This window comes from Akkermansia sp. UNK.MGS-1, from assembly GCF_000980515.1.
Lineage (GTDB): Bacteria > Verrucomicrobiota > Verrucomicrobiia > Verrucomicrobiales > Akkermansiaceae > Akkermansia > Akkermansia muciniphila.
Genome location: NZ_LBCB01000001.1, coordinates 195,251 through 250,220, shown reverse-complemented (window position 1 = coordinate 250,220; position 54,970 = coordinate 195,251). Strand labels below are relative to the sequence as shown.

At 56.1% G+C, this 54,970-nt stretch carries 40 protein-coding genes and 2 tRNA genes; 29 read left to right on the top strand and 13 right to left on the bottom strand.

Annotated elements, in window-relative coordinates; genetic code table 11:
- Positions 1–660, top strand: a 660-nt coding sequence (locus WW58_RS01075; RefSeq protein ID WP_046434569.1) for a glycosyltransferase family 4 protein, incomplete at its 5' end; no start/stop codon positions are given.
- Positions 657–1,853 (top strand): glycosyltransferase, encoded by a 1,197-nt coding sequence (locus tag WW58_RS01070; protein ID WP_046434567.1) that lies wholly within the window; start codon positions 657–659, stop codon positions 1,851–1,853. The genes WW58_RS01075 and WW58_RS01070, both read left to right, overlap by 4 nt.
- Here the strand turns inward: WW58_RS01070 and WW58_RS01065 are convergent.
- On the bottom strand, positions 1,850–3,748 hold the full coding sequence (locus WW58_RS01065; RefSeq protein ID WP_046434565.1) for a RecQ family ATP-dependent DNA helicase: 1,899 nt from the start codon (positions 3,746–3,748) through the stop codon (positions 1,850–1,852). The two genes, WW58_RS01070 and WW58_RS01065, sit on opposite strands and share 4 nt — an antisense overlap.
- Positions 3,749–3,835: 87 nt before the next feature.
- Between WW58_RS01065 and WW58_RS01060 the strand changes: the two genes are divergently transcribed.
- The gene (locus WW58_RS01060) at positions 3,836–5,494 is read left to right on the top strand and encodes a sulfatase family protein (protein ID WP_046434563.1); all 1,659 of its coding nucleotides are present in this window, start codon (positions 3,836–3,838) and stop codon (positions 5,492–5,494) included.
- Positions 5,495–5,626: 132 nt separating this feature from the next.
- Here WW58_RS01060 and WW58_RS01055 read toward each other — a convergent pair whose 3' ends face one another.
- The 3 genes from WW58_RS01055 to WW58_RS01045 all read right to left on the bottom strand — a co-directional run bounded on the left by WW58_RS01055 (position 5,627) and on the right by WW58_RS01045 (position 9,079).
- On the bottom strand, positions 5,627–6,517 hold the full coding sequence (locus WW58_RS01055; protein ID WP_046434561.1) for a hypothetical protein: 891 nt from the start codon (positions 6,515–6,517) through the stop codon (positions 5,627–5,629).
- Between the two features lie 283 nt (positions 6,518–6,800).
- Positions 6,801–8,066, bottom strand: coding sequence for a protoporphyrinogen/coproporphyrinogen oxidase (locus WW58_RS01050; RefSeq protein ID WP_046434558.1), 1,266 nt, complete (start codon positions 8,064–8,066; stop codon positions 6,801–6,803).
- A gap of 29 nt (positions 8,067–8,095) precedes the next feature.
- On the bottom strand, positions 8,096–9,079 hold the full coding sequence (locus WW58_RS01045) for a hypothetical protein (protein WP_046434556.1): 984 nt from the start codon (positions 9,077–9,079) through the stop codon (positions 8,096–8,098).
- A gap of 449 nt (positions 9,080–9,528) precedes the next feature.
- Between WW58_RS01045 and WW58_RS01035 the strand changes: the two genes are divergently transcribed.
- Entirely contained in the window at positions 9,529–10,542 is a 1,014-nt protein-coding gene (locus tag WW58_RS01035; protein WP_046434554.1) for a glycosyltransferase, read from the top strand.
- A gap of 145 nt (positions 10,543–10,687) precedes the next feature.
- Here WW58_RS01035 and ahcY read toward each other — a convergent pair whose 3' ends face one another.
- A complete protein-coding gene (gene ahcY / locus WW58_RS01030; protein WP_046434551.1) occupies positions 10,688–12,103 on the bottom strand; it encodes an adenosylhomocysteinase in 1,416 nt (471 codons plus the stop codon).
- 22 nt (positions 12,104–12,125) lie between these two features.
- Positions 12,126–13,310, bottom strand: coding sequence for a methionine adenosyltransferase (gene metK, locus WW58_RS01025; RefSeq protein ID WP_046434549.1), 1,185 nt, complete (start codon positions 13,308–13,310; stop codon positions 12,126–12,128).
- Between the two features lie 37 nt (positions 13,311–13,347).
- Between metK and WW58_RS01020 the strand changes: the two genes are divergently transcribed.
- Positions 13,348–14,265, top strand: a complete 918-nt coding sequence (locus WW58_RS01020; protein WP_022197900.1) for an ArsR/SmtB family transcription factor — start codon at positions 13,348–13,350, stop codon at positions 14,263–14,265.
- A 107-nt stretch (positions 14,266–14,372) separates the two neighbouring features.
- Here WW58_RS01020 and WW58_RS01015 read toward each other — a convergent pair whose 3' ends face one another.
- The gene (locus WW58_RS01015) at positions 14,373–14,984 is read right to left on the bottom strand and encodes a hypothetical protein (protein ID WP_146023977.1); all 612 of its coding nucleotides are present in this window, start codon (positions 14,982–14,984) and stop codon (positions 14,373–14,375) included.
- A 139-nt stretch (positions 14,985–15,123) separates the two neighbouring features.
- Positions 15,124–15,261, bottom strand: a complete 138-nt coding sequence (locus WW58_RS12685; protein WP_164907830.1) for a hypothetical protein — start codon at positions 15,259–15,261, stop codon at positions 15,124–15,126.
- 25 nt (positions 15,262–15,286) lie between these two features.
- Here WW58_RS12685 and WW58_RS01005 point away from each other — a divergent pair, with 25 nt between their 5' ends.
- The 8 genes from WW58_RS01005 (at position 15,287) to WW58_RS00970 (ending at position 25,977) form a co-directional block, all read left to right on the top strand.
- Positions 15,287–15,931, top strand: coding sequence for a hypothetical protein (locus WW58_RS01005; RefSeq protein WP_022197898.1), 645 nt, complete (start codon positions 15,287–15,289; stop codon positions 15,929–15,931).
- 130 nt (positions 15,932–16,061) lie between these two features.
- Positions 16,062–17,543 carry an MFS transporter gene (locus WW58_RS01000; protein WP_022197897.1) on the top strand — a complete coding sequence of 494 codons (1,482 nt, stop codon included), beginning with the start codon at positions 16,062–16,064 and terminating at the stop codon, positions 17,541–17,543.
- A gap of 12 nt (positions 17,544–17,555) precedes the next feature.
- Entirely contained in the window at positions 17,556–18,581 is a 1,026-nt protein-coding gene (locus tag WW58_RS00995; protein ID WP_012420104.1) for an ankyrin repeat domain-containing protein, read from the top strand.
- Positions 18,582–18,663: 82 nt separating this feature from the next.
- Positions 18,664–19,092 carry a hypothetical protein gene (locus WW58_RS00990; RefSeq protein WP_022197895.1) on the top strand — a complete coding sequence of 143 codons (429 nt, stop codon included), beginning with the start codon at positions 18,664–18,666 and terminating at the stop codon, positions 19,090–19,092.
- A 145-nt stretch (positions 19,093–19,237) separates the two neighbouring features.
- Positions 19,238–20,518: a TolC family protein gene (locus tag WW58_RS00985; protein ID WP_022197894.1), complete on the top strand. Its 1,281-nt coding sequence runs from the start codon at positions 19,238–19,240 to the stop codon at positions 20,516–20,518.
- A 32-nt stretch (positions 20,519–20,550) separates the two neighbouring features.
- Positions 20,551–21,969, top strand: a complete 1,419-nt coding sequence (locus WW58_RS00980) for an efflux RND transporter periplasmic adaptor subunit (protein WP_146023978.1) — start codon at positions 20,551–20,553, stop codon at positions 21,967–21,969.
- Between the two features lie 90 nt (positions 21,970–22,059).
- Positions 22,060–25,218: an efflux RND transporter permease subunit gene (locus WW58_RS00975; protein WP_046434537.1), complete on the top strand. Its 3,159-nt coding sequence runs from the start codon at positions 22,060–22,062 to the stop codon at positions 25,216–25,218.
- Between the two features lie 132 nt (positions 25,219–25,350).
- On the top strand, positions 25,351–25,977 hold the full coding sequence (locus tag WW58_RS00970; RefSeq protein WP_031930717.1) for a TetR/AcrR family transcriptional regulator: 627 nt from the start codon (positions 25,351–25,353) through the stop codon (positions 25,975–25,977).
- Positions 25,978–26,069: 92 nt separating this feature from the next.
- Here the strand turns inward: WW58_RS00970 and WW58_RS00965 are convergent, their stop codons facing one another.
- The 5 genes from WW58_RS00965 to bamA all read right to left on the bottom strand — a co-directional run bounded on the left by WW58_RS00965 (position 26,070) and on the right by bamA (position 31,531).
- The gene (locus WW58_RS00965; RefSeq protein ID WP_012420098.1) at positions 26,070–26,342 is read right to left on the bottom strand and encodes a hypothetical protein; all 273 of its coding nucleotides are present in this window, start codon (positions 26,340–26,342) and stop codon (positions 26,070–26,072) included.
- Positions 26,343–26,598: 256 nt separating this feature from the next.
- Complete coding sequence (locus tag WW58_RS00960; protein WP_046434533.1) at positions 26,599–27,336, bottom strand: tetratricopeptide repeat protein; 738 nt, start codon at positions 27,334–27,336, stop codon at positions 26,599–26,601.
- A gap of 52 nt (positions 27,337–27,388) precedes the next feature.
- Positions 27,389–28,324 (bottom strand): methylenetetrahydrofolate reductase [NAD(P)H], encoded by a 936-nt coding sequence (gene metF / locus WW58_RS00955; protein ID WP_012420096.1) that lies wholly within the window; start codon positions 28,322–28,324, stop codon positions 27,389–27,391.
- A 36-nt stretch (positions 28,325–28,360) separates the two neighbouring features.
- Positions 28,361–29,110: a hypothetical protein gene (locus tag WW58_RS00950; RefSeq protein WP_046434531.1), complete on the bottom strand. Its 750-nt coding sequence runs from the start codon at positions 29,108–29,110 to the stop codon at positions 28,361–28,363.
- Positions 29,111–29,143: 33 nt separating this feature from the next.
- Positions 29,144–31,531 (bottom strand): outer membrane protein assembly factor BamA, encoded by a 2,388-nt coding sequence (bamA, locus tag WW58_RS00945; RefSeq protein WP_288143382.1) that lies wholly within the window; start codon positions 31,529–31,531, stop codon positions 29,144–29,146.
- Positions 31,532–31,828: 297 nt separating this feature from the next.
- On the opposite strand from bamA, the gene tig reads away from it, so the two are divergent.
- The 16 genes from tig to WW58_RS00865 all read left to right on the top strand — a co-directional run.
- Entirely contained in the window at positions 31,829–33,139 is a 1,311-nt protein-coding gene (tig, locus tag WW58_RS00940; RefSeq protein ID WP_102737570.1) for a trigger factor, read from the top strand.
- Positions 33,140–33,261: 122 nt separating this feature from the next.
- Positions 33,262–33,918, top strand: a complete 657-nt coding sequence (locus tag WW58_RS00935) for an ATP-dependent Clp protease proteolytic subunit (RefSeq protein WP_022197884.1) — start codon at positions 33,262–33,264, stop codon at positions 33,916–33,918.
- Positions 33,919–33,959: 41 nt separating this feature from the next.
- Complete coding sequence (clpX, locus tag WW58_RS00930; protein ID WP_046434524.1) at positions 33,960–35,330, top strand: ATP-dependent Clp protease ATP-binding subunit ClpX; 1,371 nt, start codon at positions 33,960–33,962, stop codon at positions 35,328–35,330.
- 23 nt (positions 35,331–35,353) lie between these two features.
- Entirely contained in the window at positions 35,354–36,436 is a 1,083-nt protein-coding gene (gene tsaD / locus WW58_RS00925; RefSeq protein WP_046434522.1) for a tRNA (adenosine(37)-N6)-threonylcarbamoyltransferase complex transferase subunit TsaD, read from the top strand.
- A gap of 206 nt (positions 36,437–36,642) precedes the next feature.
- Positions 36,643–36,717, top strand: a tRNA-Thr gene (locus tag WW58_RS00920).
- Positions 36,718–36,761: 44 nt separating this feature from the next.
- Positions 36,762–37,946: an elongation factor Tu gene (tuf, locus tag WW58_RS00915; RefSeq protein WP_012420089.1), complete on the top strand. Its 1,185-nt coding sequence runs from the start codon at positions 36,762–36,764 to the stop codon at positions 37,944–37,946.
- A gap of 94 nt (positions 37,947–38,040) precedes the next feature.
- Positions 38,041–38,116: transfer RNA gene (locus WW58_RS00910), tRNA-Trp, on the top strand.
- A gap of 33 nt (positions 38,117–38,149) precedes the next feature.
- A complete protein-coding gene (locus WW58_RS00905) occupies positions 38,150–38,377 on the top strand; it encodes a preprotein translocase subunit SecE (RefSeq protein WP_012420088.1) in 228 nt (75 codons plus the stop codon).
- Positions 38,378–38,406: 29 nt separating this feature from the next.
- A complete protein-coding gene (gene nusG, locus WW58_RS00900) occupies positions 38,407–38,976 on the top strand; it encodes a transcription termination/antitermination protein NusG (RefSeq protein WP_012420087.1) in 570 nt (189 codons plus the stop codon).
- A 68-nt stretch (positions 38,977–39,044) separates the two neighbouring features.
- Positions 39,045–39,473 carry a 50S ribosomal protein L11 gene (rplK, locus tag WW58_RS00895; RefSeq protein WP_022197881.1) on the top strand — a complete coding sequence of 143 codons (429 nt, stop codon included), beginning with the start codon at positions 39,045–39,047 and terminating at the stop codon, positions 39,471–39,473.
- A gap of 51 nt (positions 39,474–39,524) precedes the next feature.
- Positions 39,525–40,226 carry a 50S ribosomal protein L1 gene (rplA, locus tag WW58_RS00890; protein WP_022197880.1) on the top strand — a complete coding sequence of 234 codons (702 nt, stop codon included), beginning with the start codon at positions 39,525–39,527 and terminating at the stop codon, positions 40,224–40,226.
- Positions 40,227–40,247: 21 nt separating this feature from the next.
- Entirely contained in the window at positions 40,248–40,751 is a 504-nt protein-coding gene (gene rplJ, locus WW58_RS00885) for a 50S ribosomal protein L10 (protein WP_012420084.1), read from the top strand.
- Between the two features lie 158 nt (positions 40,752–40,909).
- Entirely contained in the window at positions 40,910–41,284 is a 375-nt protein-coding gene (rplL, locus tag WW58_RS00880; RefSeq protein ID WP_012420083.1) for a 50S ribosomal protein L7/L12, read from the top strand.
- A 201-nt stretch (positions 41,285–41,485) separates the two neighbouring features.
- The gene (rpoB, locus tag WW58_RS00875; RefSeq protein WP_046434517.1) at positions 41,486–45,424 is read left to right on the top strand and encodes a DNA-directed RNA polymerase subunit beta; all 3,939 of its coding nucleotides are present in this window, start codon (positions 41,486–41,488) and stop codon (positions 45,422–45,424) included.
- 73 nt (positions 45,425–45,497) lie between these two features.
- Positions 45,498–49,694 (top strand): DNA-directed RNA polymerase subunit beta', encoded by a 4,197-nt coding sequence (gene rpoC, locus WW58_RS00870; RefSeq protein WP_046434515.1) that lies wholly within the window; start codon positions 45,498–45,500, stop codon positions 49,692–49,694.
- Between the two features lie 363 nt (positions 49,695–50,057).
- Positions 50,058–54,970, top strand: a 4,913-nt coding sequence (locus WW58_RS00865; RefSeq protein ID WP_046434513.1) for a hypothetical protein, incomplete at its 3' end; no start/stop codon positions are given.

The window sequence follows — 54,970 nt, the reverse complement described above, 5'->3', positions numbered from 1 at the left end:
GAACTTCTCATCCAAACCGGAATACCGGAGGATAAAATCAGGGTTATTCCACATTTCATCCGGCAAAACCCCGCCCCTGCCGCCGACCAGCCCCGCCGAGACGTCCTTTACGCCGGACGCCTGACGCAGGAAAAAGGAGTCCTGCAACTGGTTCAGGCGTGGGAACTCCTATCCCCCCCCGGTCGCATTCTCTACCTGATGGGAGACGGCCCCCTGCGCGGAGAACTGAAGCGTTATATCTCTTCCCGCCATCTTGAATCCATCCGCCTGACCGGGTTCATTCCCCATGAGGAACAAGGAGCCGTCCGCGCCGCCTGCGGCCTCTCCGTAGCGCCCTCCCTCTGGGAGGAAACCTTCGGTATGGTTGTCCTGGAATCATGGCTCCACGGCACGCCCGTCATTGTTACCCCGAACGGCGGCCTGCCGGAGCTCATCACCCACGGCAGGAATGGCTGGATTGCACAGGAACCTTCCGCGGAATCCCTGGCGGAGACGCTGCACACCGCCCTGAAGCAAGAAGAACGCTGGCCGGCCATGGGCGCGCACGGGCAACAACTTTTGTCCTCCACATACTCCCCCGCCGCATGGCTCCGGTCCATGGAAGCCCTTCTTGGCGAGCTCCGCGTTTTCCATTCATCTTCCACCCCACCAACATCATGAAATGGTATACATGCACGCCCGTTTCCTTCAAAGGGGACCATACTTTCTTTTCCCGTGATTCAGGCGCTTTCTGCAAGGCCTTTCAGAGAATCGGAGTGGAGAGCAGAGCCATCATGCCCACACCTGTCCAGGAAAACGATGAGCCCGATCTCATCCGCACGGAATACGCCAACCTGGAAGACCCCGTCTGGTGGAAATCCCTGGGTATTGACGGGTTGATCCTGTACGGCTGGGGAATGGGAAAATACCTTCCTATCGCCAGAGCCATCCATGAAGCGGGAATTTTTCTGGTAGTATACATGGATTCCTCCGGGCTGTTCTTCCCGTGGCAATACTGGCTTCCCATCGCGGAAAATATGTACACCAAAGACGTCTTCACCCACGGGAAAATCAAAGGTTCCGCTTTTTTCCTGCTGCGCCTTCTGAAACAACACACATGGAACCTCGCCAGCAGGGGGCGCAGAAAACATTTGGACTCAGGGGACATGGTCACCTTCCCCATTCCGTCAGCCCTCCAATCCGTTGCAGATAGGGAATGGCTCTATGGAAAATCCATCGTCCGGAAACTGGCTCTGGTTCCCCCCCCCATTTCTTCCACCTGCCGCTTTGCAGGAGAGAAGCGCAACATCATTATGGCCGTAGGCCGCTGGGACGATCTTCTCTATAAACGCCCCTGCCTGCTGATGTCCACGCTGGAACAGGCGCTTGCCCACGCCCCGCACTGGGAAGCGGAAATTTACGGCAATATTCCTGACTTTCTCCGGGAATGGCACGGCAATCTTCCGGAGCCCCTTCGCACCCGGATTCATCTGGCCGGCTATATCCCAAACATTGAGCTGCAAAAGAAACAATCCCTGGCCAGAATCAGTCTCTGCACCTCCCTATCCGAAAGCACGCACCTTGCCTCCGCAGAAGCGCTGTGCGCCGGGGCCTCTGTCGTAGGGCCCCGCCTCACGCCTCAGCTGAACTGCCTGCAATGGTACGTTTCCCATGATTCAGGCACACTCAGCCCGGACGATTCTCCGGAAAGCCTCTCCGGGGCGCTTCTGGAAGAAATCCGCGCCTGGGACTCCGGAAAACGCGACCCGGAGGAAATATCCCGCTATTGGTGTTCCCTGCTGCATGCGGAAAATTCCTGCAAACGCATTATTGCCGCCTATGAAGCCGCCCAAGGGGGAAAAACCGGCCTCTAACTACCCGACAGGGCATGCGCCTCAATCCACACATCCTCCCATTTCCTGTCCGCCAGCGCCCCGTAGAGAGGATGGCTCCACAACCGGGCGCGCATGGCCGCGGGGGAAGCCAGTCCCAGCAGAAAGCGCGCCAACTGGGAAGGGCGGGCCAGCGCGGGCTTCCTCTGCCCCGCCAGCTCCATGACGGCGGAGCGCAGCTCTTCCGGTAACGGGGGGAGTTCCTCTTCTTCCATGGCCGCAGGCAACATCCCGCAGCACGCAGGACAATGCCCGCAAGGTCCGGACAGGTCCCGGAAACCGAAATAGGCATCCAGGCTTCTATTCAGGCAGGCGGAAGACGTCAGCGTAGAAACGCAGGTTTTCCAGCGTTCCAGCCCGTTCAACCGGGATCTGGAAAAATACTGCGCAAATTCCTCCGCAGCCTCTTCCGCGTCAAATCCTTCCGAATACAAATGAAGGGCTGCCTGGCGCAGCTCCACTTTCCATTCCCCGGAAAGGGCCAGGTCACCAAGCCAGGCGACGGCTTCTTCCCATGAAATTCCCCATTCCACAGCCAGATCCTCCACCTCTCCCTGCCGGCGCATATCCATCCATTGCAGCCGGGCGCATTCCTCCCCGCCGCGGCCGCACAGAATTTCCTCCATCCGGAACAGAGGGCGCACCCTGTAATACTTGAACCCCGTCCCCTTCTCCCGTACGGAACCGGAACGTTTCAGGTCAAACAGCATCCGGTCCACCGCCACATCCGGCAAATCATAAACGGAGGAAGCCTCATACAGGGAAACAATGTGCTCCCCCCTGCGGGACAACAGGGATACCAGCCCTTTCATGCCGTGCCGGTCCGGCTCCGCCGCATGCAGCCGGTTGACTACGGCCACGCTGTCGCGGGCGGACAACATCACCAGGCTGAAGGAAGGAAGGCCGTCGCGTCCTGCACGGCCGGATTCCTGAACATACGCCTCCAGGCTGGCGGGGGGGTGGTAATGCACCACAGAACGCACGTCCGGCTTGTCAATCCCCATGCCGAAGGCAATCGTCGCCACCAGCACGTCCGCCGTACCTGCCAGAAACTCATCCTGAACCAGCCCCCTCGTCTCCGGGGGCATGCCCGCATGGTAGGACTTGACGGAGAAACCGGCTTTTCCCAATTCGTAGGAAAGGTTTTCCGCATCTTTGCGGGTCCGCGTGTACACCACGGCAGGACGGCGGCCTCCCTCTTTCAACAATTCAACCAGCCGCGCGGTCTTATCCTGATCCTTCAACGTTTCCACCTGGCGGAAGATATTCGCACGGTACGGCGCAGCCCGGAAAATACATTCATCACTCACGCCAAACAGGCCGGCCAGATCGCGGCACACCCGCTCCGTAGCCGTGGCCGTCAACGCCATGACGCTGCGGAACCCGTGCTTTCTGAAAAAAACGGGCAGCCCCAGATAATCCGGACGGAAACTGTGCCCCCATTCCGAAAGGCAATGGGCCTCATCCACCACGAACAAGCCGGGGGGAACAAGCTCCATGGCCCGCTGAATCCACGGGGATTCCAGAGACTCCGGAGCGGCAAACAGAAGGCGGACGCCTCCGGACTTCAATCTGTCCATCAGGGAGGCCTTATCTTCCTCCGCCAGGGTCGAATCATACCTGGCGGCGGCCACGCCCAGTTTTTCCAGACCCGCCACCTGGTCGCGCATCAGGGCAATCAACGGAGAAACCACAACCGTCAGCCCGTTTCCAAGCACCGCCGGAATCTGATAGCAAAGGCTCTTGCCGGAACCCGTAGGCAAAATACCGATGCAGGAACGGCCCTCCAGCGCGCACTCCACAAGCTCCCTCTGCATGGGACGGAACCGTTCCTTGCCGAACAAACGCAGCGTGTCTTCCAGAGCAGAGGAAAGCATGGGGCAAAAATACCATAATGCAGAATCCCGGCAAAAGGAATCCTATGACATTGACACGGCGCCGTCATCCTATATCCTCCAGGCAATATGAGACCTTTGAAAACCATCATCGCCGGAACTCTGGCCCTGCTGGCGGCAGCTCCCCTTTCAGCCCAAACCAGAGCTGAGGAAAATAAAAAACCGAATATCCTCTTTATCATTACGGACGACCACGCCTACCAGACGCTGGGCACCGGCAATAATGATTCCCCCGTGGCCCTGCCCAATTTCAACAAACTGGGACGCCAAGGCATGGTTTTTGACCGCAGCTACTGCGCCAACTCCCTGTGCGGCCCCTCCCGCGCCTGCATCCTGACCGGCAGGCATTCCCACATGAACGGCTTTGTCTTCAACGGACAAAGACCGCTGGACGGCTCCCAGCCCACCTACCCGAAAATGCTGCAGAAAGCCGGATACCAGACGGGCCTTTTCGGCAAATGGCACCTGGAATCAAATCCCACCGGGTTCGACACGTGGGAAATCTTCCCCGGCCAGGGCAGCTACTACAATCCGGACTTTATCAGCCTCAAGCCGGACGGCAAACGCCAGACAAAGCGTTTTCCCGGATATGCCACGGACGTGGTCACGGACAAATCCATCCAGTGGCTGGAAAACCGGGACAAGAACAAGCCTTTCCTGCTCGTTGTGGGCCACAAGGCCCCCCACCGCGCCTGGTGCCCTGCTCTGCGCCACCTGGGCAAGGTGGACACTTCCAGCATGACGCCGCCCGCCAACTTCCATGACGACTATGCCAACCGTCCGGAATTCCTGAAGAAAAACCAGCAGACCGTCGCCAATCACATGGCGATTTATTCCGACCTCAAAGTGCTTAAGGACCAGGTTCCGGAAGAGATGCGCAAAAGCATCGTTTCCCCCGGTTACGGCTGGGACCTGGGCGAGTTGAACCGCATGACTCCGGAAGAAAAGAAAACCTGGACGGACTATTACGCCAAGCGCACCAAATCCCTGGTGGACGGCATGAAATCCGGAAAACTGAAGGACCCGAAAGCGTTTGCGGAATGGAAGTGGCATGCCTACATGGAGGATTATCTGGGATGCCTTCTGTCCGTGGACGACAGCATCGGCCGCCTTATGGAATATCTGGACAAAGAGGGGCTTGCGAAAAACACGCTGGTCATCTACTGCGGAGACCAGGGGTTCTACATGGGAGAACACGGCATGTACGACAAGCGCTGGATTTTTGAAGAATCCCTCCGCATGCCCCTCATCATGAGATGGCCCGGCAAAATTCCCGCGGGCATCCGCAACAACACCATGGTGCAGAATATCGACTACGCTCCCACCATCGTTTCTGCGGCAGGGGCGGACACTCCGGAAAACATGAATACCTTCCAGGGCGTATCCCTGCTTCCCACCGCTTTCACGGGCAAAACTCCCGACAACTGGAGGGATGCCATTTACTACTGTTTTTACGAAAATCCCGGCGAACACAACGCCCCGCGCCACGACGGCATCCGGACGGACCGCTACACGCTTTCCTACATCTGGACCAGCGGCGAATGGATGCTCTTTGACATGAAAAAGGATCCCATGCAAATGAAAAACGTCATTGACGATCCTGCCTACAAGGCTACGGTGGAACAGCTCAAGAAGCGTTACCACGAACTGCGCAAAACCTATAAAGTTCCGGAAAACAGCCCCGGAGGCAAAGGAACGCCTATCCCCAAATTCGACGCTTCCTGGTAAAAGCCACACGGGAAACTACCTTTCCAAGCGCCGGTTTTTCCGGCGCTTTTTTTATTTTCGTCCATAGCAGGCCGGAGAGATCCGTCACGGAGGCCGAAACAGGCAAACTCCCCTTCCGCACACAACCGTCCATCAACCGTAAAACCCGCGGAGGGGTCTCAAGCCCGCCAGCTTCATCAATTTATTCATGGCTTTTTCATACAGGAAAAACGCCTGTTGCATGCAGCAAAGCACGGGCATTAAGGGATGCTCCGCTTTCTTTGCGCCAAGCTCTTCCAAAAACCGGTCCGGGTCCTTGTCGTCAAAACCGGGATGCCGCTCAAACGCCCGGCGGCCTTCCAGATGAATGACGCCCTTCCCGGAATACAGGCAGTCCAGATGATGTTGCGCCGCCACGAGAGACAGCAGCGTCTGATCGTGCGTATGAGCTACAAAATTATCGCGGCAACGGCTCTCTTCTTCCGTAGTGGCGGAAGACACCAATTTGAACTGACGGCACAAATCCATCCATTCACGGAGAATTCGGAGGCTTTGTTCCGATTTTTTCAAGAAAAGGAAGGAGCCCTGAATCAGGGGAGCCTGTTCAAAATACCCGCTATCCAGCTTCAATTCATCAAAAACGCTCTGCTTGCACCACCGCGTAAGGCCTCCCGTATAATAGGAAATATTCACGCCCGGCATCATATCCTGCCCCTTCTCCCGGAGCCATTGGACAAACGGCTCCAAGGAATGATGGAAAAGCCTCCCCGGCGGGCGCCCCGCATCCGTATAAAGCAGGTAATCCCCTTCCTCCAAATGTTCCAGCTCCTTGAGAATGATGAAGGGTTTCCATACCCAAAACCCGGCACCCTGTAAATTCGGGTCAAACCATGGAATAGCTTCCCTGATTCCTTCCCTCTCCAGGCGATTAAGATTCCAACAGGACAACTCCACTGAGGAATCCGCCAGCCTCAGGCTCATCATCTGCATCCATTGCCGCAAATGATAGCCGCGGGTCGCGAAAGAACAATAACGGATAGCCATACTCCCAGATTCCGGTGGAAACCATGTCCCTAAAAACGGGAACACATCTTCTGCGTCCGTACCTATAACGAGTTGTAAATCCGCTGTCAATGGAAAACTTTAACGGAGAATCATCTCCGTGCATGGAACCACGGATTGAAACAGGATTTTTTTAATTACCAAAAAACCATTCAACACGATAAGTTATTTATAGTTATCTTTTTATAACTATATCTAAACTTTTTTAAAAACAGGCGGATTTACAATCCCCCGTTCAAATACACCACAATGTCCAGAATTTGACTTATCCCCGTGGCATCTGCTCCGCTGCCAGCCTTTTATCCAAATCAAGAGCCGCGCCAATGGCCGCATCCATATTGTAGTATTCCCACTCCGCAAAACGGCCTAATAAATAAATGCCTTTCGGTTCCAAGCGCTCCTTTAGTTCCCGTATGAGGGTTCGGCTGGAAGCATCCTGAACGGGATAGGTATATTCTTCCCAGTGATGGGCCAGATACACAGGGGAAAAGGGAATAAGCTCCAGCTGGCGCCTGATTTCCCCTTCCGTCATTTGCTCGGAAAATTCAATAGTCGCGGTGGTGATGTCCCCGTTATTATTATTTCTGGAAAAATTCCCCGTGCAAATGATCCGGTGGGAACGGTGGGACGGAGAGGGCATGTAAATCCAGCTGTAATCATTGGGGGAAATCCGGCAAAGCACGGAAGTGGTTCCGTGAGAGCGCAATTCTGAAATCCGGGGGAAAAACGGGCGCAATTCATCCACGCAGGGGAAACAATCCCCAAGCTGCCTGACATTCCCCGTAAAGACGACTCTGTCAAACAATTCTCCCTGCACGAGCCATTTCCCGTCCTTCGGGAGGATATTTACAGCTTCCTGCCGGTACCTGACCTTAAGGCCGCGAGCCAGCGTATCCGCCAGAAACTGGGAACCGCCGTTTTTCGCATAAAAGAAAGAACTGTGCACCATGGCGCTTTCATTGATGTGCCCAATATTGTTCAACAGGATTTCCGCCACGCTCGGCATGGGAAGCTTGTCTTCCAGCCAATCCATGGCAATTTGGCTGATATCCTGCCTCCACACTTTGTTATTGTACGGCGTGAAATAAAGGTTGTTCAGGGTTTTTCCGAAACGGTTCAGAAAAAACTCACCCAGGGAGCGGGGCTCCGCGGGAGGATTCCTGTAAAGTTCCAGCAGCTCATGGACGATGGAGGAACGGACGGCCTCGGGAAACTGGTCGAGGTGGTTCTCAATGGGATAATCCACCACATCCCCGCCCTCCAGGGAAATGACAGCCCGTCGCCGGGCGGAAACAAAATCGCGCTCCCTGTCAAACCGGGACCAAAACCAGTCCAGCACTTCCTGCCGCCGGGAATTGAACACATGGCCGCCCACACGATGATACAGGTTCCCCTGTACTTCCGTGCATTTAATCAGGCCGCCGGGCCGGGAACCCCTCTCATAAACGACCACCTCATGCCCTTTCTTCAGCAACATTCCGGCCATGGACAATCCGGAAACCCCGGCTCCGATCACAGCATATTTCATCATGGGATAAAAAGACCAATTTATTGACGCCACTATCTGGCGAAGCGGGACAATTTCACGGGATGGAGATACAGGTATTCCTCCGGAAAGGAGGCAAGCAGCTTGCCGAGGTCTCCTCCGGAAGAGGACACGAGCCCGTCAATGACGGCATTCATGGCTTCAAAGTGTTCCGGATCCTGGGGAAACCAGACGTTTCCCGACTTGTACTGAGTGTCCTCCAGCGTAGCCAGCTTTGTTCCGGGAAGAAGCTGCAACGCCGTGGGAATGGCCAGCTCCACAAACATGTTCCATGCGGAGAACACTTCAAGGATACGGCAGAAATCGTCCAATTTCCCTTTCGGAATGCAGACAATGTCCGAATATCCGAAAACGACAGGATAGGAATACCGGTATTTTTTAATCCGGTGCTTCCAGTAATTCAGCAGATGCCATACCCTGCCCTTCAACACTTTCCAATTCGCATGAATCCCCCCGGAGCTCCATTTGGGCAGAAACATGCGTACGCGCGACAATTCATCATGCCGCATGAGGTTCCTGGATTTTAAAATCCGCCTGGCCTCCTCATAGGACGGAACGTTCCTGTTGACGCTTTCCGCATCAATACCGGGAGGGGTTATGGAAAAATGGTGGGCTTCCGCCGTTCCCCGGTAACACACCGGAAGAGAAACATCCACAAAACCGTCAAGGTAACACGTATCCTCCCCATGGATTCCCAGCAGGGACGGCGTTGAAAATTCGTCAAACCTGGGATTTAAAAGAAGATCGTCTCCGATAATAAGAAAATAATCGCCATCCAACCGCCTGATTCTTTCCCTGGACTGCAAAATATAATTATAGAACTGGAAAGAATTCCCGAAGACGGAACATACGTCAGGGGCATCTCCCTTGTAGTAGGGCATTAATTGAAGCAACCCGGAAAAGCGTCTTGAATAAAGCTCTCTGATTACCGGAATGTTACGTTCATACTGATGGTTGAACAACACAACAAGAGACGTTTTCCGGGAAGAAGTATCCATGGCCGTTTGATGTTGAGAAACAAACCGTACCCTTCAACATAAATTATTGAAAAAAAGGGATTTGCTCTCTGAGTGCACGCACAGTAAAAAGAGTGCGGGGCATATTACACGGATTCCAAATCCGCTGTAATTAAAAAGAGATTGCGTGCGGTTGTTTCTGCATGACAGGAGAGCCTCTTCGCAGAAAGGAAATAAAACTGATGATCAATAATTTTCTTTGAAATACGGACTTTCCGGCAGGTATGGATGTTTCTGCCGGAATGGGAATTGATGGGGTTACCCGGATGGAATCATGAAGACGGAAGATCCCGGTCATTGGGGAAGCTTATTTTCAGAAGTTCCTTTCTTTCAAAATTTAACCTTGACTCCGGATTTGGAATTCCCCAATCGAATTTGGAATTCGTTATTTTTAGACAGTTTAAAAAAACTTAAACTGTTTATTCGATTTCATGATTTCAGCCATTCTTCTTTGTTACAATCAGAAACGTTTTATCAAGGAACAGTTCCGGGCTATTTTAAAACAGGATTATCCAGGAGAATGGGAAATAATTATTTCGGACGATTTTTCTCAGGACGGTTCTTTTGAATGCCTGGAAGAAATGGTGGAAAAAGAGGGAGAAGGACGGCGTATTATTCTCCACCGTAACGAAAGCAACCGGGGAATTGCAGGGAATTTGCAATGTGCCGTTCATTTGTCCCGGGGGGAATGGATTATCAAGTTTGACGGCGATGACATCGCCCGGGAAGACAGGATTTCCTCGTTGGCGTCTCTGGCGGAACAATATCCCGGTCATCTGGTTTACTGCCATTCTTATAATGAAATCGATGAAGATGGACAACCCGCCTATGGACGCATGCTGCCAGACTCAGATTCCGTCGTCGTCAAACCTTACAGGGAATGTATTTTTGACATTTCCCATGTTTACAGCTGTTTTGGCGGAAATGCCATGTACCACAGGTCTTTGTTCAGCGACTTCGAGTATTTGCCTTCAGGTCCCGGCATTTCGGACGATATGATGCTGTCCATGCGCGCCTATTTGAAAAAATCAGGCATGGTCGCATCCGGCAAACGGTGTTCGTACTATCGGAGACACAACAGCAATATCTGCAATTTTAAGAGCGGGAACCCCAGGACAACCCTGATCAAGAGATCGGAATTCCAGATAACAACCTGGATAATGATCATGAAAGAGGTATACGGAAAGCATAAGTCCGGGGAAATAACATACCAGGCCGCCGACCGCCTGATGAGGCTGATTCAGGCGGAACAGAGAAGGCTCCTGCTCTTCCCCTATGCTTCATTCGATAACAGCCTTCTTACCAAACTCAAATGGTTTTGGAACATCCTGCAATGCAGGCCGGGGCTTTGGCTGGTCAGCATTCCAAGATTGCTCCCGTTTTGCCTGCTGCAAAGGTATTTGAACATTAAAGACCGGATAAAAAGTCTTCCTTTTTTTCACTAACAGCAGGGATCCTGCATAAAAAACAGGAAGAAAAATAAACGTACTGATACCCTGCCTCCCTCCCTTCCATCATCGGGAAAACAAAAAAGCCGTTCCGCCGGACAGGCCTGCGCGGAACGGCCGGGAAAAGAAAACCTTGACAAGGTTAATACCTGTAAAAGTCCGGCTTGTAAGGACCTTCCACCGGAACGCCGATGTAGTCCGCCTGCTCCGGACGCAGGACAGTCAGCTTGCACCCTATCTTGGCGAGGTGCAGCCGCGCCACTTCCTCATCCAGCACCTTGGGCAGCACTTCCACGCCCACGGAACGGTCTTTACGGGTATTCCACAATTCCAGCTGGGCTAGCACCTGGTTGGCGAAGCTGTTGGACATCACGAAGCTGGGATGGCCCGTAGCGCAGCCCAGGTTGACCAGCCTGCCTTCCGCCAGCAGGTACAGGCTGTTGCCGGACGGGAACGTGTAGCGGTCCACCTGGGGTTTGATGTTAAGATGCCTGATGCCGGGATACGTCTGGAGCTTGTGTACCTGGATTTCATTGTCGAAATGGCCGATGTTGCAGACAATAGCCTGGTCCTTCATCTTTTCCATGTGTTCGATGCGGATGATGTTGCAGTTTCCCGTGGTGGTCACGTAAATATCCGCCCAGCCCAGCGTGTCTTCCACCGTCAGCACGCGGTAGCCTTCCATGGCTGCCTGAAGGGCGCAGATGGGGTCTATTTCCGTCACGACCACCTGGGCTCCCATGCCGCGCAGGGACTGGGCGCAGCCCTTGCCCACGTCCCCGTAGCCGCAGACGACGGCCACTTTGCCGGCAACCATCACGTCCGTGGCGCGCTTGATGCCGTCCACAAGGGACTCACGGCAGCCGTACAGGTTGTCAAACTTGGACTTGGTTACGGAATCGTTTACGTTGATGGCCGGAATCAGCAGACGGCCGGCTGCCTGCATCTGGTACAGGCGGTGCACGCCGGTGGTCGTTTCCTCGGAAACGCCTTTCAGCTCGGGAAGCCAGCGATGAAAAATACCCGGAGTCGCCTCGGCAATTTTTTTCAACAGAGCCTTGATGACTTCCTCTTCTTCCGATTCCGACGGGGTATCCACCCAGTCGGAGCCTTCTTCCATTTCATACCCGCGGTGGATAAGCAGGGTGGCGTCTCCGCCGTCGTCCACAATCAGCTGCGGCCCCAGCCCGTCCGGAAAGTTCATGGCCTTCCACGTACAGTCCCAGTATTCCCGCAGCGTTTCCCCCTTCCAGGCGAAAACGGGGGTGCCGGATTTGGCGATGGCGGCGGCGGCGTGGTCCTGGGTGGAGAAAATGTTGCAGCTCGCCCAGCGGACGGAAGCGCCCAGAGCCGTCAGCGTTTCTATCAGCACGGCCGTCTGCACCGTCATGTGCAGGGAGCCCATGATGCGCACGCCCTCCAGGGGTCTGGCGGCAGCGTACTTTTCGCGCACGGCCATCAGGCCGGGCATCTCATGCTCCGCAATATCCAGTTCCTTGCGTCCGAAATCCGCCAGGCCGATATCGCGCACCTTGTATTGTTCCGTTTCTGAAAACATGTCTGTAAGCGTTGTCGTAGGATTAATGAAGAAGTTGTTTCAGGAAGGCCAGGCGCGTTTCGTCCAGCTGTTCCCAGGGCAGTTCCGGATTAGTGAAATGCCCGTAGTGCGTCGTCTTCCGGTAAATAGGCTGAAGCAGATTCAGCTGTTTCACCATATCCGCGGGCTTGAAGGAAAAGATGTTTTCCAGCGCATTTTCAATGGATATTTCCTCCACTTTCCCGGTACCGAACGTATCCACCCGGATGGAAACCGGAGCGGGGTAGCCAATGGCGTAAGCCACCTGCAATTCACATTTGTCCGCCAGTCCGGCAGCCACAATGTGCTTGGCAACCCAGCGGCACATATACGCGGCGGAACGGTCCACCTTGGACGGGTCTTTCCCGGAAAAGGCTCCGCCGCCGTGGCGCCCCATGCCGCCGTATGTGTCCACAATAATTTTGCGGCCCGTCAGGCCGGAATCCCCGTGGGGACCGCCCACGACGAATTTCCCGGTGGGGTTGATGAAATATTCCGTCCTCTCATCCAGAAGCTCCGCAGGAAGCACATTTTTAATGAGTTTGACGCAATATGAGTAAATCGTGTCATGGTCCACGTCTTCCGTGTGCTGGGTGGAAATAACTACGTTTTCAATATGCGCGGGACGCCCGTCTTCGTCATAGGCCACAGCCACCTGGGACTTGCAGTCCGGGCGCAGCCAGTCCACATGCCCGCGCTTGCGCCTCCTGGCCAGCTCAATGAGCAGTTTATGCGCAAACACGATGGGGGCCGGAAGCAGCTCCGGCGTCTCATTCGTTGCGAAGCCGAACATAATGCCCTGGTCTCCGGCGCCCTGCTCCGCATGGCCCTTGCCCTCCGCCTCCCGGGCGTCCACTCCCTGGGCAATATCCGGGGACTGTTCCGTGAGCAAATTCGTGAAAAAGACGGTATCCGCATGGAAAACGTCGTCGTCCTGCCTGTTGCAGTACCCGATCTCCCGAATGGCCTGGCGGGCGATTTTTTCCGGATCGATCACCGCTTTGGTCGTCAGCTCTCCGGCAATGATGACCATATTGCTCTTCACCAACGTTTCACATGCAACGCGGCTAGTTTTGTCTTGAGCCAGGCAGGCGTCTAAAATAGAGTCGGAAATGTAGTCGGCCACCTTGTCCGGATGGCCTTCTCCAACGGATTCCGACGTAAAGATGTGAGGGGTGTTTCTACTCATATCGATAAATCTCGATGTGTTGATATATTATTCCGCTATGAAGTCAACCCTAAAAACGCTCAAACTCCTGGCAGATCCCACCCGCCTGCGCATCATCAACGTTCTGAATGAAGAATCCCTGAGCGTCGCGGAACTTCAGGAAATTCTCGGCATGGGGCAAAGCCGCATTTCCACCCAGCTGGCCCAGCTCCGGCAGGAAGGGGTGGTGGAGGACGCCCGTTCCGGCAAAAACGTCTTTTACACTCTTTCCCTGGCAGGTGATCTGCACAATGTAGCCCTGAAAGCCTGCGAGGAATTGCCGGAGGCGGAAACGGACAAAAAAGCCCTTCAGGTTATCCTGGACAAGCGCAAAAACCGCACCCAGGCCTATTTTGACGAAGTAGTGTGCCGTCTGGGCAAGAACTACGCGCCCGGCCGTTCCTGGAAAGCGCTGGCCGGTGCTCTGCTCCGCATTCTGAACTATGACGTAGTGGCGGACCTGGGAGCCGGGGAAGGTTTCGTTTCCCAGCTCATCTCCCCCAGCGCCAAACAGGTGATCGCCGTAGACAACTCCCCCAGCATGGTGGAGCTGGGGCAGGAGCTGGCGCGCAAACACGGGCTGGACAATCTGGAATACCGCCTGGGCGATATCGAAGCGCCGCCCATTAAACCCGGCACGGTGGATCTGGCCCTGCTCAGCCAGGCCCTGCACCATGCGCAAAAGCCGTCCAGAGCGCTGGAAGCTGCGTGGGATATCCTGAAATCCGGCGGTTGCCTGGTGGTGCTGGATCTGCTCCAGCATGGACAGGAGGAAGCCCGTGAACTTTACGCGGACCGCTGGCTGGGCTTCACGCCCGCCGCCCTGGAAAGCATGCTGAAGGAAGCGGGATTCCGGAACATCCACACGGATATTGTGGACAGGGAGCCGGACCCGCCCCATTTCCAGACTCTGATGGCCGCCGCCTGGAAACCGTGACGTACAGCCGTCTTAATCCATTTTCCTTCCGGAATAGCCGGAGCGGACTTTCCGACATGCCTCCACAAGATTCCTCACGGTACCGGCATGCCATCCATGAAAAGCCGCTACATCCCGGAAACCCTGTCTTCCGGAGGCCTTTCCGCCGGAAAGGGGCGGCTTCCGGATTGCAGGGCTTCCCGCATTCCCCGGACAATATCCATCATCTGTCCTGCAGACAGCTCCTCCTTACCCTCAATTTCCTCATCCACCAGCGCTTTCATTTCCTCCAGCAGATGCTCCGGCTCCAGACGGTAAGTAAGCAGCACCCGGAACAGCTCTCTTCCGGCAGCCTGCAGAGGGACCGCAGGAAAATCCGCGACACTATTCAAATCTTTTTCTTCAAAGGAATTCAGGAGCTTTGCATACCGCAGGAAAGCGCACTTGAATTCCCCTGGGCATCCGCCCATATCCACTGAAGCCAAATACCGGCGGAAGGAAATCTCCGCCGCCAGATGCACGGCCTCATCCCCCGTGGATTCCGCCAGCCACGTTTCCTTTTGCTTCAGATGCACAAGCAGGAGGACCTTCCTCATGGCTTCCCTCTGTCTGCCCTTGGGGCCACTTTTCAGTTTGACCAGGTCCAAATCCAGATCCGCGGCATCGGGGCTCGCTACATCCTGGGCGAGAGACACACCCAGGGAGGCCGCCATTATGACAAACGGCAGCCACCTCCTCATGCATTCCCGAATATGGACCATTGCGGTCAGCCATTACATGAAAAACGCCGGAAAATCAACCCAAATCCAGCGCCTCCGGCATGAAGAAAATCCATGCCGGAATGTTGTGCCCGCCCAGAGGAACACCCGGAACTGCAGATCATTCCGACATAAGCTCCATCCCTCCGTTTTCCAAGCGTTCCGGGCGGGAAAAGAAGGAAAAAACGATGTCCGCACCCGTACCCGGCTGCTGGCCGGGAAGGACGGCTTCATGCCAGCCGGAGAGATTGACGGACACACGGGCATATGAGAAAAAACCGTCTATGCTATTCGCAGTAGTGATTTTCCTTTCCGTGGTCGTGCTCGGTGTCATTGCCGCGCTGCGTTTCACCAAAGGCATCATTCCCCTGCGCACCTACGAATCCCGGGAACTGCCCGGCTTCCCCGGCCCGGCGGGATTAATCCACCGCCTGGACGGTGCGGAAAAACGCCAGCGGAAACTGGAGAAAGCCCGGTTTCCCGGAGTGGATGAAAACGGATTCATCAGCCTTCCTCCGGCATGGGAAGGCAAGGTGACCGCAGGCCGGCTGGCCTGCGTAGCCCATACCTGGGCCATGAGCAGCCTGGTCCGGGAAGACCCGGAGGCGGCAAAAGCCCGCAAAACCGCCTCTGCGCGCGCCACGATGATTCCTTTTTTCACAGCTCTTATCCTGCTGGGAATGCTGACGGCCGGACTGTTGAAATTCCAGATCGCGCTGGCCATCGGGCTGGCCTGCTGGGCCTTTTTCACTTTCTCCGCCCTTCCCTCCCAGTTCCGCGAATGGAAAGCGGCGGAAATAGCCAAATCAGGGCTAAAGGAAGCCGGGCTGTGGCCCGTGCTGCCTTCGGACGCCATGGCTGTGGAACAATGCCTGAAAGCGTTGTCATGGTGCCACGTGGCAGGCTTCCGACGCATTCTGCCCAGATAGCGGTTTCCCCGGCGATGAAGCGCATTTTTCCGGTCAAACCGGCCTTTGGGAGAAAAAAATCTTGAAACGGGGATGCGTGTAACCCACTCTTTCATCGTCGTCAACTTTTCCTTACCGTTTCCATCTCTCCATGAATGAGTCCGCAAACCCCATCCTCAAATATTTTTCGGAATTCAAGATCCTGAAAACCGTATCCAAGGATTTCTGGCTTACCAACGTCGTCCAGTTCTTCGACGGAATGGCCTATTTTTCCATGATTACGGTATTCGTCCTCTACCTGACAGACTATTGCAGCTTCAACGATGCGGACGCCGCCCTCTGGGTAGGCCTGTACACCCTTTTCATCTCCGCCTTCGTCTTCGCGGTGGGTTCCATCTGCGACATCATCGGCATACGGCGCACTTACCTGATCGGCTTCATCATCCTCATTGCCGGGCGCCTTATCATGGGCTTCGGTCCGGACCTCAGCCCAACCGTGGACTCCGGAAGGCTGGCCGTCATGGCGGGCATTCTGATTATGTCCTTCGGCACGGCGTTCATGTCCCCCGTCATCCAAACTTCCATCCGGCGCTTCACTCCGCTGAAAGCGCGTTCCACGGGCTTCAATATCTACTACCTGCTGATGAACATTTCCGCCGTCATCGCGAACGTGTTCCTGATTGAATTTTTCCGCAAGCACTTCGGCGCCGTGGACGGCGGATACTGGATTATCAACTTCGGAACGCTGATGGTGCTGCTGGGCTGCATCACCACCCGTTTTATTAATGAAGACAACTACGCGGAACCCAGCGAACGGGAGGCGAACATCAATGCCCCCCTCCGCAGACCTCTCCAGCTCTTCATGGAGGTGTGGAAGGAATCCGCCTTCCGCAAACTTATCCTCTTCCTTGTGCTGACCATGGGCGTGCGCATCGTTTTCACGCTGCAATTCCTGGTGATGCCCAAATACTACGTGCGTACGCTATATGACGACTTTGCCATAGGCTCCATCAATGCCGTCAACCCGGCCATCATCGTCTCCGGCCTCATCCTGCTCATTCCGGTGCTGGGCCGCTTCTCTACCGTTGGTCTCATGATTGCGGGCATGTCCATCTCCGCTTTCTCTCTCGTTTTCATGGCCATTCCCATTGAATGGTACTACCTGGTGCCCGGCATTGAAACGCGCTCTCAGGCGTATCTGGTAGCCATTGTGGCGCAGATCCTGGTATTCGCATTCGGGGAACTGCTCTTCTCCCCCCGCTTCTCCGAATATGTGGCGCGGGTAGCTCCGAAAGACAAAGTGGCCTCCTACATGTCTCTGGCGGCGCTTCCCATGTTCATCGCCAAACCCATCAATGGCATCATCGGCGGCCTGCTCGTCGCCTACCTCTGCTATGACGGCATCTGCGCCAAGATGGATACCGGGCACATCGGCTTCTGGGACTCCCCGGAATTCATGTGGACCATTTACCTGGCCATGGCCGTAATCAGCCCCATCGCCATTATCATGACCCGCAGGACCATCACCTCGGACCATCCCGAGGAAGACGCGGCATCGCCACCCATCAGCGCCATTGAAGCGGAAACGGATCCCGCCCTGACGGCGGAAGAATTTACGGAAGCCAACTCCTGAACTTACGAGACCATGAACCAGCACACGCGCAACATCATTGTGGATTCCCTCATCCTGGTAGCTTTCAGCTCCCTCCTCGGCGGTCTCAGCCTGTTGGTCTCCAAATCTTTCTCTGGAGATCCCAACCCGGCCCTGGACCTTATCACCGTAATGAAGAAAGCGGAGGCCAAAGAAGTCAACGCTTCCTCCGAACAGGAGGAGAAGGAAGCCCGAGTCAAGGGGATGAAGGAATTCGAACAAACCCTGAAGGAAGGGGAAGAACTGGCTGCGGCAGAAGGAAAGGCTTTTGTCAACATGACGGATCCCCATGGCAGAACTCCTGTCATGTGGGTATGCTACGCCAACTACAACAACATTGAGACCACGCTGAAGCTGGAAGCCACTCGGGCCCCCTATCTGGACCGGCTTCTGGAAGACCCCCGCGTGGAAATCGACCGAAAGGACAAGGACGGGTGGACCGCGCTGCACTGGGCTTCCTGGAGCGGGCTGGACCGCCTGTCCGACATGCTGATTGAAAGGAAAGCAGACATCAACAACCGGGAGGGCAACGGCTTTACGCCCCTCATGCTGGCAGCCATGCGCGGTAATTTCCAGGTGGCGGCCCTGCTACTGGAAAAAGGAGCGGATATGACTGCCGTCAACAAATTCGGAAAAAACGCCCTTCAACTGGCGGAAGAAGGAGCTCTCGCTTATCAATCCAGCTTTGACCTCACTAAGACGGAAGTTTCCAAAGCCCCGGTGGATTCCTTCATCCGCGCTTATGAAAAGGCCGTGGCCGGCCTGCCGCCCGAACACGCCCCGGAATTCATGGAAGCCATGAAAAAAGCCGTGGGACGCCAGTCTTTCGTGGAAACAGGGTACGTCCTCCAGCTCATCACGCGCTCCCTGAGTTCCAAAAACCTGCTCACGGAAGAACAGTCCGGAAAATTCCGGGAGGAAATCACCGGAGCAATCGCGGAAAACTCCCGGATCATTGATGTCCGCGGTGTGGCTTTTGAACACACCGTGGACCTGCTCCGCAAAGCGGCGGAAAAATAACGGCCTTTCCTTCAGGGTTCAGACATCCGCCACTTTTGCTCTTGACGCTTTCACGGCTCCTTTCTAGGATTCGCGGCATACCATGGTTAGAGCATTGCGCACCGGCATCATGCTGCTCACCCTTCTGCTGGTCGTCGTAGGCGGAACGGGTATGGTTTCCGTGTGCCCGTGTCATGAAGAAATTTTCATTTTTTCCTGTTCCTGCCATCAGGATGCCGCCCCCTGCGAATGCCACGGGGACGATGTGCCCCGCACCGGCTCTTCCAGCCCTCTGGCCGGGCACCTCTGCGAACACCGGCAGCTGGAGATTAATGATCTGACGGTTCCCGTTCCTCATGCACCTCTGCCCCAGCCTTACGTCATCTGGCAGACATTGCCGGATTTCCACCATCTGGCCCGGCCTCTTCTTTTAATAAGCCAAACATCGGATTCCGCAACACCGGTTCCCCCTGACCCCTTCAGGAACGCCGGCCCGACGCATGAAGGCTTTCAACTTCCCCTGCTGATTTAACGGCTCTTTTTAGAAACGTCCTTAAGGGCGTTTCCTGCGGTACGCTGCCTTTAATACGGCGGCCGCTTTTATTTGTTTCCGCGGAATTATTCGCCGCATTGTCCAAACCTGATTGGACCGAACTGTTTTTATTATCTTTTCCATCATGAAATCCACACCATTCTTCGCCGGAATAGGCCTGGCAGCCCTGCTCAGCTCATGCAGCGTCTACCACAGCGCGCCTATCGACCTGAACGCGGAGGAAGCCTCCTGGAAAGAGGCGTCCAGCGTAGATTCCCCTACCTCAATCACTCAGAACCAGGCTCGCCAGATCGGCCTGGTCATGAATCCGGATCTGAACAAAGCCCGGCTGAAACTGGCTTCCAGCAATGAAGTAGCCAGGCAATCGGGCTGGTGGAACGATCCCTCCTTTTCCTGGGATATTGAACAAGTCCTCCAGGAAAATACGGTCAACATGTCCGGCAGCCTGGGCTTCACCATTCCCGTAACCGGCCTCCCCGCCCTGGAAAAAAAGGTGGCGGAACAATACAAGGAGGCCGACTTCTGGACCCTCCGCCAGGCTGAACTGGATTTTCTCAGTTCCCTGGACCAGGCATGGAGCAAACTGGCCGTTACCCAGCGCCGCAAGACGGTCATCCGGGAACGGCTGAATGCCATCCGGCGGGAAAACGGCATGATTGAACAGCTTATCGGCGCGGGGGAAGTGGATTTTTCCTCTCGGCAGGTAGCCTCCCAGCGGATGAATGACGCTATCCGGGAACTCCAAACCGTGACGGAAACGGAATTGGAGCAAAAAATGGAACTCGTCAAGCTGATGGGCCTGCATCCTTCTGCGGTACGGAAACTCGGTTTCCTGACGAAACAGAATTTCCAGCTTCCCGCCGCCGTACCGGCTCCCGGCCCTTCAGCCTTGACCGCCTCTCCAAAAATCAAGGCACAACTGGCGACCTACGCCACCACGGAGACATTATTCAAAACGGAAATCCGCCGGCAGTACCCGGAACTGGAGCTCGGCCCCTCCTTCACCCGCGACGAAGGAGAAAAGGAAGTAGGCGGAGAAATAGGGTTCAATCTTCCCCTTTGGAACCGCAATCGCAAGGCCATTGCAGAAGCCCGAGGCACACGGGACTTGTCCAGACAGGAAACCATCCAGCTTTGGAAAACGGAATTATTCAACGCCCGCCAGCTTGACGCCAGCCAGCAGATGGCGCTCCGCCACTGCCGCACGGAACTCCAGCGCATGGAATCCTTCGCCGCCTCCGTCCGGACCATGGAAAAGCTGCACGGCATTGGGGAAGCATCCCTGCTGGAACTGGCGGAAAACCGCCACCAGCTTTACGAAAGCCGCCTGGCTTTCCTGGACAATCTGGACAAGCTTCTGGCCGTTCAGGCCCAGCTCCGCTACCTCACCCACGCCAACCTTTAATCCACATCAACCCTCCACCATCTTTAATGAATATGAAACATCTTTATTTTTCCATCATGCTGGGACTGGCTCCTGCTTTCTGTCTCCATTCCGCACGCGGAGAACAGCCTGCCCCTGCAGAACACAAACACGAGGACGGTTCCGCCTGCACGGCGGATCACGGCCATGACGACCATCAGCACAAGGCAGGGGAAACCTGTACTCAGGGCCACGCCCACGAAGAACACAGGCATGCGGACGGAGCCGTCTGCACAGGCGACCATGAACTGGAAGGTCACCAGCACGCGGAAGGGGAAGCATGCACGGGCGACCATGAACGCGAAGAGTCTGCGGAAAAAAATTCCAGCCAACCGGGGGACATGATTCCCGTGCATGTGGATGAAAAAGCGCGCCATTCTCTGGACATGCGCTTTGAGAAAGTGGAGGAAACCTCCCACGGAGCGGCGAAAACCCTTCACGGGCAGATGGTCATTCCTCCCCATGCGGTAACCACATACGCCCTTCCCGCCGCAGGGCGCGTGACATTCAACGTCAAATCCGCACAACAAGTGCGCAAAGGGGAACTGCTGTACACGCTGGCATCCCCGGATATTGTGGAAATGGAAGGAAACGCCTCCCAGGCCAGGGCCGCGCTGGACCGTGCCGCAGCAGAACTCGGAACCCTCAGGGAACGCCGGGCCCAGTTGGAAAAAATCGGCACCCGCAACAGCGAACTGAATACTTCCATCCAATTCAAAGAGGCGGAAATCCACAGCCTCCGGGCTGCCCTGAACGCCAGCAACAATAAATTGAAACTGGTGATGGAGTCCGGCGTATTGAAAAATAACCTTCTTTACATATACGCAGCGGCGGATGGTTCCGTTCAGTCCGTGAACATGACCCAAGGGGCCTGGGGAGAACAGGGCGCACCTGCCCTCGTCATGACCAATAAAGGGGATCTGGAATTTACCACGACCATTTATGGGACGGATCCCGTCCATTATGCAAAAGCCCGGCTGACTCTGACCAGCGGTAAAAACACGGAACTGCTGAACGGCTCCCTGAGGGTGGCCGAACAGGTAGATCCCGCCACCCAGTCCAGGGCCCTGTATTTTACCCCGGACCGCATACCGGAAGGGACACATGCCGGCCAGCTGGCCCGGTTGGATCTGTACTCCCATGACGCCGCCACGGAGGGCTTCATTCCCGTCCCCAACAGCGCCGTCGTCAAGGTAGGGGTGAACGACGTGGTTTTCATCAAGGCGGGAAACGATACATTTGTCATGAAAAAAGTGGAAACACTGCCTTCCCGTCAGGGAAAAACGCCCGTCAAGGGACTGATGCCGGGACAGACCATCGTCACCAAGGGCGGGTATGAATTGAAATACATCCTGCCCACCGGAGAGGCCGGAAGCAAAAAAGCAGCCGGGCACTTCCACGCGGACGGCCAGTTCCACGAAGGAGAACACTAAACGATGTACAAAATAAAAGATTAAGGAACAAATACCCCGAATTCCTTTGGAATAAACCCTTGAATCTTAGGTATTCAGCAATCAGAATCCATGAACTTTCTCATTTCATTCTGCCTGAACAACAGGATTACTGTGATCCTGCTGACGATTGCGCTGGCAATCATCAGCATTTTCGTGGTGAAGAACATTCCCGTGGACGTATTCCCGGAACTGAAGGTCCCGCGTGTCACCATCCAGACGGAAGCCCCCGGCCTTACTGCGGAAGAAGTGGAACAATACATCACCATTCCCATTGAGTCCGCCATGAACGGAACCGCCGGAGTCAAAGGCGTCCGCTCCTCCTCCGGCAGCGGGCTTTCCTTCGTATGGGTGGATTTCGACTGGAACAAAGATATCTACCAGGCCCGGCAGATTGTAACGGAACGTCTTGGAGCAGTCCGGGAATCCCTGCCGGAAGGGACATCCCCGGAGCTGGCCCCCATCGTCTCCATAACGGGGGAAATCATGCTCATCGCCCTGACTGGAGACAAGGATACCTCCCAGCTGGACATGAGGCAACTGGCGGAATACAAGCTGCGCACGCGCCTGCTGGCCATTCCCGGGGTGGGGCAGGTCACGGTGCTGGGCGGGCGTCTGCCGGAATACCAGGTGATTTATGATCCCAACAAACTCAAACTGGCCGGGGTGGACCTTTCCAGCCTGAAAACGGCTATTCAGGAATCCCAATCTTCCGTCCCCGCAGGGTATCTGGAGGATGTAGCCGGGCAGGAACTCCCCATCCAGCAGGATACCCGCACCGCCAATATTGAACAGCTCAACCGCGCCCTGGTTCCGGACCATGCCTCCGGAATACTCCGGCTCCAGGATGTGACGGAAGTCAAGATAGACGGTGCGCCGCGGCGGGGAGATGCCGGATTTATGGGGGAAGACGCCGTAGTGCTTTCCGTGCAGAAGGTGCCGGGAGCCAATACTCTGGCCCTGACACAGGCCGTGGATGCAGCCGTCAGGGAATTCAGTCAAAGCCAGCTTCCCAAGGGAATGAAACTGCACACCGCAGCCTATCGGCAGGCGGATTTTATTGAAATGTCCCTGGATAACGGCACGGAAACCCTCCTCATTGCCGGAGCGGTGGTCATGATCGTCATCTTCCTGACGCTGCTGAACCTTCGCACGGCCATCATCACGCTGATTTCCATGCCCCTGTCCATCCTGTTCGGGATGATGATGTTCCCCGTCTTCGGGCTGGCCATCAACATCATGACCCTGGGCGGCCTTGCCGTAGCCGTGGGAGACGTGGTGGACAACGCCATTATCTTCGTGGAAATAGCCTGGAGGCACCTGAACAGGAACGCCGCCCTGCCGAAAGATAAGCGCAAGAGCAAGTATGAGGTTCTGATGAAAGCCAAGAGCGAAATCGTAGGCTCCATTTCCTTCTCCTCCGTCATCATCCTGCTGGTATTCACTCCGGTGCTCTTCCTGTCCGGTCTGGAAGGCCAGTTTTTCCGGCCCCTGGGGATCTCCTACATGCTGGCCCTGCTTTCTTCTCTTATTGTAGCTGTCACCATTACTCCGGTTCTCTGTTACATATGGTTCAAGAAAAGCAAAAACGCCGCTACTCTGGAAAGCGGGGATTCCTTCAGCTCCCGCCTCATTAAACGCATTTATGCCCCCATCCTGGAATTCTGCCTGCGCTTTTCCAAAACGGTCTGCGCCATCATGACGGCCATTACGCTGCTGGCCCTGTGGCTGGGTTCCACGTTCGGAACCAGTTTCCTGCCGCCGTTCAACGAGGATTGCTACACAGTCTTCGTCAGTACGGTGCCGGGAACTTCCCTGGATGAAACGGAGCGCATCTCCCGGAAAGTGATGAAAGATATTGAACAGATTCCGGGGGTTCTCAGTGTCACCCAGCGCACGGGACGCGCGGAAAACGACGAACACGCAGAACCCGTCAGCGCCTCCGAGCTGCTCGTGCGCGTGGATCTGAAGAAAGACCAGAAAGAATTGCGCGCCGCCATCAAGAAATGCATTGACGGCATCCCCGGCACCAGCTCCATGATCGGCTATCCGCTGGCCCATCGCATCAGTTCCGCTCTGTCCGGCTCCAACTCGGAAATCGCCATCAACATTTACGGCACGGAGCTGCCCCAGCTCCGCCTGGCGGCCCGGAAAGCCAAGGAAATTCTGGAGAACATGCCGGAAGTGGCGGATGCACGCGCCAACCGGGAAATTATGGTGGATACCATTCGCGTGCAATACAATCAGGAAGCCCTGGCTTCCTACGGCCTGACCATGGCGAATGCTGCGGAACAGGTTTCCACGGCCATGAACGGACAGAAACTGGGAGAAGTCATCAAAAACCAGGACCATTGGAACATTGTCCTGCGCATTGACCCCAGACTTAAAACGTCCATGGAAGATGTCAAAAACCTGGAACTCATTTCCCCCAATAAAAAAACCGTGCGCCTGGACGACGTGGCACAGGTGTACCGGGAGGAAGTTTCCAACCTCATCCTGAGGGACAACACCATGCGGAAAGCCATGATTTCCTGCAATCCCTCCCCCAATTCCAACCTGGGAGACCTCGCGAAAGCCTGTCGGGAACAATTGGACCCGGTAATGAACGCCATGGGCTGTACCGTAGACTATGACGGCACTATCAAAGCACGGGAATCCGCATCACAACGGCTTTACGTCCTGGGCGCCATCGTCATGGTGCTCATCGTACTGCTCCTTTCCTCCGCACTGGGAAGCGTCCGGCGCGCCATGCTGACTCTGGTGAACATACCGCTGTGCCTGGTGGGCGGCATCGTAGCCGTTTTCCTTGCCTCCCCCGGTACGCTGTCCTCCCTGTTTGGAGGAACTTACATTCCTCCCATTCTTTCCGTGGCTTCCATTGTGGGGTTCGTGACCGTCATCGGCTTCGCCATCCGCAGCGGCCTGATTCTGCTCAACAGGTACCGGGCCCTAGAACATCAGGGGATGGAACCCGCGGAAGCCATACGGGAAGGTTCTCTGGAACGCGTGGTCCCCATCATCATGACTTCCCTGACTACCGTGCTGGGGCTGCTCCCGCTGATCTGGGCCATTGACCAGCCCGGAGGCGAACTGCTCGGCCCCCTGGCCATCGTCCAGTTCGGCGGGCTGGTGACAGCCACCATCCTGAACCTGCTTATCATTCCGGCCACGGCCAAACTCTTCTCCCGCTGGATTGCCTCCCGGCGGAAGGAATTGAAAGCAACCTCCTGATTCATTCAGGACTCCGGCGGCGGGACCGGGGAGAGGATGAGCCCCGGTTCCGCTTTTTACAGCAACAGACATAACGAGTCCTTGCCTTGCAGGCCGATAAGGGGCACACATGGAGGTTCAAGCTTCACCTTCATGCCCAAACGGAAATCCACCAGAGAGCACCTGCTCAATACGGGTGCCATGATTGTCGGGGAATCCGGGCTGCGCGCCCTTACCGTTCGCGGCCTGTCCCTGCGGGCCGGCACCAATACAGGGAGCTTTGTCTATCACTTCGGCAACCGGGAAGCTTTTCTGACCGAGCTTCTGGAACGCTGGTACGAACCTCTGTTCACCGGCATCAGGACCCATGCCAACATTCATCTTCCGGCCTTTGAAAAACTGGAAGCCATCCTGGGAGACGTCATGGAGTTCCTGCTGCGTCACGGCCAATTCATTGCCCAGCTGGTTCTGGACGCCCTGGCAGGGGAACAGGCGGCCATCCGTTTCATTTCAGGAATCCATACGCGCCATCCCCTTGTGCTGCTGGAAACCATACGGGAAGCCCAGCAGGAAGGATCCGTGCTCATGGGAGACCCCATGAACATCCTCATTTACCTTGTCTGCTGCGGGGGAGCCCCCTTTATCCTTTCCGGACAGCTCCAAGTGCACGACTCCAAAGCAGCTCGGCCCGTTCTCGACTTGCTGGGTTCTATCCTCAATGATCCGGAAAGCGCCAGACAACGCATGACCTGGGCGCTCCGCGGCATACGGCGGGTCTGAGATTTCAGCAAAGGGGCAGACCGGAAAAACGCGTCGCCTCCCGGCCCCCTGCCGAACCAAAATATCGCCGCCCTTACACGCACGCTCCCTTCTTACCTCCGCCATTGGGGGCGATGAGGCGGACGGGGAGGCGGAGGAGGAGGATTATGGTGGCGCCAGTCATTGCGGTACCTGTCCTTGTCACGGTCATGCTGGACAGCCGCCCCAATAGCAGCGCCGGCAGCCAGCGCCCCCACACCGATGGCGGCGGCTCCACCGGGCGTTACGGAACTGTTCCCGTAGCTGTCCGTCGTGCAGGACGGCATGAAAGAAAGCGTCATTCCCGCCAGGGGAAGAAGCCAGAATGATTTAATATGCCTGTTCATGAGATAAAAAATAAGGATTAACACCGGCAGCCCGGTTACATCCGGTAAGCGCGGAATCCCTTGATGATTTGTTTAAATATGTCACAGTCCTGAACGGAATTCCCGGAATCATAACAGCTACGCGCGCAGCAGGCTTTTCATTACCCCCCTGTTCCGGCGTTCCTGAATACGGAAATCCGCATGCACTGTAAAAAAACAGACATGCGGATGGAAAAAGCGTTCATCTTCCGGAAAACTTCGGAAACGCCCGCATGGATTATTTCTGTTCTACTGCGGGCTCAATACGAACGGGACTCTGAATATCAAACAGGCTCTTGCGCAGCAGGTAGCCTCCGCTCTGCAAGGCAAATGCACTGGCCGGAAATTTCTCCGCCAGTTCACGGTAAAAGGCGCCTGCGGCGGCATTGTCTTTCTTAGCCCGGGCAATGTCCCCCAGGCACATGGTGGCAAAACCGGAAAAAGTAGGATCTCCCGCATCCACCACGGAACGGAACAACCCTTCCGCCTCATCCGCTTTCCCCCGGTTCATCAGACGGCAGGCCAGGGTAACGGAAGCCTGGGCTTTCCATTCCTCCGTGGGAGCGGAATCAATAAAAGCTTTCATTTTGGCCACGCCTTCATCCTCCTTGCCGGCGTTCCACAAGGCAATGGCCTGAAGGTAAGAGGCAGTGACGGCGGCGCGGGAACTGTCAAAGTCAGCCACCACCTGCTGAAGCCCCTGTTCGTCCAGGGAAATTTCCCCGGTTGCCGGGGATTCCGGCATAGCGGCCACCAGAGCGGCGCCTGCCTTTCTTTCCATGGAATCCTGCACGCCATTATAAATAATCCATCCGGCAGCCCCAAGGACGCATAGCAACACAACCAGCGCAACCTTGCCGTAATGTTCATCCAAAAACTGTTCATGCTTGGCCGGGCCGACGGAAATTTCCGCAAACGCACTTCCGTCGCCCATCGGCATATTGTCCATGGCCCGTTTAATATCCTTGATATCCATAATATGTTGAAGAGGGTTCTACCGTGTTGTCCCAACCAAATCAATCAGCTTTTTACTTATCTTCGCCATGTTCCAAAAGCTGCAGGGAATCCTTCAGTCCCAGATTCCTGTAAATTTCCCGCGTTGCCCGGCTCTGGTTAAGCGTATAAAAATGAATGCCGTCCACATCGGAATCCAACAGTTCGGCGCACTGGCTGGAGGCGTATTGGATGCCTACCTCCTGAATAGCGTCCGGATTGGAACCCGCACGCTTCAGCGCCTTAAGCAGCCTGGCCGGAAAACAGGTGCCTCCGGAAAGCTCTGCCATGCGGTTCATGCCGGACAGGCTGGTCACAGGCATGATTCCCGCCAGGATAGGCACCTTGATGCCGGCCAGCAGACAGCGTTCCCGGTAATCCAGGAAAGAATGATTGTCAAAAAACAGCTGGGTGCAGATATAATCCGCGCCGGCATCCACCTTGGCTTTCAGGAAATCCATCTCGCGCAGACGGTTGGGAGTGGCCGGATGACCTTCCGGGAAGCCGGCCACGCCTATGGCGAATCCATCCGGATCCGGGTGACGGCCGGATTCATTATATTCACGGATAAACGTCACCAGATCCGCCGCATGGCGAAAAACATCCGCATCGCGGTTGTAATCCTTCGCTCCCCGGGGAGGATCTCCCCGAAGTGCAAGAACGGCCCGCACTCCAGCCCGGGCGTATTGGTCCAGGATATTCCATACCTCCTCCCGGCTATGCCCTACGCAAGTAAGGTGGGGCACCGTAGGAATACGGGATTCATGCTGGATGCGCAACACCACTTCGCGGGTAAGCTCGCGGGTGGAGCCCCCTGCACCATACGTCACGCTGACGAAACTGGGGCGGTAAGGCTCCAGTTCACGGATAGTCTGGTACAAGGCCGATGCTGCCTGCTCGTTTTTGGGCGGGAAAAATTCAAAGGACAGGCTGGGACCGGCGCCCGATTGCAATCTTTCTCTCAGGTGCACTTCTCTTTACTTGGCTTGGCTAAATACGGATCCGCATCACGGCTCCATGGGAATCATCACCGGTTTGGGAGCTTCCACGGGGACGGGGGTGGAGGGAGAAGCCATACCGGACTTGTCTTCTTCCGTCATGTTTTCCTGCCAGCTCGCAGGCGGAACAATGACTTCATCCCCCGGCTTGATAGGTTCCTTGTCATTATTATCAAAAAGCGTATTACGCTTCACGTAGGACTGGAACACTTTCCCGTCCGGGTCAACTCCGTCGATAATCAGGGATACGAAAATGCTCCCGCGTCTGCGGATTCCCAGCTCCTGCCCCACTTTCAAGTCAGGTTGGCCGATGGACTGGAACAGGACCAGGTTGGCGTCACGGTAGTATTCCGTCACACGGCCCACCTGCTCCGCATCCTTGATTTCATTAAGCCATTGCAGCCGGGGATCTCCCTTTTCCATGCTCTGGCGTTCCAACAAATCGCGTTCTTCCTCCGCCAGGGCATGACGCTTCTTCAGTTCTTCATTCTCCTTCTTCATCCGTTCCAGCTCCGCCGAGACATGAGCCAGTTCCTCGCTCACCACAGGATCCGCCACCACCACCGGCTGAACGGCGGAGGCAGGAGCCTGCGTGGGCATCGGAAGATACGGGGAGGAATTGACAGGTACCGGAGCGGAGGCCATCTGCTGCTGTTGCTGAATCACATCCATTCTTGAAGAAATATTCACATAAATCATTCCCAGAACGGCCAGCACCACCACCAGAAACGCCAGGATAAGAATGCGGAAATTACTCATGTCGTCAAACGGTAGAGAAATTATCAAACGTAATTAATAGGAATAATTGAGATAGAACTGGAATTGTCCTCCGCGGTCAATGGCATTGTTCTTCTGAATCGGAATGGCATAGTCCACTGCCAGCGGACCGATGGGCAGGTTCAGGCGCAGGCCAATCCCGTAGTCGGAAACTATTTTGGACGTGCTGAAGTCAAAAGAGTCTCCGTTGACAAAACCGATGTCATAAAACACCGCGACGCGCACTTCTTCAATCACAGGAATGGAATATTCAAACTGGCAGAAGAAGGAGGAACGGCCGCCCATCGTCTCATCACCGCTCAGGGCGGGATTGTACGGCGCCACGTCCCGGAAACGGAAACCGCGCATGTTGTACGGCCCGCCGAGGTACAGGCGCTCAAAAATGGGCACATCGTGGTTGCCATAGGAATCCACGGTAGCCGCACCGGCATTGATGCTGAAAATGGTGTCTCCGCGCAAATTCCAGTAATAGGAGCCATTCACGCCGAAATTGTATGTATGCACATCGCCGCCCAGGCCGGAATAACCGGCCAGCACTTCAAATTTGCCTCCCTTGCGGGGGAAAATCTGCGCGTCGCGGGTATCAATGGTGTAGGAAAGCTCCACATGGCTGCGCAGGTAGTCTCCGTCCTGTTGCCAGAAGAAGATAGGAGCGTTCCCTTCGGCGTCAATACGGTACTGTTCCAGGCGGTATTCCAGTTTCACGTAATCCAGTTCCCCGATCGGCTTGCGAAGAGAAATGGCAAAGCCATAATTCTGCTGGTCGTAATAATCGGAAAAATATGTGGAATTGCTGTAGAAGATTTCCGTCCCGAAGGCCAGCTTGCGGTGCAGGAACCACGGATCCACCCAGGAAATGCTGGCATCCTGCGTTTCAAAACCGACACGGGCGTTAATCGCGAAACGCTGGCCGCCGCCCACGAAAGAGGACCAGTCATACATGTCAAAATTGGACTGGGTGATGCCTGCGAACAGGTAAACGCTTTCAATAGAGGAAAATGCCACGCCGATATTCAGGGACCCCGTACGTTTTTCCGCCACCTCGATATTGATATCACGGTAGCCGGGCCGCGTGGATCCCACCTGGGCTACGTCCACCATGTCAAAATAGTTCAGGTTCTGGAGGCGCTTCTGGGCGGTATCCAAATCCACGGCGTTCATGGGGTCATTGGACTGGAGGGGAAGTTCCTGGCGGATGACGTAATCCTTCGTGCGGTTATTCCCGGTCAGGCGGATATTGCCTACGCGGTAGGGATTGCCTTCCGTCACATGGTACACGATGTTGATTTGTCCGTAACCTGTCTTGGGATCAACGCCCACTTCCTGAATGTCCGGACGCACGGAGGCGTCCGCATACCCCCGGGAACCGTAATAACGGCGGATCATCGTCACGTCGTCGGCCACTTTCTGGGCGGAATAGGTATCCCCGTTGTACATGCTCAGGCCAGGAATCAGTTCCTGGGCCGTAAACACCTTGGTGGGGCCGAAGGCAACCTGGTTGACCTTGTAGCGGCGCCCCTCGGTAAGGCTAATTCTCATCGTCAGCTTCTGCTCATTGCCTTTGCCGGCGTCAAAATATTCCACCTTGTCCAGCTTGACGCGCAGATAACCTTTATTGCGGTAATAAGTCACCAATTCCGCCAGATCGTCCTCCACTTGTTCACGGTCAATGCGTCCGGATTTGGTAATCCAGGTCAGCCAGCCCTTCTCCTTGGTTTTCATCACCTGTCGGAGATCCTTGGCGCTGATGTGTTCATTGCCCACAAAGTCAATCTTGATAATATTGGCCTTCTTTCCTTCGTTAATGTCGAAGACCACATCCACAAAGCCGGGCCGTTCCGTTTTCTGGTAAAAATAGGAAACACGTACATCCGGATACCGAGCTTCCTGGTAATAAGTGCGCAGCTTGGCAATAGCGCTGCTCAGGGCCTTGTCGCTGAGAGCTTCCCCCCCCTTCAGCCCGCATTCCTCGGAGAGGTCCCTGTTGTCGAACGCGGTATTGCCGCGGAACCCCACGCCGCCCAGCAGATTCTGGGCCGCCATTTCAAACACCACCGCCACGCCGTCGCCGGAAGGCTCCACGGCTACTGTTGTATTGCCGCCTACCAGACCGCTTTCCAACAACCGTTCCAAGTCCTTGTTGACCACTTCCGGGGAATAACTGGTGCCCGGCTGCGTAGCCAGCAAATTTTTCAGACGGTCTTCGGACACGGTCTTGCCGGTGCTTCTGTACCGCACGGAAACGCTCTTCACAGGCCGCCCCTCATACGCCTGGTCACCGGGAAGAAGCCCCGTGCCCGGCCCCAGTTCCCGCATTACCTGTTCCGGAGTCATCACGGAACCATAGGCGCCTCTGTTAAGGGAAGTTTCATCCTGGGCCAAAACAGCCGAACACGCTATCAAGGGAAAGGAAACACACAAAAAAACGGGACGGATCATGAGCGCTGAACTTAATGCTTGGGATATAAAGGACTTTTCCTCTTGCATAGTCAAGACGTGATTCCACGTAGAACACAGTTGCCCCGTATTTCTTACGCCGCGTGCGCATGCGCGCTCAGGAGGGCAATTGTGTCATTCCCGTGCAATAGCTTGCACTCCAGATACCCTCTCATTAAAGTTGTCGCCGCTCGTGTTTTGACCGCTGCCGCCATCCCGGAGCTGAAACAGAACCACTTTCAATTAACACTGACCGTATTATTTATGGAAATCAACGTTGATATTCAACCGGACTGCACAGCCACGCTGAAAGCTTCCATCCCCGCAGAAACCACGGCTGCGCGCCGCGCCTCCATTGTAGATTCCTATGCCGCCAAAGCCAAGCTTCCCGGCTTCCGCCCCGGCAAAACACCCAAGTCCATCATTGAAAAGCGCTTCAAGAAAGAAATTGAAGAAGAACTGCTGGACACCCTTTTTGAAACGGCCTGCTCCACCGCTCTGGAAGAAAACCCCAAATTGAAAGTGCTCAACTTCGGAAAGCCGGAACAATCTCTGGATGACCAGGGCAACTACACCGCTACCAGCACGATGACCGTGGTTCCCGAATTTGAATTGCCGGAATACAAAGGCATCGAAGTCAAGGTTCCCTCTTCCGAAGTAACGGAAGCAGACGTAGAGGAAGCTCTGAACTCCCTGGCTGAACAAATCGCGGAATTCACCCCTGTGGACCGCGCTGCCAAAAAAGACGACGTAGCGATTATCGACTTCAAAACCACGTTGGACGGCAAGCCCGTAGCGGAAGCCGTAGGCAAACCCGTAGGCTTCCTGGAAGGCCGTGACGGCCAGTGGATGAAGGTGGAAGACGATCAATTTCTGCCCGGCTTCGCCTCTGCCCTGGAAGGCCTGAATGCCGGTGACAGCAAGGATATCACCGTCACGATTCCGGATACCTTCCCAATTACGGAGCTGCGCGGCAAGGAACTCGTATTCCATGCCACTGTGAAAGAAGTACGGGAAAAACAGCTTCCGGCCATGGATGACGCTTTTGCGGAAAAAGTTCTTCCCGGCAAAAACCTGGAAGAATTGAAAACTGCCCTGAAGGAAAACCTGGCCCAGCGCAAAGCCATGCAAATTGATGAAGCCAAGGCCGATCAGATCACGGAAAAGCTGGCGGACATGCTTGACTTCAACCTTCCGGAAGCTGTCGTAGAACGTGAAGTGTACGGCATCCTCCAGCAGAAAATGCAGCAGGCCATGTACAGCGGAAATGCCCCGGCAGACATGGATAAGTTTGTGGAGGAAGCCCGGGAAGAAGCCAAACAGGAGGCCAAGCGCAACCTCAAGGTCTTCTTCATGCTTCAGGAAGTGGCGCAGGTAGAAAAAATTGCCGTCACGGAAATGGAGCTTTACAACGAAGTGGCCCGCCAGGCCCGCCAGCAGAAAAAGAACCTCAAATCCTACATTCGCGAACTCCAGCGCGAAGGCCGTGTGCATGGCATCAGAATGAGCCTGCTGACAGCCAAGGTTCTGGACTTCCTGACAAAAGAGGCCAAAGTAACGGTAGACGAGCAGTAACCCCTCCTCTGCACAAAACACCTTACCAGGGGGAGTTGGCGCACACATGCCCGACTCCCCCGTTTTGCGTCCTGCGGACGGGTAACATACATTGAAAAAACAACATCCAATCTTCCATAAACATGTTTCAAGACCAATCTTCCAAATCAACCCCCGCAAACTCCTATTATGTGCCCATGGTGGTGGAGCAGGACGGCCGCGGCGAACGCGCCTTTGACATTTACTCCCGTCTCCTGAAAGACCGCGTTATCTTCATCGGCTCCGCTATTGACGACGATGTGGCGAATTCCGTCATTGCCCAGCTTCTGTTCCTTCAGATGGCTGACCCGAAAAAAGACATCCACGTCTACATCAACTCCCCCGGAGGATCCGTCACGGCGGGTCTCGCGATTTACGATACGATGCAATTCGTCTCTTGTGACGTAAATACATATTGCCTGGGCATAGCGGCCTCCATGGGTTCCGTCCTTCTGGCTGCAGGAACTCCCGGCAAACGCTTCTGTCTGCCGAACTCCCACGTTATGATTCACCAGGTTTCCGGAGGTGCCCAGGGAACCGCTTCAGATGTGGAACGCACCATCGGCTTCATGTTCAACCTCAAAAAACGCCTCAACGGCATTCTGGCCAAACATACCGGTAAGACGGAAAAGCAAATTGAAAAGGATGCTGACCGCGACAACTACATGACTGCTGAGGAAGCCGTGGCCTACGGCCTGGTTGATAAAATTCTGGCGCATCACTCTGATGACCAGGGCGACAAGAAAAAGACCAAGGCCTGACCCTTTCCCTCCGCCATTTCTCTCTCTCTACCTGAAAAACCATGTCCGGTTCCACCCCTCATCTTCCTGCCTGTTCCTGCTGCGGCAAGCCCGGGAACAAGGTGGACAAACTCATCCAGATTGCGGAAGACTTTTACATCTGCAACAATTGCGTTGAAATTTGCGTCAACATGATTGTGAAGGACACAGGCCTTCCGATGGCAACCCGTTTCATCCGCGGCATCCTGAACATGGAACCCTCCGCGTACGCCATGTGCCAGGCGGAAGCCCGCAAGGCGGCAGCCGCGGACATGCTCAGGGAAACGGCGGCCGGCCCGGCCTCCTACGAAGGCCCGCTGCCCACCCCGGAAGAAATGTGCGCCACGCTCAACCAGTATGTCATCGGGCAGGACTACGCCAAGAAAGTGCTTTCCGTAGCCGTGTACAACCACTACATGCGCCTGCGCCAAAGCGCCGTCATGCTGGAAGACAAGTCCCTGGACGATGTGGAAATTGAAAAATCCAACATCCTGCTGGCCGGCCCCACCGGTTCAGGGAAAACCCTGCTGGCGAAAACGCTGGCGAAAATGCTCAACGTCCCGTTCTGCATTGTGGACGCCACCACGCTGACGGAAGCCGGTTACGTAGGAGAAGATGTGGAAAACATCATCCTGCGCCTGCTTCAGGCTGCCAACTTTGATGTAGCGAAAGCGGAACAGGGCATCATCTATGTGGATGAAATCGACAAAATCGGACGCAAAACACAAAATGTCTCCGTTACGAGGGACGTCTCCGGGGAAGGCGTGCAGCAGGCTCTGCTGAAAATCATTGAAGGCACCATCTGCAATGTTCCTCCCACCGGAGGCCGCAAGCACCCGCAACAGGAATACATCCGCGTCAATACGGAAAAAATCCTCTTCATTGTGGGCGGCGCTTTCGTCGGCCTGGAAGACATCATCCGCAAACGCCTCGGCGCCACCCAGATGGGATTCGGAGCCATCACGGAACAACGCGACCGCAAGGAATATTCGGAAGAGGAAATACTGGCACAGGCCATGCCGGAAGACCTCTTCTCCTTCGGCATGATTCCGGAATTCGTGGGACGCCTGCCCATCTTCTGTCCGCTCTCCAAGCTGGATGAAAACCAGCTCGTCCGCCTTCTTACGGAACCCAAAAACGCCCTGGTCAAGCAATATTCCAAACTGCTCGCCATGTACGGCGCCAAACTGGACGTGCAGCCGGACGCCCTGAAAGCCATGGCCGCCGAAGCCATGAAACGCGGCACGGGAGCCCGCGCTCTGCGTTCCATCTTTGAAACCCTCATGCTGGACGTCATGTACAAAGTGCCCAGCATGAAGAATGCGGATACCGTTACCATTACCAGGGCAACGGTTACCGGCAACAAGCCGGCCCAAATCCACCAGGCCTCCTAACCTCCCCTCCCTGTTCTTCCTCCATGCCGGAATCCCTTACCGTTCTGGGAATAGAATCCTCCTGTGATGAAACGGCAGTCGCCATCCTGCGTTCTGCCGGAGAGGAAAAAGCTCCGGAAATACTCTCCTCCGTCATCTCCTCCCAAATTGCCATTCACCGCCAGCACGGCGGCGTAGTGCCGGAACTGGCTTCCCGCAACCATTCAGCGGATCTTCCCGGAATCATCCGGACCGCTTGCCGCGAAGCCGGAACAGTTCCTGCGGACATTGACGTCTTCGGCGCTACGGGAGGCCCCGGCCTGGTAGCTGCGCTTCTGGTAGGCAACAGCACGGCCAAGGCTCTGGCTTTGGCATCGGGCAGGCCCTTCGTCTCCGTCAATCATCTGGAAGGCCATCTGCTTTCCCCCTTCCTCAAACGCCCCGGCGGTCCCGTTCCCCATCTGGGCATGGTCGTTTCCGGAGGTCACACCCTTTTTGTGGATGTGCGCGGCGTAGGGAACTACCGCCTGCTGGGCCGCTCTCTGGACGACGCAGCAGGGGAAGCCTTTGACAAGGTAGGCAAAATGCTAGGCCTTCCCTATCCCGGAGGGCCGGAAATCGACCGCTTGGCGGCGGAAGGCGACCCGGAAGCCTTTTCTTTCCCCCGGGCCCTGATGAAGGAGCATACAGCCAACGTATCTTTCTCCGGCCTGAAAACGGCCGTTCTCTATACACTGCCCAAAATTACGAAAAACGGCGATCCTCACGGCCTGACCCGGCAAACTCTGCGCGACCTCTGCGCTTCTTTCCAGCGGGCCGTGACGGACGTCCTGATTCACAAGGCGCTGAAAGCCTTGCGCGCCTCCGGTCACCGCACCCTTTCCATCTCCGGGGGCGTCTCCTGCAACAGGGAGCTGCGTTCCCGCCTGAAAACCGCCTGTGACCGTGAAAAAGTGGAACTGGTTCTCCCGGACTTCGACCTGACGACGGATAATGCCGCCATGATCGCTTATGTCACCTGTCTCAAAGCCCGCAGAGGACTGTTCCACTCTCTGGATGAAGACGTTGACCCCAATCTTAAATTGACGGAGGATTTAAACAGATCCAAACATTCAACACATTCCTGATAAATATATTATACATGGACTCCCTGTATTTGCGGCATAAAGCTGAAAAAATGTTCATGTTTTCATTGACATCCCGCATCTAAAAACGTAACATAGCGTCCGCTTTTCGTCAGGCAACACGGGAGGATGCTATTTATCCGCTAGAACCGCAGGTTTGGGCGGATTTACGACTTCTCTAGGAGCAGCGAAAGGCGGAAGAAGTCTATGCTTCTGTAGCTCAGGGGTAGAGCGCATCCTTGGTAAGGATGAGGTCGCGGGTTCAATTCCCGCCAGAAGCTCCATCTTCAAGCTAGACCCATAGCAGCCCAAACCTAAACATAATATTATGGCTAAAGAGCAATTCCAGCGCAACAAGCCCCACGTGAACGTGGGCACCATCGGTCACGTTGACCACGGCAAAACCTCCCTTACCGCCGCCATTACTTCAGTGCTCGCTAAGAAGGGTTTCGCCGAAGCACGCGGCTATGATCAGATTGACGCCGCCCCCGAAGAACGCGAACGCGGCATCACCATCTCCACGGCTCACGTTGAATACGAAACGGAAAACCGCCACTATGCCCACGTTGACTGCCCCGGACACGCCGACTATGTGAAAAACATGATCACCGGCGCTGCCCAGATGGACGGCGCCATCCTTGTGGTTGCCGCTTCCGACGGCCCGATGCCGCAGACCCGCGAACACATCCTCCTTGCCCGCCAGGTGGGCGTTCCCGCCATTGTCGTTTACATGAACAAGTGCGACCTGGTTGACGATCCCGACCTTCTTGAACTCGTGGAAATGGAAATCCGCGAACTTCTCAACGAATACGAATTCCCGGGCGACGACACCCCCATTATCAAGGGTTCCGCCGTTAAGGCTCTGGAAGGCGATGCCGCTGCCGAAGATTCCATCATGGAACTTATGGCCGCTGTTGACTCCTACATCCCGCAGCCCGAACGTCCTGTAGACCAGCCCTTCCTCATGCCTGTGGAAGACGTATTCTCCATCTCCGGCCGCGGCACCGTGGCTACCGGCCGTATCGAACGCGGCGTCATCAAGAAGATGGAAGAAGTGGAAATCATCGGCATCAAGGACACCCAGAAAACCGCCGTTACGGACATCGAAATGTTCCGTAAGTTGCTTGACGAAGGCCAGGCCGGCGACAACGTTGGTCTGCTCCTCCGCGGCCTGAAGAAGGAAGATATCGAACGCGGCCAGGTAATCATCAAGCCCGGCACCGTGAAGCCCCACAAAAACTTCAAGGCAGAAGTTTACGTCCTGACCAAGGAAGAAGGCGGCCGTCACACTCCGTTCTTCAACAACTACCGCCCGCAGTTCTACTTCCGTACAACGGACGTGACCGGTTGCTGCACCCTTCCCGAAGGTGTGGAAATGGTGATGCCCGGCGACAACGTCAACCTGGAAGTCCAGCTCATCACTCCGATCGCCATGGAAAAAGCCATGCGATTCGCTATCCGCGAAGGCGGCCGCACCGTGGGTGCCGGTCGTATCAGCGAAATCCTTGACTAAGTTCCTCAGGAACTTGTAGAGGAATCTACATCAGGTTTAATGAGGGGGCCTCCCCGCAGGCCCCCTCATTTCCCACGAAAGAAGAGACTCCAACAGGTCAGTAGTTCAATTGGTAGAGCGTTGGTCTCCAAAACCAAAAGTTGGGGGTTCGAGTCCCTCCTGACCTGCCACTTCTTTCCAAATACACCACCCCACCTTGAAGCATGTTTCGCAAGATTTCTCAATTCATCGCCGAAGTTAAGGGCGAACTTAAGAAGACGACCTGGCCCTGGGAAAGCGACCCCAAGGTGAAAGGTTTCAAAAAATTCCGCGAACTCTGGGGTTCCACTCTCGTCGTACTGATTGCCATGGTATTCCTTGGCGCGTTTGTTGCATCGTTCGACATCTTTCTTCACAGCGTGGTCAACTATCTCATCCAGTTGGCAATCTAGTTTTACTCTCCCCACTTCTTTCTCCGATCATGCCCAGTACCCCAGAGCCTCACGAACAATGGTATGTCCTTCACGTCCTCTCCGGACAGGAAAACAGCGTTCGTGACCGCATCATCCGCAAGGCGAAGGACGCCGAGCTTTCCGACTTCATTTACCGGGTGGAAGTCCCCACGGAACTTATTTCCGAAGTGCGCAACGGCAAAAAAACGGAACGTCACAGCAAACTCTTTCCCGGGTACGTTTATGCCAACATGTACCTGCTGGAAGCGGACGGCACCCTGAACAAGGACCTTTGGTACTTCATCCAGCAAATTGACGGTGTCATCAGCATTGCCGGCTCCCGCAACGCCCCCCTCCCCATGCGCAAGCGCGAGGTGGAAGACCTTCTGCCCCTGTTGGATGCGGAAGCCGTTGCCGCCCGCCCCAAGGTGGAATTCGCCGTCGGCGACCCTGTGCGCGTGTGCGAAGGCCCGTTCCAGAGCCAGGAAGGCACCATCGAAGAAATCGACCCGGAAAAGGGCAAGCTGCGTGTCAGCGTCTCCATTTTTGGCCGCGCCACGCCTGTGGACCTGGAATACTGGCAGGTGGAAAAAGCCTGAATTTTCTTTGCGTCTCCCCCTCCATCAGTCCCATTCCCGTTTATTTTCTCCGCTAACAAAGCAAAACCATGGCAAAAGAAATAACCAAAATCATCAAGCTCCAGATCAATGCCGGAGCCGCTAACCCCTCCCCGCCCGTGGGTCCGGCACTTGGTCAGGCCGGTGTAAACATCATGGCATTCTGCAAGGAGTTCAACGCCGCCACGCAAAAGCAGGCCGGCGATCTCCTGCCGACCGTCATCACGGTTTACAAGGACAAGTCATTTTCTTTCATCACCAAGCAGCCCCCGGGCAGCGTGCTTCTCAAGAAAGCCGCAGGCATCGCCTCCGGCTCCGGCGAACCGAACAAAAAGAAAGTCGCCACTCTTTCCAAGGCTAAGCTGATGGAAGTTGTCAACACCAAACTCCCTGACCTCAACACAAAAGACCCTGAACGCGCCGCTCGCATTCTTGCCGGCCAGGCTCGCCAGATGGGCATTGAAGTTGAAGGTATGTAACACTCACCGCAGGAGGATTAAACCAGTCCGAACGCACTGCCAAATACACACATGTCTACCAAACGCAGCAAGCGATATCAAGAAGCAGCAAAGCTTGTTATTCCTAACAAGAACTACAGCATCACGGAAGCCGTGGAAACCATGAAATCCTTCCCGGCACCGAAATTCGACCCGACCGTCACCGTCTCCTTCCACCTGACTGTGGACCCCCGCAAATCCGACCAGATGGTTCGCGGCAGCGTTTCCCTGCCTAACGGCACGGGCAAAAACGTCCGCGTCCTCGTCTTCGCTCAGGGCGATGCCGCCAAGGCCGCCCAGGAAGCCGGAGCCGAATTCGTGGGGTTTGAAGATCTCATCAAGAAAGTCCAGGGAGGATTTGTTGACTTTGATACGGCCATTGCCACCCCCGACGCCATGACGGAGGTTCGCAAGGTTGCCCGTGTTCTGGGTCCGCGCGGCCTGATGCCCAACCCGAAAACCGGTACCGTCACGGACGATACGGCCAAGGCTGTGAAGGAAGTGAAGGCCGGCCGCGTTGACTACAAGGTTGACAAGAACGCCAATATCTCCGCCGCTGTAGGCAAGCTGTCTTTCTCCAACGAAAGCATCGCCGAAAACATCGCTGCCCTGATTGATTCCGTCGTCAAGGCCCGCCCGGCTTCCGCCAAGGGCGCCTACATTGAATCTGTCACCGTTTCATGCGCCATGTGCCCCGGTCTGCCGGTTGACACCGCTTCCATCGCCAAACTGTAACCCGAACCGATTTAGCACACCATGAATCCTGACAAGCGTATCATCATTGACGACCTGACCGCTCGCGTCAACGCCTCCCCGTTCCTGATCGTCGTGGACTACACCTCGATCACCGTGCCTGAGTTCACCAATCTGCGTTCCGCCCTGGCCGCCTGCGGCGCTCAGTGCCACGTAGCCAAGAACAACTTCATGCGCACGGCTCTGACGGATGCCGGCCTTCCCGACATCGGAGAACACCTCGTCGGCCAGACCGCTTTCGTGACCGGCGCGTCCGACGTAGCAGGCGCCGCCAAGGCCATCAACACCTTTGCCAAGGCTTCCAAGAAAGCCGAATACAAGGTGGCGATCCTGGATGGAGCCATTCTTTCCGCGGACGAAATCCGCGCCATCGGCGAACTGCCTCCCCGCGATCAGTTGCTTGCCAAACTCCTTGGCACTATCAACGCGGCCGGTTCCGCTCTTGCCCGAGTTATTCAGGCATATGTGGACAAAGAAAACGGCGGCAGCGAAGAACCCGCCGCCTAATACCAACCCCTTGACCGGACGGTCCGGTTGCACTCTAGCCAAATGTGTGAAAACCGGACCCGACTCTCCTACAGGTTCCTTGTCGGAACTCCGGCCGGAGAACTGAAATGCCAAGTTGGCTCTTGGCGCGACTCGAAACCAAACTAGAAAATAATACAATGGCTGATATTAACAAAATCGCTGAAGAACTCGGCACCCTTACCATCTTGGAAGCTGCCGACCTCGTCAAGCTCCTGGAAGAAAAGTGGGGCGTTTCCGCCGCTGCTCCCGTAGCTGCCGCCGGCGCTGCCGCCGCTCCTGCCGAAGCTGAAGAAGAGAAGACCGAATTCAACGTCGTCCTGACGGAAGCCGGCGCCAACAAGATCGCCGTAATTAAGGCCGTCCGCGAAGTGAAGGCCGGTCTCGGCCTGGTGGACGCCAAGAAACTGGTTGAAGGCACTCCCGCCGTCATCCTGGAAGCAGTCTCCAAGGACGAAGCTAACGCCGCCAAGGCCAAGCTGGAAGAAGCTGGCGCCAAGGTAGACGTCAAGTAAGCTTTTTACTTCCCGCGCAACAGGAGAAAAGCCGTTTTTCTCCTGTTGCGCTTCCTCGTCTTCACATCCCGCGTGACCGACTAGAGGCCTTTTATTTCGTAAAACGCTTCCAGTCGGTTCCGTCCCCCAGGGAAAGAACCGCCCAACCCGGCATCCGGGTTCTTTAGGATGCAAACCATAACATCTCCGCCACAGCAGCCCATGTCAAAGCGACTCTACTTCGGGAATATCAAGGAAGTCATCGAACCTCCGAACCTTATTGAGATTCAACTTCAATCATACTTCGATTTTCTACAACAGGACACGCCGGCCGCGGCTAGGAAAAACATCGGGTTACAAGGCGTTCTGAAGGAAATCTTTCCTATCAAGAGCTATGACGAAAACATTGAGCTCGACTTCGTCTCCTATGACATTGAACAGCCGAAGATGAGCGATTACGAGGCCATCCGCGCGGGGGAAACCTACAGCGCCGCCCTTCAAGTCACCTTCAAGCTCAAATCCGACAACGAGTCCAAGGAAGAAACGGTCTATATGGGAGAACTCCCCATGATGACCAACCGCGGCACCTTTGTCATCAACGGTGCCGAACGCGTCATCGTGTCCCAGCTCCACCGTTCCCCGGGCATTTGTTTTGAAAGCGCCCAGCACCTGAACGGAAAACTGCTCCACTCCTTCCGCATCATCCCGGATCGGGGCTCCTGGCTGGAGGTTCAGTTTGACACCAACGACCTGCTTTACGTTTACCTTGATCGCCGCCGCCGCCGCCGCAAATTCCTTGCGACGACGTTTATGCGCTACCTGGGCTTCAAAACGGACCGCGACATCGTCAGCCAGTTCTACAACATCCGCACGCTTCCCCTGAGCGAAGACATGACGGAAGAAGATCTGCACAACCTTGTGGCTGTGGACACGATCAAGGACAAGGATCTGGTTCTTGCCAAGGCTTTCGAACAGCTCAATATGGGTGTGGTTCGCCAGCTCCTCCAGTTCGGCATCAAGAAAATCGACGTCATTGACCAGAGCGAGGACGACGTGCTGATTAAAACCCTGAAGAAGGATCCCGCTCACGACGAAGAATCCGCCCTCAAGGAAATCTACAAACGCCTGCGTCCCGGAGATCCCGCTACTGCCGCTCAGGCACGCACCCTGCTTAAGAGGCTTTTTGACGATCCCAAGAAATACGACCTCACCCGCGTGGGGCGCTACAAAATCAACCAGAAACTCGGACTGGACACCAGTCTGGACCAGCGCCTGATGACGGCGGAAGATTTCCTGGCCGCCCTCAAATACCTCCTGCGTCTCAAGAAGGGCGAAGGCATGGTGGACGACATCGACCACCTGGGCAGCCGCCGCGTACGTGCCGTAGGCGAACTCATGGCCAATCAGTGCCGCGTAGGCCTCGCCCGCACCGAACGCCTGGTCAAGGAACGCATGACCCTCATTGACCAGAACATTGAAGGCGTCACGCCCAGCAAACTTATCAATCCGAAGGCCCTCAGCGCCGTCGTGCGCGATTTCTTCGGCCGCTCCCAGCTCTCCCAATTCATGGATCAGATCAACCCCCTTGCGGAGTTGACGCACAAGCGCCGTCTTTCCGCCTTGGGGCCCGGCGGCCTGAACCGTGACCGGGCCGGTTTTGAAGTCCGGGACGTGCATCCCTCCCACTACGGGCGCATTTGCCCCATTGAAACGCCGGAAGGCCCCAACATCGGCCTAATCAACTCCATGTGCACCTACGCCCGCATCAATGAATTCGGGTTCATTGAAACGCCTTACCGCAAGGTGGAAAACGGCCGGGTCACCAATACCATCGAATACGTCACCGCCGATCAGGAAGAAGGCTATCTCATCGCCCAGGCCAACAACCCGCTGGACGAACAGGGCAACTTCACGACCTCCCGCGTAACCGCCCGTGAAAAAGGCGAATTCATCGAAGTGGATCCGGCAGACGTGCATTACATGGACGTTTCTCCCAAGCAGCTCGTTTCCATCGCCGCCGGTCTTATCCCCTTCCTGGAACATGACGACGCCAACCGCGCCCTGATGGGCTCCAACATGCAGCGCCAGGGCGTGCCTCTGATGGTAGCGGAATCTCCATACGTGGGAACCGGTATCGAAGGAAAGTGCGCCAGGGACTCCCGTTCCGTCGTTCTGGCGGAAGCGGACGGCATCGTGGCCTCCGCCACGGCTGAAGTCATTATCACCACAAAAGACGGGGAACTGCCCGTGCGCCCGGAAGTGTTCCTGTCTGATCCCGACAGTGTGCGCACGGACCGCGACAATGGAGTTTACGTCTATCCCCTGCGCAAGTTCATGCGTTCCAATGCCGGAACCTGCATCAACCAGCGTCCGATCGTGCGCCGCGGCGACAAAATCAAAACCGGCGACGTGCTGGCGGACGGCCCGAACACGGACCAGGGCGAACTGGCCCTCGGCCGCAATGTTCTGGTGGCCTACATGCCGTGGAACGGTTACAACTTCGAAGACGCTATTGTCATCTCCGAAAAAACCGTGAAGGAAGACACCTTCACCTCCATCCACATCTCCGAGTTTGAAGTGCAGGCCCGTGATACCAAGCTGGGCCCGGAAGAAATCACCCGTGATATCCCGAACGCCGGTGATGAAGCCCTGAAAAACCTGGACCATGACGGTGTCATCCGCATCGGCGCGGAAGTGAAGCCCGGCGACATTCTCGTCGGCAAAATTACGCCTAAATCGGAAACGGAACTGGCCCCGGAAGAACGCCTCCTTCGCGCCATCTTCGGTGAAAAGGCCGCAGAAGTGAAAGATACATCCCTCCGCGTTCCCTCCGGCTGCACCGGCATTGTGATGGACGTGCGCATTTCTTCCACAGGCTCCGGCCACCACCGCGGCGACCTCGTCGTGGACAGCGCGGAGAAGAAAAAGCAGTTCAAGAAAATCAACGACGAACACAAGAAGAAGAAAGAGCAGCTTATTGACCAGTTGACCAAGAAGCTCTCCGACATTCTTCTGGGCGAAAAAATCCCGTTGGACGTCGTCAACGAACAGACCGGTGAAATCATCATCCCGGCCAACCGGAAAATCACCAAGACCCTGCTGCGCAAGCTGGCCCTGGTTCACGACCACATCGAAATCGAGCCCAGCCCGATCCGCAACAAGATTCTGGAAATCATCACCTCCTTTGAAGGCCGCTTTACGGAACTGGATGACGAACGGGAACACCGACTGGATCAGATGGAATCCGGAGACGAATCCGAACCCGGCGGACTGAAAGAAGTCAAAGTATACATCGCCGCCAAGCGCAAGCTCGGTGTGGGTGACAAGATGGCCGGCCGCCACGGCAACAAGGGCGTTGTCGCCAAAATCGTTCCGGAACAGGATATGCCTTTCCTCGCGGACGGCACTCCGGTGGACATCGTGCTGAACCCCTTGGGCGTGCCTTCCCGAATGAATGTGGGACAGGTGCTTGAAGCCCACCTCGGCATCGCTGCCAGGGCCCTTGGCTTCAAGGTGGCTACCCCGGTGTTCGACGGCATCAGTGAAGAAACCATCTGGAATTACATGTCCGAAGCCAAGAAGGTGGACGGTTTCACCTGGATCGGTGACGGCAAGGACGGCACCGTGGGAGGGAAGAGTACTCTTTATGACGGCCTGACCGGCGAACCTTTCCATAACCCGGTGGTGGTAGGCCAGACCTACATGCTCAAACTGAACCACCTGGTGGCGGACAAGATTCACGCCCGTGCCGTGGGTCCGTACAGCCTGGTCACGCAGCAGCCCCTGGGCGGCAAGGCCCAATACGGCGGCCAGCGTTTCGGGGAAATGGAAGTGTGGGCGCTGGAAGCCTATGGCGCCGCCTATACCCTCCAGGAGCTTCTCACCGTCAAGTCCGACGACGTTCAGGGCCGTACCCGCATTTACGAATCCATCGTGAAGGGGGATAATACCCTGGAAGCCGGAACTCCGGAATCCTTCAACGTTCTGATGAAGGAAATGCAGTCCCTGGGGCTGAACGTACGCCCCGGAAACAAGGATGAACAACCCTCCCTGCAACTCGGCGGCACGGATCTCACTCCTGTGGACGGCATGACGGAAGGCTTTGACAGCGACGACATGGCCGGCCTGGCGGACGTCGACTTCTCCGACCTCAAATTCTAATATCCACCGCATTCCGCCCCCGCGCCGCAAAACGCGGGGGGCGGGCACCAAACCTCCTTTAAACTTTCAATATATGTCTGACACCCCCACCATCAGGGAAATGCACGGCCTGAGCGACAAGCCCCGGACCTTTGACCAGGTTGCCATCACCGTGGCGGATCCGGATACCATCCGCAGCTGGTCATTCGGTGAAGTCGTCAACCCGGAAACCATCAACTACCGCACGTTCAAGCCGGAAAAAGGCGGCCTGTTCTGCGAACGCATCTTCGGGCCCACCCGAGACATGGAATGCGCCTGCGGCAAGTACAAGCGCATCAAGCATAAGGGCATCACCTGCGACCGCTGCGGCGTGGAAGTAACCAACGCGCGCGTGCGCCGCGAACGAATGGGCCATATTGAACTGGCCGTTCCGGTTTCCCATATCTGGTTTTACAAATGCATGCCCAGCCGCATTGGCCTTATGCTGGACATGACAGCCCGCCATTTGGAACGCGTGATTTACTATGAAGACTACATCGTGGTAGATCCCGGCAGCACCCCTCTGGAAAAGGGGGCCATCCTGACGGAAGAAGAATTCCGCAATGCGGAAGACGAATACGGCTATGACAGCTTTGAAGCCGGCATGGGCGCGGAAGCCATCCAGAAAATGCTGGCGGCCATTGATCTGCCCACCCTCGTCGCGGATCTTCAGGAACAGCTGGACAATACCAACTCCAAACAGAACAAACGCAAGATTGCCAAGCGTCTGAAACTGGCCCAGGGGTTCCTTCAGTCCAACACGCGCCCGGAATGGATGATTTTGAACGTTCTGCCCGTCATTCCTCCGGACCTGCGCCCGCTGGTTCCCCTGGAAGGCGGTCGTTTCGCAACGTCTGACCTGAATGACCTGTACCGCCGCGTCATCAACCGCAACAATCGCCTGAAAACCCTCCTGAGCCTCAAAACGCCGGAAGTCATCATCCGTAATGAAAAACGCATGCTTCAGGAAGCCGTGGATGCCCTGTTTGACAACGGCCGCCACGGTCGTGCCGTCACCGGCGCCGGCAACCGCCCCCTCAAATCCCTCTCCGACATGCTGAAGGGCAAGGGAGGCCGTTTCCGCCAGAACCTGCTCGGCAAGCGCGTGGACTACTCCGGCCGCTCCGTTATCGTTATCGGTCCGGAATTGAAACTCAACCAGTGCGGTCTTCCCAAGAAGATGGCGCTCATTCTGTTTGAGCCCTTCATCATCCACCGTCTGAAAGAGCTGGGCTACGTGCACACGGTGCGCTCCGCCAAGAAGCTCATTGACCGCAAGACGCCGGAGGTGTGGGATATCCTGGAAGAAGTGACCAAGGGCCACCCGGTCATGCTCAACCGCGCGCCCACCCTGCACCGCCTCTCCATCCAGGCTTTTGAACCGGTTCTGATTGAAGGCTCCGCCATCCGTCTGCACCCGCTCGTCTGTAATGCGTACAACGCGGACTTCGACGGCGACCAGATGGCTGTACATGTGCCTCTGTCCGTGGAAGCGCAGATGGAAGCCCGCCAGCTCATGCTGGCGCCCAATAATATTTTCTCGCCTGCCTCCGGCAAGCCCATTGCCACACCCACGCAGGACATCATTCTGGGCGCGTACTTCCTGACACACACCCGTGCTGCGGAAGTGCAGAACAATCAGGATAATCATCACCATCTTCCCCTCTTCGAATCCATCGACGAGGTGGAATACGCCATTGCCGCCCGCAAAATCGGCTACCATGACTGGATCCGCCTGCACAACCCGGACTACGGTAAAAAGCCTTCCGAAGTGGTGTATGGGGATGTCACCAAGAAGGTTATCATCACTACTGCCGGACGCGTGCGTTTCAATGAAATCTGGCCCCGGGAACTCGGTTACATTAACCGCAACGTAGGCAAGAAACAGATGGGCGACATCATCTGGCGCTGCTACCAGACCGTCGGCAAGGAACGTACCGTACAGACTCTGGACGCCCTGAAAAACCTGGGCTTCAAGGAAGCAACCCGTTCCGGCTGCTCCATCGGCATCGTGGACATGGTGGTTCCCTCCCAGAAAAAGACGGAAATTGAAAAAGCCTATGCGGAACTGGACAAGGTGACCCGCCAGTATAAGAACGGTATCATCACGGATGGGGAACGCTACCAGAAGGTGGTGGACATCTGGACCCAGACTACGGATGTCATCCAGGCGGCTCTGTACCGCAAGCTGGAACACAACGAAGGCTCCAAGATGGCCAGCCCGCTCTTCATGATGGTGGACTCCGGCGCCCGAGGCAACAAGGCGCAGATCAAGCAGCTCTCCGGCATGCGCGGTTTGATGGCGAAACCCAGCGGCGAAATTATCGAACGCCCCATCACGGCCAACTTCCGTGAAGGCCTTTCCGTGCTGGAATACTTCATCTCCACCCACGGCGCTCGCAAGGGTCTGGCGGATACCGCCCTGAAAACGGCGGACTCCGGCTACATGACCCGCAAACTCGTGGACGTGGCCCAGGATGTCATCGTCCATGCGGAAGACTGCGGCACCAGCAACGGCATCACCGTTCACGCCATTTATGACGGCGACGAAGAAGTGGCGTCCCTTGCCTCCCGTATCTACGGCCGGACTTCCTGCGAACGCATCGTTGACCCCGTCAGCGGCGAGGTTATCGTGGACATCAACGACCTCATTAACGAAAAGCAGGCGGAACAACTGGAAAAAATCGGCATTGAACGGCTGAAAATCCGTTCCGTGCTCACCTGCGAACTCAAGAAAGGCTGCTGCGCCAAGTGCTACGGCCTGAACCTGGCCACCGGACAGGAAGTGAAGATCGGGGAAGCGGTCGGCATTATTGCCGCCCAGTCCATCGGCGAACCCGGCACGCAGCTCACCATGCGTACGTTCCACGTGGGCGGAACGGCCACCACGGCGTTCAAGCAGCCCATTGTGAAAGCCAAGAACGACGGCCGCGTCATCTACACGGAAGATCTCCGCACGGTGGAAAACGCAGACGGCAACTTTGTCGTTCTGAATAAAAACTGCTCCGTCCGCATCGAAAACGAACAGGGCCGCGAACTGGAATCCTACCAGCCCGTCATCGGCACCATCCTGTACGTGCCCAACGGCGGCGCTATCAAGAAGGATGAAACCCTCGCCACTTGGGATCCGTACAACGTACCCGTGATTGCAGAAAAGGGCGGCATCGTCGAATTCAAGGATATGATCGTCGGCATCACCGTTTCCAAGGAAACGGACCGGGAAACCGGAGCCTCCTCCCTTGTCGTCATGGAACACAAGCAGGAACTTCACCCGCAGGTGGTCATCCGCGATGCCAAGACCCGTGAAGTTCTGGCTCATCATGCCATTCCCGCAGGCGCCAACCTCACCGTGAAGGACGGGGAAACCATCTCCGCCGGCACGATGGTGGCCAAGACGCCCCGCAAGGTAGCCAAGACGAAGGACATCACCGGCGGTCTGCCCCGCGTGGCGGAACTGTTCGAAGCCCGCAAGCCCAAGGATGCCTGCACCATTGCACGCGTGGAGGGCATTGTGCGCCTCAGCAGCAAGAATACCTCCCGCGGCAAGAAGGTCATTACCATTGAAACACCCACGGGCGAACTGGTGGATCATCTGGTTCCGATGAACAAGCACGTTATCGTTCATGAAGACGACCATGTGCATCTGGGCGACCAGCTTACGGAAGGCCCCGTCTCTCCGGAAGAAATTCTGGATGTCTGCGGCAAGGAACGCCTTCAGGAACACCTCGTCAACGAAGTTCAGGAAGTGTACCGCCTCCAGGGTGTGGAAATCAACGACAAGCATGTGGAAATCATCGTGCGCCAGATGCTTCGCAAGGTAGTCATCACGGAACCCGGCAATACCGAATTCCTGTGGGGAGACCAGGTGGACAAGACTACGTTCGACCGCATCAATGAACAAACCGTAGCCCAGGGAGGCCAACCGGCCGCAGCCAAGCCCGTTCTGCTCGGCATCACGAAGGCCTCCCTGGAAACGGAATCCTTCATTTCCGCGGCATCCTTCCAGGATACCACGCGCGTTCTGACGGAAGCATCCACCCTCGGCAAGACCGATACGCTGGAAGGCTTCAAGGAAAACGTCATCATGGGCCACCTCATTCCCGCCGGCACCGGATTCTCCCGTTACAGCAAGATTGAAGTGGAACCCGCAGAGGGCGCAGAAGAAATCGCGTCGGCCAGCGAAGAAGAGGAAGCGGCGGAACTTGCCGAAGACATGTTGAACGATACCATCAACTTCGACAACGAACGCTAACCTGTTCTCTCCACCCACACTTCAAGGGCCGCTCCCCGTTTCCGGGGGGCGGTCTTTTTTATGTCTTCTCCGCGTTATTTCACGAAAAGAGGAAAAGCGGATTGAAAATTCGGCGATGATTCCAATATTGGCCCATGCAATATAAAATTTGATATTTTATATTCAAAATGAAAGTCTTATAGTATACCTCCCTTGCTTCAAGGGGGGAGGTAAATGAAAAGGTGAAAATCCCATTTTAGAAATTTAAAAAATCATAATGCACTTACAGTAAAAGTATGAGAATCCGGGAACTGATATTTTCAACTTGACATCGAATTTTCAATCCGTTATATACATAAAAAATTAACATCTAATATTTTTATAATGCGTCTCCATCTGCCTATTACCCTGCTGGCGGCTGTTCTGGCTTGTTACACCAGTGTTTCCCTGGCCGTCCCAACATCTGAATCCCCCGCATGGGGAGCGAACTCCACCTTTAATAACAATGAGCCCGCCAATGAGTATTCAGTTACTGGGAGCCAATCCGTCAACCTTGATGTAATTTCAGGAAACAACAATTATTCCACAGGACTTTATATCGGAGCAGGCTCCTCGTTTACCATTAATCAGAATACGAACGGCGCCTGTACCATCAATTTGAACGGGGCATTTGCCGGAGAAGGAAATTTGACGCTGGTAGCGGCTAACGGCAATGCCGGCTATGCCTCCAAGTTTGTGCTTGGTTCCCAGGAAAGCAGTTTTTCCGGGAACATTATCCTTTCCCAGAAGGGGACGCAGCCCGGCGGGGCCATTCTCCAGATTACGGGAACGGCTCTCGCCAACGCAACGGTAGATTTGTCAGGCTCAATCAATAAAAGTTCCAGCGCCCTGACGTTGCAAATTTCCAATGCCGCCTCTCTGGCCGGTTTAAATGATGCTGACGGCTTCAGCGGAACACATAAAGGACGCGTCCAGTCGGCTAATTCCTCCAGAGCGAATCTTACCCTGACGGGCAACGGAAATTACACGTATGGGGGAAGTATCGGGGCAACCACGCAGCATTCCGGAGTAAACGGCAACACTACTCCCACGGGAGGAATAAATCTGATTATGGCCGGAACAGGCACGCAAAACCTGACGGGATCCGTCATCAACGCGAATATTACGGCCCAAGGTGGCACCTTGAAAATCAACAATTCTTCCCTGGCCTATTCCGGAATAATCACCATGGCGGGAGGAACGCTGGATTTCACCTCCGCCACTCTGGAGGCAAATTCCGTTCTGAACATGAACGGCACCGGCATATTGAAAAACGCAGCAATTGACGGAGCCAAGCTAACCTATACGGAATCCGGTTCCTCCTTTACCAAGGAAAATGTAACTTTCACTTCAGGCACCATTGACATCGGCGGCGCGCTTGACAGCCTGGTAGAGGGAGAGCAGGGATACACGTTTGATTTAGGGAACAACCTTGGTACGAATTTTACCGTATTGGGCTTAGAGACAGGGCAATATAGAATAGAAGGCAGCGTGCTGACGATAGAAGACGGGGCGATATCCCGTGTGACGTGGGTATCTGCGGGAGCGGGAGGGGAATTGGAAGAAACGGTCAAGAACGCCTTTACGCTGGCTCTTGGGGAGGAGAGAGCGGCCAACGTCAGCCTGGGATATCTGAACGGGACCCTGACGACCAGCGGGGACAAAGTCTATCAAATCACCAACACCGGCGAAACTAAAATCAACCTGTCCGGGGTATACAACAGCGGGGCGACCCTGTCGTCCGGCAACCTCAACTACCAGGGGGACATCTGGATGGACATCAACGGAGGAGCATTCGGCATCATCGCCGGAGGTGTCACCAATGAATGGAACACCAAACTCCAGACCAGCACGCTGACTGGGGACACCCATGTGCAGCTTTCCGGCGACGCCACGGCGGAACACGTCATCGGCGGGAACAACAAGGGAGCAAGCACTACCCTGACGGGAAACACCAACGTTACCGTCAAGGATAACGCCATCGTGGCGGGAGCCATCATCGGCGGGAGCACCTCCGCCCACAACGCCGTCACCACCATCACGGGCAACACGAGCGTGCTGGTAACCAATGTCCAATATTCCAACACGGCCCAGAACCTGGATGGGGGACTCTCCAACTCATACATCATCGGAGGAAGCTCCTGGTCAAGCAATACCACTTCCGGAACAACGATTCAAGGCAGCACGTCGGCTACAATCAACCTGAACGGAATCACGCTTTCCGGAACAGAGGAACACAACAGCTTCGTCAAAACAATCATTGGCGGCAGTTATGGCAATGTAAACAACGCCGGAACGGTCAACAACATCAACGGAGACACCTCCGTTTCCATCATCGGCAGGGAAGGAATCACCTTCACGGGGGACATCATTGGGGGTTCCTTTGAAAATTCAGGCCAGGCCCAATACACGATTGGAGGAAATTCCTCCATCTCCATTAGCGGAGGCTCCACCTTCACCGGCAACATCTACGGTGGCTCCTACTCCAAAGTGCCAGGAAACACAGGCAGCACCATGACCACTGCAGGCAATATCACGGTAGAACTCGGAACAGGCGCCTACCGGGGAAACATTTATGGAGCAGGAAATAAAGGCACGGCAGGAGGCGACGTCCTCGTCTCGCTGACGGGAGGAAGCGTCTTTGGGGCGGAAGGGGAACAAAGCGGCATCACCATCGGCGGAAGCGCCGGAGCGGCGGTCGAAGGAAACAGGACGCTGGAACTCAAGGGAACCTTTGGAACCGGGGACTTCCAAAACGTCACCTTCACCCGGTTTGATGAAATCAATATCGCGCAGGAAGGAGCCTCGGCCACCATCTACGCGCTGACCGACAGCCCGGCCCTGACCAAAACGGGAGCGGGAACCCTGACACTCGGGGCGGACGCGGCAGGAGCGGAAACCATCCTTGACGGAACCACGGAAGGAATCACCATCTCGGAAGGCAGCCTGAACCTCTCCGGCGCCGGCGGCAGCCATATGAAAGGAACGTGGAACATCGCCTCCGGCTCCCGTCTCACCGGAGTCAGCGGAACCGTAACCGTAGGAGAAGGAGGCCTGGACGGACTGACCATCGCCCTGGGAACGGAAAACATCGGCCAGGACACGCAGGCGTCTGGCGCCGTCATCAGCAACGGCAGCGGAACGGGAAGCGACCCGAACCTGTCCATAAAGGGGGAAGGGCTGACGCTGGACCTGAGCAACGACGCCGTCGTCAACCTTCTGCTGGACCACAAAACCGACGACTCCTCCAGCTACCTGACCCTGACCAGCGGAACGCTGACCGTCGGCGACCTGGGCGACATCGCCTTCACGACCGACCTTCTGTCCAACTACGGCATCCGGGTCACCGGAACGGACGGAGGAAGCCTGGTGCTCAGCGGAGCGGCCACCGGCCTCTACCGCGTGCAGGAGGAAGGAGGAAACGCCCATGAAGTCAACTCCTATCAAACGCTCTCCGGCTACGCCGGCGTCGTCATCGGCGGCGGCCAGACCCTGACGGTCAACCTGGCCGGAGCCCCGGGCGAATCCGACGGACAGGGAGCTAAAATCAACAACCTGATGGGAGCCACGGGCAGCAGCCTAGTCGTCAACAACACCGGAGACGGCACGGCCGTCGTCATCCTCAACAACAAACAAATGACGACGGGAGAAGACGACATCGACCCGGCCGGCCAGGACACCGTCATGGGCGGCAGCATCACGGGAGGCAACAACGTCGCCTTCATCAAGGAAGGAACCGGGACGCTGACGGTCGGAGGAACGATGGACGTGGAAACCCTCGCCCTGCGTGAAGGAAACATCGTCCTCAACGGCGCGTCAAACACCCTGGACACCCTCACTCTGGAAGGAGGCGGCCTGACCATTAACGGCAACGCCGAAGTCGGAACCATCACCGGCACGGAAGCCGGAGGCTCCCTGACCATCCAGGGAACTCTCAACCTGACTGGAACAGGCGAAATAAACGACGGCTCCATCACCGGAACCGGCTCCCTCCGTATCCGGGAAGGAGCGGAACTGGCTCTGGGCGGAGAAGCCCGGCTGGACGGAACCTCAGTCACCGCCGACGGCACGCTGGCCCTCACCGGAACGGAATCCGGCACCATCAGCAGCCTCTCCGGCAGCGGCACCCTGTCCATGAACGGAGGCCGCCTCTCCATCTCCTCGGCAACAACCTCCTCCGGAACCTTCTCCGGCACGCTGGCAGGCAGCGGCACCCTGGACATCTCCGGGCAAGCCACCCAATACCTGCAAACCGGCAATAAGGACTACGACCTCGCCGTCCGTGACGGAGGCGTCCTGGTCCTGAAAGGCGCCGCGGACGCCCCCACGCTGAACTACAACAGCATCACCGCCGGAAACAACGGCACCCTGCGTATTGAAGCCACCGGGGACGCCCAGGGCAGCGCCAACACCACGCTCAACGTGGAAAACATCACCTTCCAGAACGGCTCCACGACGGAACTGATCTACAACTTCAACCAGGACGCCCCCTTTGGCGCCCCCATGCTGACGGCGGGCACCATCACCGTGCAGGACGGAGCCGGCTTCCTCCTCTCCAACATGGAAGGAAACGCCGCCATGAACGCGGGGAGCGACCTCCATGACGTCGTCCTGATGAGCGCTACCGGCAGCATCAGCGGCCTGGAAGACGGGCAGAGCCTCGCCGCCCGGATATCCGGCCTCTTCGCCGTCTACTACCAGGACGCCACACTGAGCCGCGACGGAAACGACATCCTGCTCAATGCCACACTCCGGCAGGAAAACCTCTTCGCCTCCGCGGCCGACACGTGGAACTCCGCCGCCGGAGCCAGCCTGCTCTGGGAAGCCCGCAAAAACCTGGACCCCGACTCCCAGCTGGCCCAATTCATGAACGGCGTCAGCACCATGATCAATGACGGCAACCTCTCCGGAGCCTCCCGCGCCATGGCGGCGGCGGCTGGGAGCACGGTCAACGCGCTTGGGACGGCACAGAGGGACGCCCTGCGCGACCAGATGGGCTGGATCAGGAACCGGACCACCCTCATGGGCGTCAACCCGGCCTACGTCAACGACGACCTCCCCCGCTTCCACATGTGGATGGAAGGCACGGGCTCCTACGCCAAACTGGACACCCGCGGGGATGAAAGCGGCTACCAGCTCACCACCTGGGGAGGCACGGTAGGCGTGGACGCGGACCTCAGCGACCGCCTCACGGTGGGAGCGGCCTTCACGGCCGGCTACGGCGACCTGACGGCCGGCGCGGCGGACAGCGCCGACGG

What these genes read in the sequence shown, in the direction of transcription:
- rpoB (WP_046434517.1), top strand. Translation starts at nt 41,486, where the DNA reads ATGTCAAAGCGACTCTACTTCGGGAATATCAAGGAAGTCATCGAACCT.
- rplL (WP_012420083.1), top strand. Translation starts at nt 40,910, where the DNA reads ATGGCTGATATTAACAAAATCGCTGAAGAACTCGGCACCCTTACCATC.
- WW58_RS00975 (WP_046434537.1), top strand. Translation starts at nt 22,060, where the DNA reads ATGAACTTTCTCATTTCATTCTGCCTGAACAACAGGATTACTGTGATC.
- nusG (WP_012420087.1), top strand. Translation starts at nt 38,407, where the DNA reads ATGCCCAGTACCCCAGAGCCTCACGAACAATGGTATGTCCTTCACGTC.
- WW58_RS00985 (WP_022197894.1), top strand. Translation starts at nt 19,238, where the DNA reads ATGAAATCCACACCATTCTTCGCCGGAATAGGCCTGGCAGCCCTGCTC.
- WW58_RS00980 (WP_146023978.1), top strand. Translation starts at nt 20,551, where the DNA reads ATGAAACATCTTTATTTTTCCATCATGCTGGGACTGGCTCCTGCTTTC.
- WW58_RS01020 (WP_022197900.1), top strand. Translation starts at nt 13,348, where the DNA reads ATGAAGTCAACCCTAAAAACGCTCAAACTCCTGGCAGATCCCACCCGC.
- clpX (WP_046434524.1), top strand. Translation starts at nt 33,960, where the DNA reads ATGTCCGGTTCCACCCCTCATCTTCCTGCCTGTTCCTGCTGCGGCAAG.
- ahcY (WP_046434551.1), bottom strand. Translation starts at nt 12,103, where the DNA reads ATGTTTTCAGAAACGGAACAATACAAGGTGCGCGATATCGGCCTGGCG.
- metK (WP_046434549.1), bottom strand. Translation starts at nt 13,310, where the DNA reads ATGAGTAGAAACACCCCTCACATCTTTACGTCGGAATCCGTTGGAGAA.
- WW58_RS00935 (WP_022197884.1), top strand. Translation starts at nt 33,262, where the DNA reads ATGTTTCAAGACCAATCTTCCAAATCAACCCCCGCAAACTCCTATTAT.
- rplJ (WP_012420084.1), top strand. Translation starts at nt 40,248, where the DNA reads ATGAATCCTGACAAGCGTATCATCATTGACGACCTGACCGCTCGCGTC.
- WW58_RS00970 (WP_031930717.1), top strand. Translation starts at nt 25,351, where the DNA reads ATGCCCAAACGGAAATCCACCAGAGAGCACCTGCTCAATACGGGTGCC.
- tig (WP_102737570.1), top strand. Translation starts at nt 31,829, where the DNA reads ATGGAAATCAACGTTGATATTCAACCGGACTGCACAGCCACGCTGAAA.
- WW58_RS01050 (WP_046434558.1), bottom strand. Translation starts at nt 8,066, where the DNA reads ATGATGAAATATGCTGTGATCGGAGCCGGGGTTTCCGGATTGTCCATG.
- tsaD (WP_046434522.1), top strand. Translation starts at nt 35,354, where the DNA reads ATGCCGGAATCCCTTACCGTTCTGGGAATAGAATCCTCCTGTGATGAA.
- WW58_RS00950 (WP_046434531.1), bottom strand. Translation starts at nt 29,110, where the DNA reads ATGAGTAATTTCCGCATTCTTATCCTGGCGTTTCTGGTGGTGGTGCTG.
- WW58_RS01055 (WP_046434561.1), bottom strand. Translation starts at nt 6,517, where the DNA reads ATGGCTATCCGTTATTGTTCTTTCGCGACCCGCGGCTATCATTTGCGG.
- tuf (WP_012420089.1), top strand. Translation starts at nt 36,762, where the DNA reads ATGGCTAAAGAGCAATTCCAGCGCAACAAGCCCCACGTGAACGTGGGC.
- rplK (WP_022197881.1), top strand. Translation starts at nt 39,045, where the DNA reads ATGGCAAAAGAAATAACCAAAATCATCAAGCTCCAGATCAATGCCGGA.
- WW58_RS00990 (WP_022197895.1), top strand. Translation starts at nt 18,664, where the DNA reads ATGGTTAGAGCATTGCGCACCGGCATCATGCTGCTCACCCTTCTGCTG.
- WW58_RS01045 (WP_046434556.1), bottom strand. Translation starts at nt 9,079, where the DNA reads ATGGATACTTCTTCCCGGAAAACGTCTCTTGTTGTGTTGTTCAACCAT.
- WW58_RS00905 (WP_012420088.1), top strand. Translation starts at nt 38,150, where the DNA reads ATGTTTCGCAAGATTTCTCAATTCATCGCCGAAGTTAAGGGCGAACTT.
- WW58_RS00965 (WP_012420098.1), bottom strand. Translation starts at nt 26,342, where the DNA reads ATGAACAGGCATATTAAATCATTCTGGCTTCTTCCCCTGGCGGGAATG.
- WW58_RS01015 (WP_146023977.1), bottom strand. Translation starts at nt 14,984, where the DNA reads ATGAGGAGGTGGCTGCCGTTTGTCATAATGGCGGCCTCCCTGGGTGTG.
- WW58_RS01070 (WP_046434567.1), top strand. Translation starts at nt 657, where the DNA reads ATGAAATGGTATACATGCACGCCCGTTTCCTTCAAAGGGGACCATACT.
- WW58_RS00960 (WP_046434533.1), bottom strand. Translation starts at nt 27,336, where the DNA reads ATGGATATCAAGGATATTAAACGGGCCATGGACAATATGCCGATGGGC.
- WW58_RS01000 (WP_022197897.1), top strand. Translation starts at nt 16,062, where the DNA reads ATGAATGAGTCCGCAAACCCCATCCTCAAATATTTTTCGGAATTCAAG.
- rpoC (WP_046434515.1), top strand. Translation starts at nt 45,498, where the DNA reads ATGTCTGACACCCCCACCATCAGGGAAATGCACGGCCTGAGCGACAAG.
- WW58_RS01035 (WP_046434554.1), top strand. Translation starts at nt 9,529, where the DNA reads ATGATTTCAGCCATTCTTCTTTGTTACAATCAGAAACGTTTTATCAAG.
- rplA (WP_022197880.1), top strand. Translation starts at nt 39,525, where the DNA reads ATGTCTACCAAACGCAGCAAGCGATATCAAGAAGCAGCAAAGCTTGTT.
- WW58_RS00995 (WP_012420104.1), top strand. Translation starts at nt 17,556, where the DNA reads ATGAACCAGCACACGCGCAACATCATTGTGGATTCCCTCATCCTGGTA.
- WW58_RS01065 (WP_046434565.1), bottom strand. Translation starts at nt 3,748, where the DNA reads ATGCTTTCCTCTGCTCTGGAAGACACGCTGCGTTTGTTCGGCAAGGAA.
- WW58_RS01005 (WP_022197898.1), top strand. Translation starts at nt 15,287, where the DNA reads ATGCTATTCGCAGTAGTGATTTTCCTTTCCGTGGTCGTGCTCGGTGTC.
- WW58_RS01060 (WP_046434563.1), top strand. Translation starts at nt 3,836, where the DNA reads ATGAGACCTTTGAAAACCATCATCGCCGGAACTCTGGCCCTGCTGGCG.